The sequence below is a fragment of the Marinitoga sp. 1155 genome (assembly GCF_001021175.1).
In the GTDB taxonomy this organism is placed as follows: domain Bacteria; phylum Thermotogota; class Thermotogae; order Petrotogales; family Petrotogaceae; genus Marinitoga.
The window spans coordinates 57,672-103,744 of sequence record NZ_AZAX01000027.1; the positions used below are offsets into that span (position 1 = coordinate 57,672).

General features: G+C 28.9%; 43 protein-coding genes, 2 tRNA genes, 1 other RNA gene and 1 other annotated feature (1 of these 47 only partly in view). Of the genes, 39 read left to right on the forward strand and 7 right to left on the reverse strand.

Features of this window, described 5'->3' with window-relative positions; genetic code table 11:
- The 15 genes from X274_RS08190 to X274_RS08260 all read left to right on the forward strand — a co-directional run.
- On the forward strand, positions 1-306 hold the 3' portion of the coding sequence (locus tag X274_RS08190) for a type I phosphomannose isomerase catalytic subunit (protein WP_047266342.1). Its footprint begins 501 nt before the window's first position; only the last 306 of its 807 coding nucleotides appear in the window; its start codon lies beyond the left edge, outside the window; its stop codon occupies positions 304-306.
- Between the two features lie 158 nt (positions 307-464).
- Entirely contained in the window at positions 465-1,604 is a 1,140-nt protein-coding gene (locus tag X274_RS08195) for a sodium ion-translocating decarboxylase subunit beta (protein ID WP_047266343.1), read from the forward strand.
- A gap of 15 nt (positions 1,605-1,619) precedes the next feature.
- The gene (locus tag X274_RS08200; protein WP_047266344.1) at positions 1,620-1,844 is read left to right on the forward strand and encodes a 4Fe-4S dicluster domain-containing protein; all 225 of its coding nucleotides are present in this window, start codon (positions 1,620-1,622) and stop codon (positions 1,842-1,844) included.
- Positions 1,837-2,997, forward strand: a complete 1,161-nt coding sequence (locus X274_RS08205; protein WP_047266345.1) for a 2-oxoacid:acceptor oxidoreductase subunit alpha — start codon at positions 1,837-1,839, stop codon at positions 2,995-2,997. The genes X274_RS08200 and X274_RS08205 overlap by 8 nt, the downstream gene beginning before the upstream one ends.
- A gap of 204 nt (positions 2,998-3,201) precedes the next feature.
- A complete protein-coding gene (locus X274_RS08210; protein ID WP_047266383.1) occupies positions 3,202-3,486 on the forward strand; it encodes a stage V sporulation protein S in 285 nt (94 codons plus the stop codon).
- A 17-nt stretch (positions 3,487-3,503) separates the two neighbouring features.
- Positions 3,504-3,758 carry a hypothetical protein gene (locus X274_RS08215; RefSeq protein ID WP_047266346.1) on the forward strand — a complete coding sequence of 85 codons (255 nt, stop codon included), beginning with the start codon at positions 3,504-3,506 and terminating at the stop codon, positions 3,756-3,758.
- Positions 3,736-4,620 carry a DUF1385 domain-containing protein gene (locus tag X274_RS08220; protein WP_047266347.1) on the forward strand — a complete coding sequence of 295 codons (885 nt, stop codon included), beginning with the start codon at positions 3,736-3,738 and terminating at the stop codon, positions 4,618-4,620. The genes X274_RS08215 and X274_RS08220 overlap by 23 nt, the downstream gene beginning before the upstream one ends.
- 114 nt (positions 4,621-4,734) lie before the next feature.
- The gene (rpsO, locus tag X274_RS08225) at positions 4,735-5,010 is read left to right on the forward strand and encodes a 30S ribosomal protein S15 (RefSeq protein ID WP_047266348.1); all 276 of its coding nucleotides are present in this window, start codon (positions 4,735-4,737) and stop codon (positions 5,008-5,010) included.
- Between the two features lie 122 nt (positions 5,011-5,132).
- On the forward strand, positions 5,133-6,032 hold the full coding sequence (locus tag X274_RS08230) for an RnfABCDGE type electron transport complex subunit D (RefSeq protein ID WP_197072585.1): 900 nt from the start codon (positions 5,133-5,135) through the stop codon (positions 6,030-6,032).
- Positions 6,029-6,643, forward strand: coding sequence for an FMN-binding protein (locus X274_RS08235; RefSeq protein WP_047266349.1), 615 nt, complete (start codon positions 6,029-6,031; stop codon positions 6,641-6,643). Before X274_RS08230 ends, X274_RS08235 begins: the two co-directional genes overlap by 4 nt.
- Entirely contained in the window at positions 6,640-7,242 is a 603-nt protein-coding gene (locus tag X274_RS08240; RefSeq protein ID WP_047266350.1) for an NADH:ubiquinone reductase (Na(+)-transporting) subunit D, read from the forward strand. Before X274_RS08235 ends, X274_RS08240 begins: the two co-directional genes overlap by 4 nt.
- Positions 7,242-7,838 carry an NADH:ubiquinone reductase (Na(+)-transporting) subunit E gene (locus X274_RS08245; RefSeq protein ID WP_047266351.1) on the forward strand — a complete coding sequence of 199 codons (597 nt, stop codon included), beginning with the start codon at positions 7,242-7,244 and terminating at the stop codon, positions 7,836-7,838. The genes X274_RS08240 and X274_RS08245 overlap by 1 nt, the downstream gene beginning before the upstream one ends.
- 9 nt (positions 7,839-7,847) lie before the next feature.
- Positions 7,848-8,960 (forward strand): NADH:ubiquinone reductase (Na(+)-transporting) subunit F, encoded by a 1,113-nt coding sequence (locus tag X274_RS08250; RefSeq protein WP_047266352.1) that lies wholly within the window; start codon positions 7,848-7,850, stop codon positions 8,958-8,960.
- Between the two features lie 522 nt (positions 8,961-9,482).
- The gene (locus X274_RS08255; RefSeq protein WP_047266353.1) at positions 9,483-9,953 is read left to right on the forward strand and encodes a hypothetical protein; all 471 of its coding nucleotides are present in this window, start codon (positions 9,483-9,485) and stop codon (positions 9,951-9,953) included.
- Positions 9,953-11,416 carry an NAD(P)/FAD-dependent oxidoreductase gene (locus tag X274_RS08260; protein WP_047266354.1) on the forward strand — a complete coding sequence of 488 codons (1,464 nt, stop codon included), beginning with the start codon at positions 9,953-9,955 and terminating at the stop codon, positions 11,414-11,416. Before X274_RS08255 ends, X274_RS08260 begins: the two co-directional genes overlap by 1 nt.
- Positions 11,417-11,446: 30 nt before the next feature.
- Here X274_RS08260 and X274_RS08265 read toward each other — a convergent pair whose 3' ends face one another.
- The 3 genes from X274_RS08265 to X274_RS08275 all read right to left on the reverse strand — a co-directional run bounded on the left by X274_RS08265 (position 11,447) and on the right by X274_RS08275 (position 13,334).
- Positions 11,447-11,899, reverse strand: coding sequence for an Hsp20/alpha crystallin family protein (locus tag X274_RS08265; protein WP_047266355.1), 453 nt, complete (start codon positions 11,897-11,899; stop codon positions 11,447-11,449).
- Between the two features lie 229 nt (positions 11,900-12,128).
- Entirely contained in the window at positions 12,129-12,758 is a 630-nt protein-coding gene (locus tag X274_RS08270) for a Crp/Fnr family transcriptional regulator (RefSeq protein WP_047266356.1), read from the reverse strand.
- Positions 12,759-12,770: 12 nt separating this feature from the next.
- Positions 12,771-13,334, reverse strand: a complete 564-nt coding sequence (locus tag X274_RS08275) for a hypothetical protein (RefSeq protein WP_047266357.1) — start codon at positions 13,332-13,334, stop codon at positions 12,771-12,773.
- A gap of 140 nt (positions 13,335-13,474) precedes the next feature.
- Here X274_RS08275 and X274_RS08280 point away from each other — a divergent pair, with 140 nt between their 5' ends.
- Positions 13,475-14,305, forward strand: a complete 831-nt coding sequence (locus X274_RS08280; protein WP_047266358.1) for a DMT family transporter — start codon at positions 13,475-13,477, stop codon at positions 14,303-14,305.
- Between the two features lie 3 nt (positions 14,306-14,308).
- On the opposite strand, the gene X274_RS08285 is transcribed toward X274_RS08280, so the two are convergent.
- Complete coding sequence (locus X274_RS08285) at positions 14,309-14,854, reverse strand: NUDIX domain-containing protein (RefSeq protein ID WP_047266359.1); 546 nt, start codon at positions 14,852-14,854, stop codon at positions 14,309-14,311.
- 190 nt (positions 14,855-15,044) lie between these two features.
- Between X274_RS08285 and X274_RS08290 the strand changes: the two genes are divergently transcribed.
- The 23 genes from X274_RS08290 (at position 15,045) to ssrA (ending at position 44,946) form a co-directional block, all read left to right on the forward strand.
- Positions 15,045-15,120: transfer RNA gene (locus tag X274_RS08290), tRNA-Thr, on the forward strand.
- 18 nt (positions 15,121-15,138) lie between these two features.
- A tRNA-Tyr gene (locus X274_RS08295) sits at positions 15,139-15,225 on the forward strand.
- 36 nt (positions 15,226-15,261) lie between these two features.
- Positions 15,262-15,426 (forward strand): 50S ribosomal protein L33, encoded by a 165-nt coding sequence (gene rpmG / locus X274_RS11840; protein WP_047267463.1) that lies wholly within the window; start codon positions 15,262-15,264, stop codon positions 15,424-15,426.
- Between the two features lie 74 nt (positions 15,427-15,500).
- Complete coding sequence (gene secE, locus X274_RS08300; protein WP_047266360.1) at positions 15,501-15,728, forward strand: preprotein translocase subunit SecE; 228 nt, start codon at positions 15,501-15,503, stop codon at positions 15,726-15,728.
- A 21-nt stretch (positions 15,729-15,749) separates the two neighbouring features.
- The gene (locus X274_RS08305; protein ID WP_047266361.1) at positions 15,750-16,808 is read left to right on the forward strand and encodes a transcription termination/antitermination NusG family protein; all 1,059 of its coding nucleotides are present in this window, start codon (positions 15,750-15,752) and stop codon (positions 16,806-16,808) included.
- Positions 16,809-16,855: 47 nt separating this feature from the next.
- Positions 16,856-17,284 (forward strand): 50S ribosomal protein L11, encoded by a 429-nt coding sequence (gene rplK / locus X274_RS08310; protein ID WP_047266362.1) that lies wholly within the window; start codon positions 16,856-16,858, stop codon positions 17,282-17,284.
- Positions 17,285-17,298: 14 nt separating this feature from the next.
- A complete protein-coding gene (gene rplA / locus X274_RS08315) occupies positions 17,299-18,000 on the forward strand; it encodes a 50S ribosomal protein L1 (RefSeq protein ID WP_047266363.1) in 702 nt (233 codons plus the stop codon).
- 17 nt (positions 18,001-18,017) lie between these two features.
- Positions 18,018-18,156 (forward strand) — a sequence feature (ribosomal protein L10 leader region).
- 9 nt (positions 18,157-18,165) lie between these two features.
- Positions 18,166-18,714 (forward strand): 50S ribosomal protein L10, encoded by a 549-nt coding sequence (gene rplJ, locus X274_RS08320; protein ID WP_047266364.1) that lies wholly within the window; start codon positions 18,166-18,168, stop codon positions 18,712-18,714.
- 30 nt (positions 18,715-18,744) lie between these two features.
- Positions 18,745-19,125, forward strand: coding sequence for a 50S ribosomal protein L7/L12 (rplL, locus tag X274_RS08325; protein ID WP_047266365.1), 381 nt, complete (start codon positions 18,745-18,747; stop codon positions 19,123-19,125).
- Positions 19,126-19,235: 110 nt separating this feature from the next.
- Positions 19,236-22,844, forward strand: coding sequence for a DNA-directed RNA polymerase subunit beta (rpoB, locus tag X274_RS08330; protein WP_047266366.1), 3,609 nt, complete (start codon positions 19,236-19,238; stop codon positions 22,842-22,844).
- A 23-nt stretch (positions 22,845-22,867) separates the two neighbouring features.
- Positions 22,868-27,592: a DNA-directed RNA polymerase subunit beta' gene (locus tag X274_RS08335; RefSeq protein ID WP_084822704.1), complete on the forward strand. Its 4,725-nt coding sequence runs from the start codon at positions 22,868-22,870 to the stop codon at positions 27,590-27,592.
- A 442-nt stretch (positions 27,593-28,034) separates the two neighbouring features.
- Complete coding sequence (locus tag X274_RS08340) at positions 28,035-29,111, forward strand: CheR family methyltransferase (protein ID WP_047266367.1); 1,077 nt, start codon at positions 28,035-28,037, stop codon at positions 29,109-29,111.
- Positions 29,081-29,854, forward strand: coding sequence for a hypothetical protein (locus X274_RS08345; protein WP_047266368.1), 774 nt, complete (start codon positions 29,081-29,083; stop codon positions 29,852-29,854). Before X274_RS08340 ends, X274_RS08345 begins: the two co-directional genes overlap by 31 nt.
- Before the next feature lie 4 nt (positions 29,855-29,858).
- Entirely contained in the window at positions 29,859-31,619 is a 1,761-nt protein-coding gene (locus X274_RS08350) for an ATP-binding response regulator (RefSeq protein WP_047266369.1), read from the forward strand.
- Positions 31,606-32,163: a chemotaxis protein CheB gene (locus X274_RS08355; RefSeq protein WP_047266370.1), complete on the forward strand. Its 558-nt coding sequence runs from the start codon at positions 31,606-31,608 to the stop codon at positions 32,161-32,163. The genes X274_RS08350 and X274_RS08355 overlap by 14 nt, the downstream gene beginning before the upstream one ends.
- Complete coding sequence (locus X274_RS08360; protein ID WP_047266371.1) at positions 32,160-33,575, forward strand: GGDEF domain-containing response regulator; 1,416 nt, start codon at positions 32,160-32,162, stop codon at positions 33,573-33,575. Before X274_RS08355 ends, X274_RS08360 begins: the two co-directional genes overlap by 4 nt.
- Positions 33,572-34,867, forward strand: coding sequence for a methyl-accepting chemotaxis protein (locus tag X274_RS08365; protein ID WP_047266372.1), 1,296 nt, complete (start codon positions 33,572-33,574; stop codon positions 34,865-34,867). Before X274_RS08360 ends, X274_RS08365 begins: the two co-directional genes overlap by 4 nt.
- Before the next feature lie 57 nt (positions 34,868-34,924).
- Complete coding sequence (gene gnd / locus X274_RS08370) at positions 34,925-35,902, forward strand: phosphogluconate dehydrogenase (NAD(+)-dependent, decarboxylating) (RefSeq protein ID WP_084822705.1); 978 nt, start codon at positions 34,925-34,927, stop codon at positions 35,900-35,902.
- Positions 35,903-35,906: 4 nt separating this feature from the next.
- The gene (gene zwf / locus X274_RS08375; RefSeq protein ID WP_047266387.1) at positions 35,907-37,424 is read left to right on the forward strand and encodes a glucose-6-phosphate dehydrogenase; all 1,518 of its coding nucleotides are present in this window, start codon (positions 35,907-35,909) and stop codon (positions 37,422-37,424) included.
- Positions 37,421-38,110, forward strand: a complete 690-nt coding sequence (gene pgl, locus X274_RS08380) for a 6-phosphogluconolactonase (RefSeq protein WP_197073344.1) — start codon at positions 37,421-37,423, stop codon at positions 38,108-38,110. The genes zwf and pgl overlap by 4 nt, the downstream gene beginning before the upstream one ends.
- Positions 38,111-38,159: 49 nt before the next feature.
- Positions 38,160-43,232 (forward strand): fibronectin type III domain-containing protein, encoded by a 5,073-nt coding sequence (locus X274_RS08385; RefSeq protein WP_047266373.1) that lies wholly within the window; start codon positions 38,160-38,162, stop codon positions 43,230-43,232.
- A 9-nt stretch (positions 43,233-43,241) separates the two neighbouring features.
- Complete coding sequence (locus X274_RS08390; RefSeq protein ID WP_047266374.1) at positions 43,242-44,513, forward strand: hypothetical protein; 1,272 nt, start codon at positions 43,242-43,244, stop codon at positions 44,511-44,513.
- Positions 44,514-44,584: 71 nt separating this feature from the next.
- Positions 44,585-44,946, forward strand: a transfer-messenger RNA (tmRNA) gene (gene ssrA, locus X274_RS11845).
- 84 nt (positions 44,947-45,030) lie between these two features.
- On the opposite strand, the gene X274_RS08395 is transcribed toward ssrA, so the two are convergent.
- From X274_RS08395 to X274_RS12035, 3 genes are all read right to left on the reverse strand, one after another.
- Positions 45,031-45,270, reverse strand: coding sequence for a transposase (locus tag X274_RS08395; protein ID WP_047266375.1), 240 nt, complete (start codon positions 45,268-45,270; stop codon positions 45,031-45,033).
- Between the two features lie 49 nt (positions 45,271-45,319).
- Entirely contained in the window at positions 45,320-45,448 is a 129-nt protein-coding gene (locus X274_RS12300; RefSeq protein WP_255350152.1) for a hypothetical protein, read from the reverse strand.
- A gap of 400 nt (positions 45,449-45,848) precedes the next feature.
- Positions 45,849-46,004, reverse strand: a complete 156-nt coding sequence (locus tag X274_RS12035; RefSeq protein ID WP_156166179.1) for a hypothetical protein — start codon at positions 46,002-46,004, stop codon at positions 45,849-45,851.
- Positions 46,005-46,073 lie beyond the last annotated feature (69 nt).

Here is a 46,073-nt window from a genome sequence, read left to right on the forward strand (position 1 = left end):
CCTAATTCTATGATGTTGGAAATACAACAAACATCGAATTTAACATATAGATTATATGATTGGGGACGCCCCAGGGAGATTCATGTTGAAAAAGGATTGCGCGTATTAAAAGATAGTCCTTATATTATTGCAAACAATTTTAACGAATTTAAAACACAGTATTTTAATATAAAAAGAATAAAAAATAAAAATGCCAAAATAAAAGGATTTGGTGTATATGTATCTTTAAATGGCTTTAAAACTGTGGTTATTCCATATAATGTTGAATATAAAACTGATGAAGAGGGATTATTATTTTTTCTTTAAATTTAAAAAATATTGACTACCTGCGATTAGATATAAAGTAAGGCGGTAAAGCCTTGCTTTTTTTACTTTACTTTAATATAATTAGTTAAAATGTTGCTTGAATTATTTTTAAGAAAGTTTTATAATTACTGTGAAATAACTTGCAAGGAGGATAAAATATGGATTTTTCAAATTTTTTGGCTTTTTTTACAAATAGCGGATTTGCATACTTTACATGGCAACATATTCTTATGCTTTTTATAGGTTCTATCTTGATTTATATAGCAATAGTAAAACACGCTGAACCTTTACTTTTAATTCCAATAGGATTTGGAATAATACTTGCAAATATACCACCGGAAGTTACGGGTTTATTAAACCCTCCAACCTCGAATCAGGTAGGTGGATTATTGTGGTATATTCAACGTGGAATGTTTTTGGGTATATATCCTCCGTTAATATTTTTAGGGATAGGTGCATTGACTGATTTTTCATATTTAATAGCCGATCCGAGATTAATCTTTTTAGGTGCAGCAGCCCAGGTAGGTATTTTTGGCACATTTGTTGTAGCTAATTTAATAGGATTTAATATAAAAAGCGCAGCATCGATAGCTATTATTGGTGGTGCAGATGGTCCGACATCAATTTATCTGGCATCAAGATTTTCTCCTGAATTACTGGCAGTTATAGCCATAGCTGCTTATTCGTATATAGCGTTAATTCCTATTTTACAACCTCCAGTTTCTAAATTACTAACCTCAAAAGATGAAAGAAAGATAAGAATGAAAAAAATGAGACATGTTAGCAGAAAAGAAAAAATAATATTTCCTATAGCAACAACCATAGTTGTAGCATTGCTTGTTCCAAAAGCTTTATCATTAGTGGGGTTATTAATGCTTGGGAATTTATTAAAAGAATCAGGTGTAACAAAAAGATTGGCAGAAGCAGCATCGAGATTTATTCTTGATTCAGTAACCATTTTATTAATGCTGTCAGTTGGTAGCACTGCAAGGGCAGATTTGTTCTTAAAACCTACAAGTTTAAAGATTTTCTTATTAGGAGCTGTTGCGTTTATTATTGCAATGACATCAGGGATTTTATTTGCAAAATTAATGAATGTATTTTCAAAAAATAAAATAAATCCTTTAATTGGTGCAGCTGGTGTATCTGCCGTGCCGGATTCAGCAAGGGTTGCACAAACAGTTGCTCAAAGTGAAGATCCAAGCAACTTTATATTAATGCATGCTATGGGGCCAAATGTAGCGGGAGTTATTGGTTCTGCTGTTGCAGCTGGTGTATTCCTGTCAATACTTTCATAATGAGGTGGCGAATATATGGCTAAAAAAAGTTACAAAATAGAGATTAATTACTATTTCTGTAAAAACTGTGGTATATGTTACTCTGTATGTCCAACAAAAGCTTTAGGTTCTGCCGAATTAGGTAAACCGATAGTTTCTGATGCAGAAAAGTGTATAGGATGTTTAATGTGTGAAAGATTATGTCCTGATATTGCAATAAACGTGGTTGAAAATGTAAAGGTGGTTGAGAACAATGGGTAAAATTGTTTTTATGCAAGGAAATGAAGCTGTTGCAAAAGCTGCGATTAAAGCTGGATGTAGGTTTTTTGCCGGATATCCAATTACCCCATCAACTGAAGTAGCAGAAACTATGGCAAGAGAGTTGCCAAAGGTTGGCGGAAAATTTATTCAGATGGAAGATGAAATTGCAAGTGCTGCGGCAATAATAGGCGCATCATTAGCAGGTATAAAATCTATGACTGCTACCAGTGGCCCAGGATTTAGTTTAATGCAGGAAGCGCTTGGATATGCAACAATGACAGAAACTCCATGCGTATTTGTTGATGTAATGAGAGGAGGACCAAGTACTGGATTACCCACAAAACCTTCACAAAGTGATATTATGCAAATAAGATGGGGGCGTCATGGAGATCAGCAAATAATAGCATTATACCCTTCAACAGTAGAAGAGGCATATAAGTGTACAATAAAAGCATTTAATTATGCAGAAACATATAGAACTCCAGTTGTTCTAGTTATGGATGAAACATTAGGTCATATGAGAGAAAGTTTTTATTTAAGCGATGAAGATGAAAATCCAGAGATTATCCAGAGACTTTCAGAATCTGAGATTGAAGAAGAAGATTTATTCCATCCATTTGGTTTTCAGGATGAAAATTATCCTGTAAATCCTTTAATTGAGATGGGTAAAGCAAGATTTCATGTATCGGGTTTGGTACATGATGAGACAGGATTCCCTGTTGGTTCAAGCCATATTGCGGATAAAGTTATTAAACATCTTGATTCAAAAATAAGGTTATATGCAGAAGAAATTGCTATATATGATGAATATATGACGGATGATGCTGAAATAATAGTAGTAGCTTACGGTACTGTAGCAAGAAGTGCTATGAAAGCTGTAAAAATGGCAAGAGAAGATAGAATTCCAGTTGGTTTATTTAAACCAATTTCCATATGGCCATTTCCTGTTTCAAAAATGAAAAATATTTTGAAAAAGTCGCAGGCTATAATTATTGCTGAAATGAATTTAGGTCAAATGGCTTTAGAGATTTCAAGAATCAATAAGTTTGGGAAACATCTGGAATTAGTTAATAAAGTTGATGGAGATTTAATAAGCCCAAGAGAAATATTAAATTCAATAACAAATGTTTGGCGAAGAATAATAGAGTTTTAAAAAATCCTGCGTCCGCAGGATTTTTTTTAATAAGAACAATCATTTTCAAGCGAATATTTTCAAGCGAAGCTTGAAAAGAGAAATTTGGAGTAAAAGAAAAAAATAAAAATAATATTGTCAAACATTTTCAAGCGAAGCTTGAAAATGATTGTGTTTTATGGTAAAATTAAACTTAGAAAACAAATAAAGGGGGCTGAACTATCCATGGAAGTTTTAAAAGTTGGTCATTCTTCGTCACCAAACAAAGTAGCTGGAGCTATAGCAGGGGTTTTAAGTAAAACAGATGAAGTTGAAATTCAGGCAATTGGGGCGGGAGCTGTTAATCAAGCGGTTAAAGCTATTGCCATTGCAAGAAGATTTGTTGAAACAAGAGGGAAAAAGATTTTTGTGGTTCCTGGTTTTGTTGAGGTAACTGTTGGGGAAGAAAAAAGAACAGGAATTAAATTTAGGGTATTTGCAGAAATTACCGAAGAAGAAACAGAAGCTTAATTTAAGGAGTATCATAAGTGATAGATAACAAAATTATTAATGAAATAGTTACCGCGTGCAAAAAAGACGCGCGGCTTTTTTCTATAGTAAAGGAAATTTCTCAATTGAATAAAGAAGAAAGATTAAAGATAAGACGAAAAGCTTCTATTGTTTTAAAAAAAGAAAAAAGCGTGGACAAAGAGGCTCTGACTTTTTATTTTGTTATAACAGAAGGAGATATTGTAGAGGAAATACTGAGGAGGATAAATAATGGAGAAAAAGAAAATGCCTAAGTATGTTGGTGGTCAGGCTGTTATAGAAGGTGTAATGATGAAGGGAATAAACACCGTTGTTGCTGTAAGGAGACCCGATGGTAGAATACAGGTGAAAAAATTAAAAGAGGGTTCTTTTGGTGTATGGGAAAAAATACCCTTTATCAGAGGGTTTTTTGTTCTTTTAAAAGCCATGATTATTGGAATGGAAGCGCTATCTTATTCTGCAAATGTATCTGGCGAAGAAGAGATAACGAAAAAAGATATGATTATTTCAATTATACTTGCTTTTTTATTTGCTATTGGTGGTTTTGGTGTTGGACCGATGTTTGTAACCAAGTTGTTTAATATACAAAATGAATTCTGGTTTTCTTTTATAGAAGGGTTTGTTAGAGCTGTATTTGTAATATTATATATATGGGTAATATCGTTATTTAAAGATGTCAAAAGAGTGTTTGAATACCATGGTGCAGAACATAAAACAGTGTATAATTATGAAGATGGTAAAGATTTAAATGTTAATAATGCAAAAAATTATACAACATTGCATCCAAGATGTGGAACCAGTTTTTTGATTATAACAGTTTTTGCTTCAATTATAGTTTTTTCTATAACTGGCGCATTAGGATATACGACATTATGGGAAAAAGTTATAACAAGAATTATACTACTTCCGTTAGTAGCGGGATTTGCATATGAATTTCAGAGATTTACAGCTAAAATTATAGATACGTGGATAGGAAAGATTCTGGCCTGGCCAGGATTAGCATTACAAAAAATCACAACATCTGAGCCAGATGAAAATCAGCTTGAAGTTGCTATTATTTCATTAAAATATGCATTAAAAGATGATTTTGATGGTGAAGAAATTGTTGAAGTTTAAAATAATATCAATTGATTTTTAACATAATATGTAATATAATATTATTACCTTAGCTCAGATAACGGCAAAGACCTTATCTTGGCTAATGGAATATGAATACGGAGGTAGAGAAATATGTCAAGAGGATTAGATCCAGAAATTAAAAACAAGGTAATTGAAGAATTTAAAATCAACGAAAAAGACACAGGTTCAGTGGAAGTTCAAATTGCGTTATTAACAGCAAGAATCAGACATTTAACAGAACACTTAAAGATTCACTCAAAAGATTTTCATTCCAGAAGAGGATTAATGAAAATGGTTGGTAAAAGAAGAAAGATGTTAAAATATTTAAAGAAAGAAAGACCAGAAGTTTATAAAGAATTAATTTCAAAGTTAGGAATTAGAGGATAAGCAGCTTCCTTATGGAAGCTGTTTTTTTTTAACGAAACGAAATTGTAATTATTATAAAATTGTGCTATAATTAATTTAAATATAATTTTTAATTTTTTACATTGTCGATTGGGGGTGGTGTGGTGAAAAAACCGTTTTTTCTTAAGCAGGTAATGATGAGACGTGTTCTGTATTCTTTAATTCCCATATATTTATTTGCTCTTTACTTCTACGGGATAAGACTTATTTTTTTAAGTATAGTAGTTTTTTCAGGTGGGATTTTAACAGAATACATTATGGAAAAAAGAGTTAAAAAAAACGTTTCTGAAGCAGTTTTGGTAACTTCGCTATTGTTTGTCCTGTCTTTACCTCCGTTAACACCATGGTGGGTTGCTTTAATAGGAATAATCTTTGGTGTTTTATTTGGTAAGGAAGTATTTGGAGGGTTTGGGAGAAATCCATTCAATCCTGCTATTGTAGGAAGGTTATTTATATATATAACCTTTCCTAATATTATGACTTTAAGCTGGATGGTTCCGGGGAAATTCGGTATTGATGTTATAACAACAGCAACACCTTTAAAATTAATGCGAGAATCAAATGAAGCCTTTGATATTGTAAAAATGTTTTTTGGATTTAGAGCAGGGTCAATGGGAGAAAGTTTCATATTCTTAATTTTATTGGGTGCAATTTATCTTATCTACACCAAAACTGCTAGTTGGAGAATAATGCTTTCTACCTTTTTAACTTCATTTATACTAATATATGCATTCTATTTTTCAGGAATAGTTAATTATCCACTTCAGTATTTGATGTCTGGAAGCCTTATTTTTGTTATAGTATTTATGGCTACCGATCCAATTAGTGCGCCAAAAAAGCAAATATCCCATTGGTATTATGGGATAATAATTGGAGTAGTGGCGGTACTTATAAGGACTTTTTCTCTCTTTCCAGAAGGTACAAGTTTTGCTGTATTATTTGCCAATACTTTTGCGCCTTTAATTGATGAACTTGTATCTTTAAAAAAGAAGGTGAAAATATGAAAGACAACAAATTATATGTTGTTATTTTCACATTTTTAATTTCATTTATCCTTGTTTTCATACTTGCTCTTGCAAATGAAATGACAAAAGAAAAAGTAAAAATCAATGAAGAGCTTTATTTGAGGAAAGCTGTGTTATCAGCGATGGGAATAGAATATAAAAATGATATCGAAGCGTATAAGTTGTTTGACGAAAAAATAAAAATAGAAAAAATTAAAGATATAGATGTATATAAAAGTAATGTAAATGGTGAAGATGTATATGCTGTAATTTTTGTTGGAAATGGATTATGGAGTACAATAAGGGGGGTATTGGCAGTTGACAAAAACATTTCTAAAATTGTCGGTATTGATTTTATTACTCAGAGTGAAACTCCTGGACTCGGAGGAAGAATAGAAGAGAGTTGGTTTAAAGAACAGTTTAAATTCGAAAAAATTATAGATGGAAAAATAGAAATGATTGTTGGCGGTTCAGGTAAAGGAGATTTTAATCATGATAATGGCGAAGTTGAAGCTATCACAGGTGCAACAAGAACTTCTGAATCTGTACTTAATATGATAAATTCATATTTAAACATATTAAAAAACCTCTTAGGAGGTGAGTTGGGATGAGTGAATACAAAAAAATAATGAAGGATAATATCTGGTATAATAATCCTGTTTTTATTCAGATTTTAGGCATCTGTTCTGCTCTGGCGGTTACAAATAATTTAATAAATACATTAATTATGACGATAGCAGTAAGTCTGGTTACAGCATTTTCAAGTTTTACCGTTTCAACAATTAAAAGTTTAATCCCAAGAAAGGTTAGAATGATAATTCAAACACTTATAATTTCTTTCTATGTTATTATAGTGGATATCATATTAAGAGCATATATGCCAGGTATTAGTAAAGCGCTTGGGCCCTATGTGGGATTGATTATTACAAATTGTATAATTATGGGTCGTGCAGAGGGATTTGCTCAATCAAATAAACCAATTATTTCATTCTGGGATGGTTTTACATCAGGAATAGGATATCTTGTTGTATTGATAGCAGTGGCTTTTTTCAGAGAATTACTGGGATTTGGAACATTATTTGGTTACAGAGTTTTACCTGAAGGCTTTGTTTCATGGACAATAATGTTAATGGCACCAAGTGCATTCTTTATGCTTGCGATATTTATATGGATAGCAAAAGGTTATATGTTGAGAAAGGAGGCTAAATAATGGCTCCACAAATCAGCCCGTTCATATTATTTTTCGCTTCAATATTTACCAGTAATATTCTTCTTGCAAATTTTTTAGGAATGTGCTCATTTATATCTGTTTCAAAAGATATAACTTCATCAAATGGATTAGGCATGGCTGTAACTCTTGTTATGACCATAACCACAGCATTAAATTGGATAGTATATAATAAAATAATAATACCTTTTGGACTGGAATATTTAAGATATATTGTCTTTATAATAGTTATTGCTGCAGTTGTTCAAATTCTAGAAATGTTGATAGATAGAATTTCTCCAAATTTATATATGAGTCTTGGCATATTTTTGCCTTTAATAACGGTGAATTGTGCAATATTAGGAGTTTCATTATTTATGCAATTAAGATATTACACATTAATCCAATCTGTATTTTATGGTCTTGGTTCCGGGCTTGGATGGTGGCTTGCTATTATGGCGTTAGCAGCTATTAGAAAAAAAGTTGATAAAAGTCCAAATATACCGCCAGCATTAAAAGGGCCTGGAATAACTTTAATTATTATAGGTATTATGGCAATGGCATTTATAGGTTTTTCAGGAATGCTCAATGTACAGTGAGGTGATACAATGAATATATTATTAGCACCTTTAATAGTTTCTATTATCAGTGGAGTGTTGGCGGCTGTTATAACTATTGTAGATGGAATTGTAAACAATTATGGCGATATAAAAATAAATATTAATGGGAAGAAAGATGTTATAGTAAAAGGCGGTGCGTCATTATTAACAACTCTATCAGAAACAGGTATTTTTGTTCCTTCAGCCTGTGGTGGAAGAGGAAGTTGTGGAGCATGTAAGGTAAAAGTGTTATCTGATATTGGACCTCATTTGCCTACTGAAACACCATTGCTTACACCCGAAGAAATAAAGGAAAACATAAGATTATCCTGTCAGGTAAAATTAAAAAAAGATATAGAAATATGGCTTCCAGAAGAACTGTTCAATGTAAAAAAATATAAAACAACTGTAGAAAAAATAAAAGATGTCACACACGATATCAAGGAAGTGAAATTCAAATTGTTAGAACCTGCAGAAATAAACTTTAAAGCAGGACAATATATGCAAATAGTAATTCCACCTTATGAAAAAATAAAAGAGGATACACAGAGAGCATATTCTATATCATCTGTTCCTTCAGAAAAAGATAGTGTTGAATTTCTAATCAGACTTGTTCCTGGAGGAATTGCAACAACATATGTACATAACTATTTAAAAGAAGGAGACAAACTCGAGCTAATTGGTCCTTTTGGGGAATTTTATTTACGGGATACTAATGCCGATGTAATAGGGGTGGCTGGCGGATCTGGTATGGCGCCATTAAAATCCATAATACTTGACATGTTTGAAAAAAATATAACAGACAGAAATGTATGGTTCTTCTTTGGGGCTCGTTCTTTAAGAGATTTATACTATGTTGAAATATTTAAAGAACTTGAAAAAAAATGGCCAAAATTTCACTTTGTTCCGGCATTATCAGAGCCATTACCTGAAGATAATTGGAAAGGAGAAACTGGTTTTATTACTGATGTTTTAGATAAATACATAAAAGAAAAAATGGATCCATCAACTCCAAAAGAAGGATATTTGTGTGGTAGCCCGGGGATGATAAACGCATGTGTTAATATATTGACAAAAAATGGAATTTCTGAAGAAAAAATTTATTATGACAAATTTGCATAATTTGTAAGGTATCCAAGTTTCATTCGAACTTTTTTATAATTAGTACGATGTCTGAAAAGTCAAAACGCTCAAACCTTGATTGTTAATCTTCAAAAATAGCTCATCTCGCTTGCTTGACTTTTTGGACATGCTAATAATTAAAAGAGTGTCCAAAAAGTCAAATTCACTCAGACAGCTTGATTGCTAATCCTTAAAATTATTCATTCTCAGCCGTCGCTCAGATTTTTCATCCATGAAAAAGCTTCACTCAAAAAAACGTCCTGTTTTTTTGACGGCTTTCATTTACGCTTAGATTTTTTAGGTATAAAAAATCTAAGGGAAAAAGATTTATAATTATATAATAAAAATTATTTTTTCCAATTACCCGCTGTAAGAGAGCAATAGCTCAAAGGTTTTTTTATTAAAATCCAATTTTTAATCCAATAACCCACCGTAGGTGTGTTAAGGGCAATCTTCGAGTCTTCGTTTCATTTGAGACTTTTTAGACAATAATCTAATAATTAAAAGTAAGGGGGGAAAATTATGAAAATGACACCTGAGTTTCAAAAAGCTCAGGAAAATATGAAACCAGGAATAATAACAGCTGAAGGTTTTCTTGGAAACGATGATAGAAATATATTAGATATAATTATAGATGATGAAGAAATGATTTCTAATTTAAATTGTTCAATTGAAAAAATTGTAGAAAGGTTAAAATATTTAAAAAAACAGGGTGAAAAAGGTATGGGAGAGCCTATAACTGTAGATAAAAAATGGGAAGTTCAGGTAGGTGAAGCAAGAGGACATTTGCCCTGCCCATTTGAGGATGGTTTTTTTAGAAAAGTCGTAACTAAAGTTATAAACTTAAATACAAAAGAAAGTATAATATTCAGTGATCTTTCAATACATTTAATCGAGAAACACCATTTTTTTCAGGGGAAAGGATCACCATTTAGGTTGGAACCTGCCAAATTGATAAAAATATTGGAAATTTGTCCATTTGAGGGGATATAATGTATGATGTCACAATTATTGGTGCTGGTGTTGTTGGTGCAGCAATAGCCAGAGAATTATCAAGATATAATCTTAAAATTTTAATTCTTGAAAAATCTGATGATGTAAGTAATGGAGCATCAAAGGCTAACAGCGGTATTGTTCACGGAGGATATGCTTCTAAACATGGAACGCTAAAAGCAAGATTATGTTTTGAAGGCAATAGAATGTATAAACAATTAAATGACGAATTAAATTTTGGTTATAAAAAAACTGGATCATTGGTGCTTGGTTTCAATAAAGAAGACGAGTTTAACATAAATAACTTATATGAAAACGCACTAAAAAACGGTGTAAAAGAAGAAGAGATTGAGATAATATATAAAGAAAAAATTTTAGAATTAGAACCAAATGTAAGTACAAACGTAAAAGTTGCGTTATATGCGAAAGATGTAGGAATAACTTCACCATATGAAATGACTATAGCATTGGTAGAAAGTGCTATAAAAAATGGTGTAGAATTAAAACTTGAAAATGAAGTTATAAGTATAGGAGAATTCGGTGATTACTATAATATAATAACAAACAACTCATCATATAAAACAAAATATATAATTAACGCTGCAGGCGTATATAGCGATAAAATTTCATATATGATGGGAATACTAAATTTTTATATAAAACCAAGGAAAGGACAATATATTATATTTCATAAAGGTTATGGTAATATAATTAATAGAGTAATATTTCAAACTCCAACAAAAAAAGGTAAAGGTATTTTAGTTACGCCTACTTTTCATGGTAATTTAATGATAGGACCAAATGCAGATGAAAATAGCGATAAAGATGACACATCTACAGATATAGAAACATTAAAATATATAATAAAAACTGCAAAAAAATCTGTTCCTGATATTGATTTAAGAAAGGTATTAACTTCTTTCTCTGGAATACGACCAACACCATCAACAGGAGATTTTATAATTGAAGAATCAAAAGAACGATTTATTAATGTTGCTGGTATAGAGTCGCCGGGATTAACCTCATCACCGGCAATTGCAAAAATGGTTGTAAATATACTAAAAAAATCCGGCTTAAAATTGATTAAAAAAAGCGATTTCGACCCTTACAGACCGCCAATAATCATTAAAAAAAATTTGACCTATAAAGAAGTAAATAAAATGCTAAACTTAAATAATAATGATCAAATAATATGCAGATGTGAAATGGTTAGTAAAAAAGAAATTATAGATGCTCTAACAAGAGAAATTCCTATAAAGTCTATAGATGCTGTAAAAAAACGAACAAGAGCAACTATGGGATTTTGTCAGGGTGAATTTTGCATACCAAGAATAAAAAAGGTTATTTCAGAAGTACTGAATATTCCGGAAAATAAAATACCAGAAAAAAGCAAAGGTTCTGGAATCATACCAAAAAAAGTAAATTTAAATTACTTCAAGAATCTTGGAATTAAAGAAAATTAAAAAACAACAACTCCCTGGTGGGAGTTGTTGTTAGTCTATATTGATTTGTTTGAATTTTTTAACCTTTTCTGCAAGTTTGGGTATCTCTATCTTTAAAACGCCATCTTTAAATTTAGCTTTAATCTTTTCAAAGTCTATATAATCCGGTAATCTAATAGACCTTTCGAATTTCCCAAAATATCTTTCTCGCTTTATATAATTCCTACCTTTTTCTTCTTTATTATCTTTTTTCTCGGCTGATATAGTCAATATGTCATCATCTAATCTAATATTTATATCTTTTTTATCATAACCTGGAACATCTGCTTCAATTACTATCTCTTTTTCTGTTTCATAAATATCAAGAGATGGCATTGCAAAAGCTTTTGAATTTTCAAACATATCTAAAGTACCAAAATCATCGAATAATCTTTCTATTTCCCTTTTCAATGTTTCAAATGGTTCGAAAAAGTTTCCTCTTTCATATCTTTTGATTTCGCTCATATTTTATCCCCTCCTTTTTCAAAATTTTTCTTTTTTATCGACTTCCATTTTTTATGACGAAAAAAAATTTTTCAGGTTCAAAAATTTTTTTTTTCTTAAAAAATCTTTATATATCATATAATAAAAATATTATAATTTATTTAAATTTAATATTTACTAAATTGTATAGCACTTTTTACTTTTAATTGATAATACTTAATCAAAAAAATAACTGCGATTTAAATCGCAGTTATTCAAATAATTTTAGATTTAATAATTTAATATGATTTTTATCTATTTCTTCAATTACGCCTTCATTTATCAGTTCTTTTATTTTTTTTGAAACTACTTCTCTAACGCTCCCAATATCACTTGCTATTTTCTGCTTTGATTTAAAGTAAATAATTTCCGTTTTTTGTTGTTTATATAATAATGAAAAATATTTTATAATTCTTTCTTTAATAGATTTTATTATGAGGATATCTATTATGTTGGATAAATTCATTAATTTTCTTGAAATCTCATTTAAATATAAAACAAGGAAATCTTCGTTTTTTTTAAATAGGTTTAAAACACCTTTGCTTGAGATTTCGAAAACCTTAGAATCCTGTTCAGCAATAATAAATGATGGATAATTTTCTTCTGAAAATATTAAGCCTTCACCAAAGCTTTCGCTTTTTTTTATATATTTCAGAACCTGTTCATTTCCTTCTGAGGTGAATTTTACCACTTTTAAGAGCCCTTCCAATACTATACTCATCTGTTGTAGTTTTTCATGTGGTGAATGCAGGATTTCATTTTTTTTAATATTTAATATTTTGCTATATTTATTTATATCTTCATCGAATGATGCGATCTTTTCTATTATAAATTTATTCACAGTTTCCCTCCGTTAAACTTTAGAGTCTAATATTTTCCCCCATGTTACTCCGCCAGTATACACAAGCCTTCCTTCTGAATCATATGATGTAAAATATCTTACATAAACTTGTGACATTTTACCTTTAAACATAGCTTCTTTTATTATTTCTCTCGCATGTTCTCCTTCATGGGAATTTATGAAAAGAAAAGACGCACTTTCTGGTATAGCAGTTGGATACTGAAAAGAAACTGCTGAATCCGGAGAAGTATCTTGTAGATAAATGTTATTTTTTTTAGAGTCATATGTTTTTTCATTTCTTTTATCATTTGGAGTTTTTTGAACTATATTAATAATATTTTTATTAATAACGCTTTTTTTGTTGATATCTTTAAAAGATATGTTTTTTTCTGCATTTTTTATTTCTCTTTCCGCTGCATCCAGATTGCCAGATTTTATTAAATTATTTATATTACCGAGTTTTAAAAGCAAGTTGTTATTCTTGCTTTTAATAGCTTCTAATAATAATTTTCTTAATTTTGATTCTAAGTATATACTTTTACTATCAAGTTGAGGTAATGAATTGTCAATTCTCATAATAACACCCTCTACTACTATTCTACTACTATATATTTCTTTTTCAAAATGAAATATCCTTTTTAGCAATGTTATTTTTTTGACAGAGGGTTATAAATATGATAAAATAATTAGTAATACGAAATATTGGGGGGATGTATGTGTTTAAAGCATACTTTTTGTTGATTATAGTAACATTTATATGGGGAAGTACATTTCCTTTAGTGAAGATGACAGTTGGGAGTGATGATGTATATATATATCTAACTTTGAGATTTGCTATAGCCTCTTTTTTATCATTTTTAATATGGAAAAAACAAAATTTTAAATATGGAATAATTATAGGACTATTTATCGCATTAGGTTTTATAACCCAGACAATAGGATTAACTTTGACAACGGCATCTAAAAGTGGATTTATAACATCATTATATATAATAATGGTTCCTTTTTTTTCGTATTTAGTAGAAAGAGAAAAAGCGCATATAAATCATATAATAGCTTTGCCTATTGCAGTTGTAGGATCTTATTTGTTATCGGGAGGAATAAAAGGATTTAATCTTGGAGATTTTTTAACAGTAGTTTGTGCAGTAGCTTTTGCATTGTCCATGGTATATATAACAAAGTTTTCTAAAATTGAAAAAGAAACATCATTATTAGGATATCAATTTTTGACCGTAGCATTATTAAATGGAATGCTATCATTTACTAAGCCGATAAATATTACTTTACCTATGATTGGAGTTGCTTTGTTTACTGCTGTTTTAGCTACAATTTTTGCAACATTAATTCAATTAAAATATCAAAAGGTTGTTTCAACCAATACTACAGCATTTATCTTTGTGGGAGAGCCTATATTTGCTATGTTATCAGCATATATATTTTTAAGTGAAAGAATGACAACTCAACAAATAATAGGAGCGATTATATTGTTATCTGCGTTGATAATAGCATCTGTTAGATTTGGTATTAAAGAAATAAGGGAAATGTAGAAGTTAAATTTGTTCAATGTTTAGTATTTTAGCCTTTTTGTTATTATCGTAATTTATTTCGATAAAAAATATCCCGTGCTTTTCGTATAAGTATGGGATAATTTTTTTATCGATTTCAGTAAGGTTTTCTTTTAGTAAATTATCAACATTTACCCATTTTAAAATCCCTTCATTACACTTTTTCAATTCTTTTTTTTCGGAATTTTCTAATTTAATATTTGCTAAAAAAACAAATAAAATCCAGTTATAATATTCTGGTCCTTCTTCTGATGTGAATACTTTTAATTTCAAATTATTTAATTCAAATCCAGTTTCTTCAAAAAATTCTCTTTTCATTGCATCTGTTATTGGTTCATTATTTTTAACCTTTCCACCAGGTGGAACAAGTTTTCCTGAAAAAGGTTCTTTGAATCTTTCGAGCATTAAAATTTCATTAAATTGATTTTTTGCATAACACATTACAGCTATTTTTTGTTTTTCGTTTTTTAAAAGTCTTTTGGTATCAAAATTTAAGTTGAGAGAATTGAAAAATTCTTTAATATTATTCATAAATCGACTCCTTTCTGAAGAAATATTTTTAAAAGAAATGTTTTTAAAATTATATCATATTTCTATTAGTTTTTTGAACGCCTTAATATATCTTTTAAATTTTTAGTTGTTTCAATTGAGTAATAACTTCTTAATCATTAAGTAATTGACAGTATGGTATTTATCTGGTATAATAATCCCCGGATGAGTTGCCGACGTAGCTCAATTGGCAGAGCGGCTGACTTGTAATCAGCAGGTTGGGGGTTCAAGTCCCTTCGTCGGCTCCATAATTTTTTTCTATAGGTGGTGAGGTGCCCGAGTGGCCAAAGGGGGCGGACTGTAAATCCGCTGGCGGATTGCCTTCGAAGGTTCGAATCCTTCCCTCACCACCATTTCATTAATTACAATGTTATGTGAGGTGAAATAAAATGGCAGCAAAAAGTCCTGTTTTAACCGTATCATTAAAATGCACCGAATGTAATAGAAGAAATTATTACAAACAAAGAAAAAGAACCTCTAAGAAAAAATTAGAATTTAGGAAATATTGTCCTCATTGTAATAAACATACTTTACATGTTGAATCAAAAATATAAATTGTAAGACTTCTTCTAAAAAGAAATCAACCCCCTGATATAGGGGGTTATGATTAAATTCTGGGGGTGTTTTAATGTCAAAATTTTGGTTATTTTTAAGTTCAGTTATGCAAGAAGCTAAAAAGGTTAAATGGCCAAATAGGAAAGAAGCTGTAAATTCGACGTTAATAGTACTGGCAATATTGATTTTTGTATCATTATATTTATTTATAGCTGATTATGGCTTGTTAAATCTATTTTCCAAAGTTGTTTATCCTTTAATAGGTATTAAAAGTGGATTGGGAACTGGCGCTACTCAATGAAAATAAAGCAGGTGAATAAACATGCGTAAGAAATGGTATATTTTACAAACTTTCTCTGGCATGGAATATAAGGTTAAAGAATTAATTGAAGAAAAGGCTAAATTATATGAAAAAGAGAAGATGTTTGGAAAGATATTAATACCAGAGGAAAGTGAAATCGATTTAACTAATAAAAGAATTGAGAGAATGGTTGTATCAGAAGAAGCGACTGTTTTTGTAAAAAATGGAGAAAATGTAAAAAAAGGAGATTTACTGGCAGAAGAACCACCGATAATTGTGAAAAATTCAGGAACAATTATTGAAGTGAAAAATTTCAGAAAGATAATAGTAGAAACAAAGGATAAAAAATTCACAAAAACATTTTTAATTCCTGAAAGTGCAAAGATAATAGGAGGATTAAAGGTAAATTCCAGAATACATGTTGGAATACCTCTTGCGAGAGAAGAAGGATATGAGGCTGATTTAGACGGGATTATAATTTCTATTGATAAGTTGAAAAGGGTTACTATACAAACCGATTCTAATGCAAAAGATGTATATTTTGTGTTTAAGGATAATTTTGATTCTAATGCATTTAGAAAAGGAACGTACGTGGAAAAGGGTCAGATTCTGGGAAATAAGAGACAATATAAAGCGAAATCTTCAGGAAAAGTGGAAATAAGGGATTTTGCAAGTAGGAAGGAAATTATAATCTTAAAAACCAGAGTGTCAAGATTATTTCCGGGATATATGTTTATTGAAATGATATTAAATAAAGAAACACAGGAAATGGTAAAAAATATCCCTTATGTTATTAATTTTATTAATATAGGTGGAACGCCTGTTCGGTTAAAAACAAAAGAAGTCAAAGCGCTGTTGAGGCTTACAGGTGAAGAAAATTATGAAGTTAAAGAAAGTAAGTTAAGAGTGGATTATCAGGTTGGAGAACATGTGCGTATTGTAAGTGGGCCGTTTGAATTTTTTACTGGGAAAATTACTCATATAGATTTGCATAAGCAAAGTGTAAAAGTTACAATAAATATGTTTGGTAGAGAAACAGAAGTAGAATTAGGTTTAACAGAAATAGAAAAGATAGATTAACAAAGGTGGGAGGGAAACCCCGCTAATACCACAAAGGAGGGAATTGTATGGCAAAAAAAGTAGCAAGAATGGTGAAGTTACAGTTGCCAGCAGGTAAAGCAACACCTGCGCCACCAGTTGGTCCTGCGTTAGGTCAGCATGGTGTAAATTTAATGGAATTTTGTAAAAAGTTTAATGCGGCAACAGCTGATAAGGCAGGAATGATTATTCCTGTTGAAATTACTGTGTATGAAGACAGATCATTTACATTTGCATTAAAAACCCCCCCAGCTTCCTTTTTAATTTTACAGGCAGCTGGATTGAAAAAAGGTGCTTCGAATCCTGGTAGAGAGATTGTCGGAAAAATAACATTATCTCAGGTAAAAGAAATTGCAGAAATCAAAATGCCCGATTTAAATGCAAAAACAATTGAAGCAGCTATGGAAATAATAAAAGGTACTGCAAGAAATATGGGCATAGAAGTAGTCGAAGGTTAAGGGGGTGTGTGTGAATGCCAAGACATGGTAAGAGATATTTAGAAGCAAAAAAAACAATTGATAGAGAAAAATTTTATACATTGGATGAGGCATTAGAAGTACTTCCAAAAATAGCAACAGCAAAGTTTGATGAAAGTATAGAATTACATATGGTTTTAGGTATAGATCCAAGAAAAAATGATCAACAGGTTAGAGGAAATATATCTTTACCTCATGGAACAGGAAAAAAGGTTAGAATTTTAGTATTTACTAAAGGTGATAAAGTAAAAGAGGCTTTAGATGCAGGAGCAGATTATGCAGGTTCTGAGGAATTTATTCAGAAAATACAGGGTGGCTGGACAGATTTTGATATAGCTATAGCGACGCCTGATATGATGAGAGAAATTGGAAGGTTAGGTAAAATATTAGGTCCAAGGGGATTGATGCCTTCTCCAAAATCAGGTACAGTTACAAATGATGTTGCTGATGCAGTAAAGGAATTCAAAGCAGGTAAAATAGAAGTAAGAAATGATAAAACAGGAAATTTACATATAGCAGTAGGTAAAAAATCATTTGATGCTGTAAAATTAAGAGAAAATATAGTAGAAGCTTTACAACAAATAGAAAAAATGAGACCATCTGGAGCAAAAGGAAAGTTTATAAGGAAAGTTTCATTAGCTCCAACAATGGGTCCTGGATTGAAATTAAACGTTTCTGAATTTTTAACTGAAAAGTAACGGTACTTGTGTTATAATACTCACGTAAATATGTACTGAAGACAGCAGGTAATATATAATGTGGTGGAAACCCGCCTGCCGAGGTACGCTGAAGATAAAACAATAATGTTTTAGTCTTTCTGCGGTCCTCGGGACCGCAGATTTTTTTAGAGGAGGTGTGAGTCGGTGTTGACAAGAGCGCAAAAGGCTGAGTTGTTAAAAGAATTAGAAACTGTATTCAAAGAATCTTCAATTATTACCTTTGTTGATTTTAAAGGTATGACAGTTGCTCAATCAAATGCATTTAGAGGTGAATTATACAAAAAGTTCGAAGATAAAGTCATATTTAAAATCACAAGAAATGCTTTGATAAAAACTGCAATAAAAAACGCAGGGTTAAACTTAGAAGATTTTGAGAAATATTTAGAAGGAAACACAGCTTTACTTTACACTAAAGAAGCTGATCCAATTGAGACATTAAAAGTTTTAGTGGAATTTAAAAAGAAAAATAAGTTAGATGTTCCAGTTATTAAAGCTGGAATTTTAGAAGGTAAAATCTTTTCTTCAGAAGAAGCAGAAGAATTGGCAAAATTACCATCAAAAGAACAGTTGTTGGCTATGTTGGTGGGCGGCTTAAATGCTCCTATATCTGGTTTGGTTGGTGCATTAGGCGGAATATTAAGAAAATTCTTATATGCGTTGAATGCTATAAAAGAAGAGAAAGAAAAACAATAATACTTAAATAATTTCAGGAGGTGTATTTAAATGACAAGAGAAGAATTAATTCAAGCAATTAAAGAAATGACAGTAGCAGAATTAGCAGAATTAGTAAAAGCTTTAGAAGATGAATTTGGAGTATCAGCAGCAGCACCAGTTGCAGTTGCAGCAGCACCAGTTGCCGGAGCAGCTCCAGCAGCAGAAGAAAAAGATTCATTTGATGTTGTATTAAAGAGCTTTGGTGCAAAGAAAATAAATGTAATTAAAGTTGTTAGAGAAATAACAGGATTAGGATTAAAAGAAGCTAAAGACTTAGTGGAAAAAGCAGGTACTCCAGATGCTGTTATAAAAGAAGGAGCAGCAAAAGATGAAGCAGAAGAATTAAAGAAAAAATTAGAAGCAGCTGGCGCAGAAGTAGAATTGAAGTAATTTCTTAAAGAAATATAAACTTTTATATGATATAATTTACCCGCATCAGACTATAGTCTGATGCGGTATTGTTTTGCTAATAAAAAATTAGGAAGACGAGGTGATTCTTTGTGAACACCCGAGTGTTAAAGGTGGGAAAAAGAGAAAGGCATTTTTTTGGCAAAGTTAAAGAAAATTTGACGCTTTTTCATGATTTATTGGAAATTCAGCTTAATTCGTTTGAATGGTTTGTAAAAGAGGGAGTAAAAGAAGTATTAGACAAGTATTCGCCAATTACGGTGGAATTAAAAGGTAAAAGGAAAAGTAAGATTTCGCTTGAGTTTACTGAAGTTTGGACAGAAGATCCGCTTTTTGAGGAAATGGAATGTAAAGAAAAAGGTCTTTCTTATACAGTTCCATTGAAGGCTAAAATCAGAATAACAGATCATAGTACTGGGGAGATAATAGAACCCAGTGATTCGTTATTTTTTGGAAATATACCAAAAATAACTGATAGAAGTACATTTATAATAAATGGTGCAGAAAGAGTTGTTGTTAACCAGCTTGTCAGGTCACCGGGTGTATATTTTGTAAGTGAAGAACAAAAAAGTGTTAAACAAACAAGACCTTATTTTGTTGCCCACTTTTTACCTGTTAAGGGTGCATGGTTAGAAATAATATATAATCCCAATCCGGGTAAGGATTTCTTACAAATAAGAATAGATAGAAAAAGAAAATTCAATTTCTTCTTATTTTTGAGAGCGCTTGGATATGATTCGGATTTAGCAATATTAGATTTATATCCGCAAAAAATTAATTTAAATTATGATTTAACAGAATACCTTGAAAAAAATATAACAATACTTTCTGATATTTCTGTACCTGAAAGTTCTGAATTGTATAAAGAAAATAAAACATACAGAGGTATTCGTTTAACAGATAAAATCGTTGATGAATTGATTGATTTAGGAATTTCAGAAATTACTGTCGCTCATATTGTTGCGCAGAATACCTTAGACCTGTTCAAAAAATCATATGAAACAGAAGATTCAATATTGGCTCCAGAAGAGGCTTATAAAGAATTATTTAAAAAATTAAGACCTGGTGAAATTCCAAGAGTAAACATTGCTACTGATTATATAAATAATTTATACTTTAATCCTAATACGTTTGATTTTTCGATGATTGGAAGAAAGAAAATAGTTAATAGAATGGAAGATGTTTATAAAAAATATTTGATAGATGTTGAAAAGAAAAATGTCGAAAAAGGTGAAGATGTAGAATATCCTCATAAAGATGAAAAGACTTTAACAAAACTCGATTTAATATTAGCTTCAAGACATTTGTTAGAAATGAAAGAGAATCCGGAATTACTCGATACCAGAGATCATCTTGGGAATAAAAGAGTTAGATCTGTTGGGGAATTAATGCAAATAGAATTTGAAAGATCATTTTCTAAAATGCTCCCAATACTAAATGAAAAATTAAGCGTTATACCAAATATTCAAAAATTGACACCTAATTCTTTAATAAATTCCAGAGCTATAATGACAACCATAAATCAATTTTTTGCAACCAGTCAATTATCACAGTTTATGGATCAGGTAAATCCATTATCTGAATTAACTCATAAAAGAAGATTATCAGCTATTGGGCCAGGCGGATTAAAAAGGGAACATGCAAAATTTGAGGTTCGTGATGTTCATCATTCGCATTATGGAAGGATGTGTCCTATCGAAACACCAGAAGGAGCTAATATAGGTTTGATTACCTCATTAGCAATACTTGCCAGAGTTGATGAGTTTGGTTTTCTGGAAACTCCTTATTATAGGGTAAAAGAAGGTAAGGTTTTATATGATAAAGGTGTTTATTGGTTAACTGCAGATCAAGAAGAAGAAAAGATTATTGCACCAGCATCTGTAGAAATAGATGAAAATGGAATAATAAAATCAGAATATGTTGAAATCCGACATGCGGGAAAGGTTACATATGTTCATAGAGAAGATGTTGAATTTATTGCTGTTACCCCAAAACAAATTGTTTCAGTTTCAACATCATTGATACCGTTCCTTGAACACGATGATGCTAACCGTGCTTTAATGGGGTCAAACATGCAAAGGCAAGCAGTTCCTTTGATGATTACAGAAGCTCCATATGTAGGTACTGGAGTGGAATGGCTTGCAGCAAGAGATTCGGGTTATGTAATCAAGGCGAAACATAGAGGAAAGGTATCATATATTGATGGTAAAACAATAATTATAGATAGAATAGATGAAAATGGAAAAGAAATAGTTGATAATTATGGGAATCCTGTTCAAGATAAATATACATTATGGAAATTTATCAGATCAAATCAGGATACGACAATAAATCAAAGGCCTATAGTTGAAATGAATGAAATAGTGGAAAAAGGCGCCCCAATTGCCGATGGGCCAGCGATTGATATGGGAGAGTTAGCTTTAGGTAAAAATATTTTAGTAGCATTTATGCCATGGGAAGGATATAATTTTGAAGATGCTATACTTGTAAATGAAGAACTACTTGAAAGGGATACATTTACTTCTTTACACATAGAAGTTTATGAAACAAAAGCTATGGATACACAGCTTGGACCGGAAGAAATTACAGCAGATATTCCAAATGTAAAAAAAGAATCTTTAAGAAATCTAGATGAACATGGTATTGTTAGAGTAGGAGCATATGTTACCTCAGGAGATATTTTAGTAGGTAAGGTTACTCCAAGAGGAGAATCAGAAACATCGCCAGAAGAAAAATTAATAAGATCAGTATTTGGAGATAGAGGTAAAGATGTTAAAGATACTTCATTAACAGTTCCACATGGTATTGAAGGAAGAGTTATAGATGTAAAAGTATATACAAGAAAAGATATTCCAGATCTTGAAACAGGTGTAAATCAATATGTAAAAGTATATATTGCTTCGAAGAAAACATTGAATGTTGGAGATAAATTAGCAGGAAGGCATGGAAATAAGGGAGTTATTTCAAATATTTTAAGGAAAGAAGATATGCCGTTTTTGCCAAATGGAAAACCAATTGAAATGATACTGAGTCCGTTAGGTGTTCCATCACGTATGAATCTTGGACAGGTATTGGAAATGCATCTTGGATGGCTGGCAAAACTCACAGGGAGACATTTTGCAACTCCTATTTTTGATGGTGCAAAAGAAAAAGAAATAATGAAAGCATTATATGAAGCAAGGAAAAATAATAGAATGGATGAGCTGGATGAAGTGCGTAAAGAATATGGACTTGACCTTGGAGATGCTCCAGAGATAGAAAGTGGAAAAATAGTATTAAGAGATGGAAGAACAGGAGAACCTTTCGACTATCCAATTGCTATTGGATATATGTATATGCTTAGATTGGTTCATATTGCAAAGGATAAAATGCATGCTCGTTCAACAGGTCCGTATTCATTAATTCACCAACAACCACTTGGAGGTAAAGCTCATTTTGGTGGTCAAAGATTTGGTGAAATGGAAGTTTGGGCTTTAGAAGCTTATGGTGCTGCTCATACATTAACAGAAATGCTAACATATAAATCTGATGATATAAAAGGTAGAAATGAAGTTTATAAAGCAATATTAAATGGTAAAAATCTTCCAGATCCTGGAATTCCAGAGAGTTTTAAGGTTTTAGTTAAGGAATTACAGGGATTAATGTTAGATGTTCGTTTGTTTGATGAGGACGGTAACGAATTAGATGTTGATAAATTATAAATTCCCCTCAAGGAGGGTAAAGCATGGGTAAAATGACATCATCATTTAAAAGGAAAATTGCAAAGATTAAAGTGGGAATAGCTTCTCCAGAAAGAATTAGAGAATGGTCAAGTGGAGAAGTAAAAAAACCGGAAACTATTAATCACAGAACATTTAAACCAGAAAGAGACGGCCTTTTTTGTGAAAAGATTTTTGGTCCTGTAAAGGATTATGAATGTACCTGTGGAAGATACAAAGGAAAAAAATATGAAGGAACAGTATGTGAAAGATGTGGGGTAAAAGTAGAATCAAAAGAGTCAAGAAGAAGAAAAATGGGGCATATTGAATTAGCTGCTCCTGTAGTACATATATGGTTTTTAAAATCATCACCTTCTATTTTATCCATACTTTTGAATATATCTGTAAAAGAACTCGAAAACATCATATATTATGGTTCAAAAAGGGTTGTAGAAAAAATCTGGTTAATAACAGATCCAAAAGATTCTGATATGTTCGATTATGGAGATATGCTCCATAATACAGAATATGAAATATTTAAAGAAAAAATGGATTTTGAAGTTGAACAGGCTGTTAAAGTGCTTCATATTAAGGAAAAACCTATTGCCAGAAGAAGTGGTGTTGTAAGTATAGAAACAGAAATGACGCAGGCAAAACATGAAGTAACCTGGATAAAAATTAAAGATGAAAATGGCGTAGAAGAAAAATGGCCTATTTTTGAAGGTTCTACATTATTTGTAGAAGATGGTGATGAAATAGAAGAAGGAACACAATTGGCCGATACATTTTTATATGAGGAAGAAATATTAACTGCAAGTGAATATTTAATTTTTGAACAATTCTATCCATCATCAATAGAAATTGAAAGGGATATAGAAAGAGATACACCAATATTGGTTATTACAGAAATAGATCCTGAAATTGAAAAAGAAATTGGAAAAGGTGTTGGAAATACATTATTACAGGAAGAATATGAAGCATATAAGGAATTATATGATGATAAAATTATTGCTGATTATGGTGGAGAAGCAATAAAAAAATTATTAAGAAATATAGATTTACATTCTTTAAAAATACAATTAGAAGCTGAATTAGCTAAATTAGATAAAAAAAGTGCTAAAGCATTGAAATTAATTAAGAGGTTAAAAGTAGTAAAAGATTTTCTGAAATCAGGGAATAAACCAGAATGGATGATTATTGAAGCATTACCAGTTGTTCCTCCAGATATCAGACCATTAATTCAGATAGATGGTGGAAGATTTGCAGCAACAGATTTAAATGATTTATATAGAAGAGTAATCAACAGAAATAATAGACTTCAAAAATTATTTGAAATTGAAGCACCGGAAATTATTATAAGAAATGAAAAAAGAATCTTACAGCAGGCTGTGGATTCGTTAATATATAACGGTCGTGTTGGAAAGGCCATGACAGATAGAAGTGGAAGGCCATTAAGATCATTAACAGATTTGATTAAAGGTAAAAAAGGAAGATTTAGAAGAAATCTGCTTGGAAAACGTGTTGACTATTCTGGAAGGGCTGTTATTGTAGTTGGTCCAGAACTTAAAATCCATGAATGTGGTCTTCCGAAAAAAATGGCAATGGAATTATTTAAACCATTTGTATTGAATAAATTATTAAAAGATTCAAATGCATCAAGTAAAAATGCCAGAAAATTAAAGAAAACAATTATAGAAAAAGAAATGCCAGAAGCATGGGAAATGCTTGAAGAGGTTATAAAAGGGCATCCCGTAATGTTAAACAGGGCACCAACATTGCATAGAATATCAATTCAAGCATTTATTCCAAAATTAATTGAAGGTAATTCAATACAATTACATCCACTGGTATGTCCTCCATTTAATGCAGACTTTGATGGAGACCAGATGGCTGTGCATGTTCCATTATCCAATATAGCTCAGGCAGAAGCAAAATTCTTAATGTTATCAAGATATAACATAATATCTCCAGCAAATGGAAAGCCAATATCAATGCCTGGTAAAGACATGATAGCAGGAGTATATTATTTAACAACAGTTGATAAAAAGTATTTTGATTCAAAGAAGATTCCTTCAACTCCAAAGGAAATATCAAATAAAAATACCATAAAATATATTTTTGCTGATGAGTTTCAGGCATTTTATGTTCATGAATATGAAAAAATAACAAAACATGAAATAATTGTTGAAAATAATGAATTAAAATGGTCAAAACCGACATTAATACTTCATGAACCTATTGGATTATATTATAATGATAAACTAATAAAAACTACAGTGGGAAGATTAATATTTAAAGAAATACTTCCAGAAAAAATAGGAAGATTTAATCCAGATTTCAATAAAATATACAAAAAGAAAGAAATAAAAAATCTAATATTCGACACATTTAAATATCATGGAATAGATAGAACAGCCGATCTATTAGACGATATCAAATTTTTAGGATTTCATTATGCAACAATATCGGGATTAACTATATCTGTTAGAGATATTGTTGAACCTAAAGAAAGAATAGAAATAATAAAGAAATCAGAAGAAACTGTTATGGAAATAGAAAAATATTATGAAGAAGGATATTTAACAGATGAGCAAAGATATAAAGAAGTTGTTAGAGTGTGGGAAAAGACTATAGCAGCAGTTACAGAAGTTACAAGTAAGGAATTCAAAAAATATCCATTTAATCCTGTATGGATGATGGTTGACTCTGGAGCAAGAGGTAATATAGACCAATTAAAACAACTTGCAGGTATGAGAGGACTTATGGCAGATCCATCAGGTAAGGTTATTGAGTTACCAATTAAGTCAAACTTTAGAAATGGTTTATCTGAGCTGGAATTCTTTATCTCAACACATGGTGCCAGAAAAGGTTCTGCCGACACAGCGCTAAGAACATCAACAGCGGGATACTTAACTCGAAGACTTGTAGATGTTGCTCAATCTATTACAGTAACAGAGCCAGACTGTGGTACGGAAAAAGGCATAGAAGCAAGAGAATTAATAGCAGATGGTTTAAGAATAGAAAAATTAGCTGACTATTTATTCGGTAGAGTTTTGGCATCAGATGTGCTTGATCCAAAAACAGATGAAATCATAATTAATCCAGCAACAGGTAAGAAATATGTAAAAGACGTAATGCTCGATGAAGAAGATGCTGAATTTTTAGCAACATATAAGACAAATATACCTGTTGTAGAGACAAAAGAAAAAGTAAAATTAAACAATATAAATATGTATTTATACAATGTATTAAATGAGGATGTATTAGTTGATGGAGAATTATTATTCTCAAAAGGAACAGAAATAGATACAGATGTAATTAAATCCCTAAAACAACATAATATAAAAGTAGTAAATATAAAAGAATATAAAGCTGTAAATTTTGTTTTTGTTGGAGAAAATTTAAAAATTGAAGATGAAAATGGGAAATTAATAACGCTTGCGAATTATCAAGAAAAAATTGATTCAGATACTGCAAAGAAATTAGAAAAATATAATGTTGAAAAAATTGAAGTTAGGCCTTCAATATATGTAAGATCAATATTAACCTGTGAATCTGAACATGGTGTATGTGCGAAATGTTATGGTATGGATTTATCAAATCATAAAATAGTAAACATTGGAGAATCAGTAGGTATAATTGCAGCACAATCAATTGGAGAGCCTGGAACCCAATTAACCATGAGAACTTTCCATACAGGTGGTATTGCTACAGCAGGAGATATTACTCAGGGTCTTCCAAGAGCAGAGGAATTATTTGAAGCAAGAAAGAATTTAAAAGGTCCAGAAGCAGAATTTTCAACAGTAAAAGGTATAGTTAGAAAAATTGACAGGGATGAAAAAGGAAGATTAGTATTTATCGTTGAAGATTTTAAAGGTGAATTATATACATATATAGCAGATCCAAAGGTTAAACCTACTGTATCCGTTGGCGATAAGGTTGAACCAGGATATAGATTGACATCTGGTAATATAAAACCAAGAAGATTACTTGAAGAACTTGGCGCTGAAGTAACCTTTGATTACTTATTAAAAGAAATTAAAAAGATTTATGCCGAACAAGGTGTTGAAATTCATGACAAACATTTTGAAATAATTATAGAACAAATGTTCAATAAAGTTGAAATAACATATGCTGGAGATACAGAATTTATGCCGAAAGATCTTGTAAATATCAAATCAGTAGAAAGAATAAATAGAAAAATTTATGAAGAAAATAAAAAGATTGAAGAAAATAGACAGGAAGTATTGGGTAAAAAATTATCAGAAAAGATTTCTGTGAAAATAGATGAAGGAAATGAAATAATTGGTGATGTTGGTGATGAAATAAATGAAGAATTATTAAACAGAATTGTTGATATGGGAATAAAAGAAATTGAAGTATTTAAAACAGAACCACAATTGCTTGAAACTGAAGATGGGGAAATTAAATTGGTTGGAGAAAAGAAAGTATACTTAATCAATCCAAAAGAGCCAGCAAGATATGAAAGAAAATTATTGAGAATTACAAAATCATCACTTGAAAGAGAAGGATGGCTGGGAGCAGCATCATTCCAACAAACAGTTCAGGTATTAACAGAAGCGGCTTTAGAAGGAAAAGAAGATTATCTATTAGGATTAAAAGAAAATGTTATTGTTGGTCAGCCAATACCAGCTGGAACAGGATTAAAAGCCTTCTTAGAATCAGAAATATCGATATTTGAATTACCTACATATCCAACAGAAGATACGCAGGAAAGTGCTGCATCATAAATAAATATATATATAAATAACCCCCTTGAAGGGGGTTATTATTTTTTTGATTTCAACTATAACAATGTATATTTTAGCGATGATTAAATTAAAATTAAAAATCTGGTATAATTAAATATATAGACCGTCTAAAAAGTTTCAAATGAAACGAAGACTCGAAGATTGCCCTTACACGCTTACAGCGGGTAATTGGAAAAAATAATTTTTATTATATAATTATAAATCCATTTCCCTTAGATTTTTTATACCTAAAAAATCTAAGCGTAAATGAAAGCCGTCAAAATTACATGGATGTAATTTTGAGCGAAACAACACAGGATGTATTGTTTGAGCGACGGCTGAGAATGAATAATTTTAAGGATTAGTAATCAAGCTGTCTGAGTGAATTTGACTTTTTAGACATTCTAAAAATATATAAATATGTATATTTAGGGGGAAGGTTATGAAAGATGGATATATAAAACAAGTTTTAGCTAAGTATGGTCTTGAATATAAAAAAGGGGATATAGTTGAGAAAAAGGATTATGATAGAACAAGCCTCTCAGAGGATAAAATATTGGAAAAATATACAATAGGAGAATCGTTTTTTTTTAGAGATAAAGAGTTGTGGAACTTTTTAAAAGGGTATTTTGAAAAAAAAGAATTCTGGAAAATTTTAAGCCTTGGATGTTCGAGAGGAGAAGAAGTATATAATTTTTCTTTTATATTAAATGAAAAAGGGAAAAAATATCAAATTATAGGGATAGACGCTTCAAAAAAAAGAATTGCCGAGGCAAGGCAAGGTATTTATAAATTTTGGAGTGTTAGATTTATGAATGAAAAAGATAAAATAAAATTTTTTAATAAAGAAAAAGAAATTTATTATGTAAAACCAGAATTCAAAAAAAATGTTGAATTTAAAAAGGAGAATATTTTAGAATATTTAAATTCAACGAAAGAGAAATATGACATAATAACTATAAGACGTGTTTTAATATATTTTTCAAATGAAAAAATAAAATATATATTAAATAGAATATATGAATTTTTGGATAATGAAGGAATTCTCATTTTGGGTAATGGAGAGTTTTATCCAGAAATGATGGAATTATATAAAATTTTTTATAATAAAAATTTTACTGTATGGATGAAAAAGACAGATAAAAATTTAGCAGATAATAAAAAAAATTTTCTTGATTATTATGAAAAAAAGGGGAAAAAACTTTTAAAAAAGAATAATAAAGAAAGGTTTTATAAAAAAAGTTTTTATAAAAATAATTCAAAGAAATTTACTGAGAATATAGATAAAGAAAATTATATTGAAATAATTAAAGATTTAATAAATAAAAAAGAATATATGTATGCATATCAATTAATATCAAATATATCAGAAGAATCTATTGATCCTTTAATATTTAAGTATAAAGTTATATTGGAAATAGAACTTAATCTCAATGCAAAAAACACTATTGAAAAAGCATTATTTTTAAATCCGAATGATGAAGAATTATGGAATATAAAAAAGATAATAGATGGGTGAATGATATGGAATTTTATATATGTGAGTTAGAAACTAAAGACAAAGATAAATTTTACATTGCTTTGGAAGATAATATAAAAGGAATATCAAATGAATATATAAAGAAAAATTTAAACAGTAATTTTTTGGGATATGCAAAATATAATAATTACTTGTATCCAGTAGTTACAATTCCGCTGGATATGGAATTTTATTTGAATTATTTTCTAATTTACGACACATATGCATTCGGTGTTACAGCCGTTCTGAACAAAATAAAGATTGAAAACTTTGAAAAATTCAATGATAAGATGTTTGAGTTATATCCAGAATTAAATATATACACAGGATATATAACATATGAAGATAGTACAATATTTATATTTAATATGGAAAATATAAAAAAAAAGATGCCTAATCGTATAATCGTAAAGGAAAAAAAAGAAAAGAAAAAAATAAAACAGAAAAAAACCATTTATTTTTTAATAGACAATAAATTTGTTATAAAGAATGAAGATGTTATAACTATAATAAATAAAAATAATTTTTGTTATTTTAGATTTGATGATTATATAGGATTTATAGAATATAAAAATCAAGTTTATCCTGTTAAAGAAATTGATGATAAAGGTAATTGGATATTATTGATAAAAGATAAAGGATATTTATTTAAAAGAATAAATCAAATTTATGGAAAAGTAATAGAAGATACAGAGAAACAATTTTTTAAATCAAATAATTTAATTTTACCTATTTTGGAGTGAAAATATGGAATTTTTGAATATATTTTTAGATGAAATGAATGAAAACTTGAATAAAGCAATCGACTTATTAAAGGAATATCTTGAGACAAGAAACCCTTTGATAATAAAAAAATTACATAGAATTTATCATACTTTAAAAGGGTCTGCAGGGTTAGTAGGAATGCATAATTTTGGTAAATTTATGCATGAGCTTGAGTCTGCTTTCAAAGAAAAATTAAATGATGTTTTAGATGAAAAATTTGTGGCTAGAGTTATAAAAATATCAAATGAATTAATGAATAAAAGAAGCGATTTAACGGAAAAGGAAATATCTTATTATAAAAATATATTATTAAATGAAGAATTAATAGAAGGAACAATGGCTTATTTAAATCAAGAAAATATATCAATTGAAGAAATGGAAAAGTTTTATAGTATTTTATTGAAAGCAGAAAACGATATTTTGAATAATAGAGTAAATTCTGCTCTTAAAAATATAAAAAATTTAAGAATTCAATTACAAAAAACAATAGAAAACGAACAATTTGTATTATTAAAGGATATTATAAAAAGTTTTGAAAACTTAATATTTCAAGAAGCAATTTTTAATAATAAGAAGGTTAATTTTATTATTGATGTAGAGAATATAAAAATTGAAAAAGAAGATGCTAATCTAATAAAAAATATTTTGATTCATATTGTAAAAAATAGTATTGCTCATGGGATTGAAGATCCAGAATACAGAAAAAAAGTTGGTAAAGATGAAAAAGGAAATTTAAAAATAAAAAGTTATATAAAGAATAATATGATATATCTTGAGGTTTCCGATGATGGATACGGTTTAAACATTGAAGCAATAAAAAATAAAGCTAAACAATTGGGATATGATTCTGTGAACCCTCTTGATGTAATTTTTTATCCGGGTTTTTCTATTAAAGAGAAAGTTGATCAATCTTCTGGTAGAGGAGTTGGATTGGATGCAGTTAAAGCCTTTGCAGAATTTAAGGGTGGCGATGTAAAAGTTGAAACAGAAAAAGGAAAAGGAACAAAATTTATTGTTAAATTTAAAGCCAAAGCCACTTCAAAAAAAGTTTTGGTTTTAAATCGAGATAACAATATATTCTCAATTAGTTCAGATGACATTATTAAATTAATTAATAAACCGGAAGTTATTGATAATAAAATAAATTATAACAATCAGCTTTTTGAAATAATTGATTTTGGAAAAAATAATATAAATTTTTGTGTTATATGCAAAAATAATGTAGCCGTAATTTATGATGAAATAAAGGGATATTTTGAAACGCGTATAGTTCCATCTGAAGATAAAAGATTTTTGGGATTTGCAAAAAGTATATTTACATATCCAATTCCTATAATATCTATAAAAAATATCCCTAAAAATAACAACATAAAAGGAAGAAAAAAGAAAAGAGTGTTGATATTAGATGATTCAATAGTTTCCAGATATGTTATTTCAAAACTTATAAAAAGTTCAGGATATGACATTATTGAATCATCTTGTGGTAAAGAAGCACTTGATAAGAAGGATTATGATGCCGCCATAGTTGATGTTGAGTTGCCTGATATAAGTGGGTATGAAGTTGTAAAATTTATAAAGGAAAAAAATCCAGATATACCAGTTATTATTTTAAGCACTAAATCAGATCCAGAAGAAATTAAAAAAGGTTTAAGTTATGGTGCAAATGCTTATGTTTTAAAAGGAGATAAAATAGAAAAAATTATAATATTATTAAAAAAATTTTTGGGGGATGATAACAATTAAAGTTATAATAGGTGCATCTGCTGGGGGGCCAGCTGCATTAAAGACGCTTTTTTCATTTGAAGAAAAATTGAAATATCCTATTATATTAGCAATGCATAATCTTGATAATCAAACATCTAATTTTAAAGATTATCTTGAAAATATTTCAAAGCAGAAAGTTAATATTGTTAAAGGTTTTACAGAATTAAAAAGTGGAATTTATATTCCCGAAGGAGGCAAAGATATAATTTTTTCTTCCAAAAGGGTAGTTTCAGTTATTAAAAATACCGGTCCAGTGTCTCCATCGATAAATAAATTATTTGATTCATTATATCCATATATTGATAAAAATACATATATATTTTTATTAGGTGGGTTAGGAAATGATGGGGTAAAAGGACTAAAAAAAATTGAAAATAGCAAAGCAAAAATTTATATTCAAAACGATGCTCAATTTCCATATATGACAGAAAGAGCAATTCAAAGCTTAACAAAATATTTTGAAAGAAGTATAAAAGAATTAAATAGAATTTTAATTGATTTGAATAGAGGCGATTTTATATGAGAAAGATATTAGTTATAGACGATAGTAAATCTTGGAGAGAATATCTCAAGGACAATTTAACTAAAATGGGATATGATGTTTCTGTTGCAGAAAATGGTTTTGAAGGAATTAACCTCTTTTTTAAAATACTTCCTGATGTTGTGATTTCAGATTATATTATGCCTCAAATGAATGGTATCCATTTTTGTAGATTTATACGAAGTTATGATGCTTTTTCAAGGGTGGGGATAATAATATTAACGGGTGCTGAAGATTCAATAAATGAATTTTGGGCTAAAAAAAGTGGAGCTGATTTATTTGTAAAAAAAGATAAATCACCAGAAAATATATTGGAAAGTATAGTCGAATTTTTAGAAAGTAATAAATTTACAATTGAATGGAGCAGAGAATTTTATAAGTTTAGAAAAAATCCTTTTAGTGAATTAGTTGATATATTAGAAGAAACATTGAAAATAGAAATTATAAAATCTTCAATACTTGATCTTATAAGTAACATATACGATGAAGAATATATTATGATTAAATTAAAGGATTTGCTTAAAGAATTTTTTAAATTTGAAAATTTAAATATAATGATATTGTCTCATGTTATTGGAAGAGTCTATGCTTTTTCTAATAATAAGAAATTTCAGTGTAAAAAAATTAAAAAATTATTATATGAAAAACTGTTAAATCCTACCACACCTTCAGAATGGATTTTTAAAGGAGATTTTTGTGATAAAGGTAAAAATGAAACAATATTATTAGAAAATTCTATATTTTTTAACCTAAAAAGCGGAAATACAGATCTTGGGGTAATATCTTTTAGCAATTTTGAAAATAAAAACACCATAGCATATTATATGAATTTTATGTTAGAACCACTAACTACCTTATTTAAAGCATTAAATAATTATATGGATTATAAAGTATCCTCTGAGAGGGATAGTCTTACAGGATTATATAATAAACGAAAAATTACAGAAAAATTAAGAGAATTAATTATATTATTCAAAAGAAAAAAGTATGATCTTTCAGTTGCAATTCTTGATATTGATGGATTTAAACAAATAAATGATGAATTTGGACATATCACAGGAGATAAAGTCTTGATAAAATTATCTCAAATAATGCAGGATGAATTGAGAGAAAATGATTTTATAGGGAGATTTGGAGGGGAAGAGTTTTTGATTTTATTACCTGAAACTGAGTGTATTAAAGCTAAAAAAGTATTGGAAAGACTTTTGAAAAAAGTATCTGAATATAATTGGGAAATGTTAGGAATAAATAAGAAAATAACTTTTAGTGCGGGAGTGTTTTGTGACTATAAAAAAAGAAATGTTACCTATATTATTAATAAAGCTGATGAATTAATGTATATGGCAAAAAAATTGGGAAAAAATAGAATAATTAGTAAGGAGGATTTATTATGAAGGTTAATTTAAAATATTCACTTATAATTACATTAGTATTTGGATTATCTTTTATCTCTTTCTTTTTTATTGTTTATGAATATTATAAAAACCTTACAGTTGATTTTATTATGAAATCATATGAAAATAATGTTATTAAATTATCTGAGCTTCTTTCAAAATCAATGGCTTCTTTAGAGTCTGATTTTTTTTCTAAAAAATTTATAGATGAAAAAAATGGATATTATTATATCTTGGATGAAAATGGAAATGTTATATATCATACAGATCTAAGTAAAATAGGAATAAACGCAGTTGAAGATACTAAACTTCCAGAATTATATAAATATATAAAAGAAAATAAAAGCGGAATATATAAATATGTTTATGAAAATGAAAAAAGATTTGTGGCGTTTTCATCGTTTGAATTTAATAATTCAACATATTATCTTGCAAACGCTATAACAGAAAAACAACTTTTTTATGATATTAACAAAGTTAAAATGTTTTCTGTTATTCTATTGGTAATTATGATGGTATTTTTGTTTTTTATCTCATATGTAATAGGAAAATTAATTGAAAAGGAATTTAAAAAACAAATTGGTACTATAAAAGAATTTTCAACAAATGTATCTTCTTATATAGCTGAAAATAGTTCTGCTTCCAGTGAAATAGGTGCTGTTGCCCAAAATACACAAAAAAACGTTCAAAAATTGGATGAATTAATACAAAATTTTTCTTCCTCCATAGAGGAAGGAAGAAGTGAATTGGATTTGACCTTATCAAATATGAAGGAATTTTTTTATGATATTCAAAATATGAATGAAAAAACTTTAGAGATATCTAATTTTATAAATAAACTATCAGATCTTAATGATAAAATAAAGGATATTTCAGATACTGTTTCTATTCTATCAATAAATTCTTCCATTGAAACCAGTAAAGAAAATTTGGATCGTGAAGGTATTTCTAAAATTGCAGAATTGATAAATGAATTAGCTTCAGAATCAAGAGAAACATCAAAAAATTCAGAAAAAATTTTAAAAGAGATAGAAAAAAATATTACCACAAATGTTCTCTTATCTGAAAAGACGTCTAAAGAACTGACCAATATTGAGAAATCTCTTGACTCTGTTTCGGAAATAGTACGAGACTTTGAACATACCGTCCAATCTTTATCGAATTTTTCACACTCAACAAAAATTTCTATGAATGAAGTTTTATCTGGAATAAATCAAATGTCAGAAGCTCTTATTGAAATAAAAAATAGCATGGATAAATTGCTTGAAATTGCAAAAAAATTCGAAAAATAATATAACCCGGGGATATCCCGGGTTATATTATAAATATTTTCTGGGAGAGGTGATTTTATGAAAATAGGAATTATAGGATTAGGAAGAATGGGGAAAAATATGGCAAAAAGATTATTGGAGGGTGGACATGAAGTTGTCGTATATAACAGGACAAAAGAAAAAGTAGATGAAATGAAAAAGGAAGGAGCGATAGGTTCATATTCATTAAAAGAATTTATCAACAAACTTGAAAAGCCAAGAATAATATGGTTAATGTTACCAGCAGGAAAGGTTACAGATGAGAATATTAAAGCTTTAATTCCATTATTATCAAAGAATGATATTATTATTGATGGCGCCAATACATATTATAAAGATGATTTGAAAAGAGAAAAAAAATTAAAAGAATATGGAATACATTATATAGATGCTGGAGTATCCGGAGGAATATGGGGGCTTAAAGAAGGATATTGTACTATGATAGGTGGAGAAAAAGAAATTTTTGAATATATCGAACCTATTTTAAAAACTTTGTCACCAGAAGAAGGATATTTGTATTGTGGGCCAACAGGTGCTGGACACTTTGTGAAAATGGTTCATAATGGTGTTGAATATGGATTAATGGAAGCTTATGGTGAAGGATTTGAATTGTTAAAAGCCTCAGAATATGGAGAAAATTTAAACTTACATGATATAGCTCATTTGTGGAATCAGGGAAGTGTGATAAGATCGTGGTTATTAGAGTTATTAGAGAATGCATTTAAAGAAGATAATAGTTTGGCAGAAATACAGGGATATGTTGAAGACTCTGGTGAGGCAAGGTGGACAGTTTTAGAAGCTGTGGAAAAGGGAGTTTCAATCCCTGTTATATCAAATTCATTATTTAAAAGATTTCAATCAAGGCAAAAGGATGTTTTTTCTGATAAAGTTGTAGCTGCACTCAGAAGAGAATTTGGTGGTCATGCAGTTTATAAAAAAAATGAAGAAATAAAGAAGTCTGTTGCCGGTGCAGGAGAAGTAAAAGCTGCTAATCCTGATGAAAAATTTAGAAGGTGATATTATGAGTTTTATAGAAAATAAAATAGAATCATATGTTGAAATATGCGAAGATCCAACTCCTGAACCTGCTGGCATTATAATTTTTGGCGCTTCTGGAGATCTGACATTTAGAAAGTTAATACCATCAATTTTTAATCTTTTCAAAAAAAGAAAATTAAAAAACTTTTATTTATTAGGAGTTGGAAGAAGTAAGTTAACAGATGAGGAATTTAGGGATAAAATTTTAAAAAGATTAAACAATTTAAAATCAGATAAAAATATTATAGAAAAATTTATATTACATACCTATTTTTTATCCGGTAATTATAGCCAGGATAAAATGTATAAAGATTTAAGATCGAAACTTTTAGAATTGGATAAAAAGCATAATACAACAGGAAATCATCTGTTTTATTTTGCAACGCCACCTAATATATATATGCCTATCATTAATTATTTGGGAGAAAATAAACTCACAGTAGAAACACAAGAAAAATATTCCCGTATAATAATTGAAAAGCCATTTGGACATAATCTTGAGTCATCTAAGAAACTTGATTATCAATTACATAATTATTTAAACGAAAAACAAATATATAGAATTGATCATTATCTTGGAAAAGAAACGGTTCAAAATATAATGATGTTGAGATTTGCAAATATTATTTTTGAACCATTATGGAATTATAAATATATAGATAATATTCAGATTACCGTTGCTGAGCAAATTGGTGTTGAAAATAGAGCAGGATATTTTGACCAAACAGGTTTATTAAGAGATATGTTTCAAAATCATATATTACAGTTATTAACGCTTATCACAATGGAACCACCTGCATCTTTGAGTGCAGATATGGTACATGATGAAAAAATAAAGGTTTTGAAATCCATAAGGCCATTTCCAAAAGAAAAATTAAATAATTTTATAATCAGAGGGCAATATATAGAAGGAAAAATAAATAATGAAATGAAAAAATCTTATATTGAAGATATAAAAAAAGAATCTAAAACTGAGACATTTATCGCTGCAAAATTGTATATAGATAACTGGCGCTGGAGTGGTGTCCCATTTTACCTGAGGACAGGAAAAAGGTTAAAAAAGAAAATTACGGAAGTAGCAATTATTTTTAAAGATGTACCTCATTCCATATTTTCTGATTTTTATCCGATAAAAATAGAACCAAATGCATTAATACTGAGAATTCAGCCGGATGAAGGGTTTTCACTTGTAATCCAAGCTAAACAGCCTGGATCTAAAATATGTATTAATACATTAAATATGGAATTTAAATATAAAAATTTTTTTGAATATGAAAAACAGGATGCATATGAAAGATTAATAATAGATGCCCTGCTTGGAGATCAAACATTATATGTTAGAAGTGATGTGATGGAAGAGTCATGGAAGGTTGTTACTCCAATTTTGGAGGTTTGGGAAAAAGACAATGCCACATTATTTTATTATCCATCTGGAACATGGGGGCCAGAAGAAGCAAATAATTTAATTGAAAAAGATGGGAGGAAATGGAGAAAATTATGATATTTGAGTATAATAATTTAAATGATATGAGCTTTGATGCTGCTAAAACTGTATATAATTTTTATACCTATTATATAAAAAAGCAGAATTTTTTTACCTTTGTTTTATCTGGTGGAAATACACCAAAAATTCTATACCAGATATTAGCTTCACAATATTCAGAGAGTATTAATTGGAATAAAGTATATATATTTTTTGGTGATGAAAGATATATTGATATAGATAGTGAATATAGTAATTATAAAATGGCATATAACAATATTCTTTCAATGATTAATATACCTGCTGAAAACATTTATAGGATAAAAACTGAAATTACACCTATTGAAAGATGCGCAGATGAATATGAAAATAGTATAAAAATTTTTTTTAGAGATAAAAGTAAAGATGTATCTTTTGATTTAGTATTATTAGGGTTAGGGGCAGATGGGCATATAGCGTCAATATTTCCAGATATTAAGATTTCAGACGATAAATATATTGATTATGTATTTCCTGAAAAAGCAAACCCAAATATACCAAGAATTACTTTCACTTATAAAAGTATAAACAACAGCAAAAATGTGTTGTTTTTATTATCAGGGGATAGGAAAATAAAAGTATTAAAAGAAGTTTTTAAAGGAAAAGAATATCCTGCTAAGTATATAAAACCAAAAGAAAATTTATTATATTTTATTTCAAAATAAAATTAAGAAATAGAAGACCTCGCGTAGAATAATAAATCGAGGTGATGGAATGAAAAAAAATCTGATATATATCTTTGTGATTTTGATTATTTTTGTTTTAAATTCTTGTATTTTTAAGGCTCCTCCCCCAAAACCCATTTTAGATTACCCAAAGGAAGATGTGTTAAATAATCTTCCTTTGAGTTTTGATATTAGTTGGAATTTAGATTCCAATAATAATTTTGATAATATTAATTTTGAAGTTTATTATGGAAAAGCTAAAACATTGCTAAATAACAAAATATCAACATCAAAAACTTTTGCTAAAATTTCAAATTTAGAACCTGACACAACATATTACTTAAAAATTAGGAGTATAATTGGCAATTCATATGCGGATTCGAAAATATATGAAATAAAAACAACAGATATTCCAAAAATATTTTTCAATATTAATAAAACAACCATTAATCAAAATTATATTAATCTTTCCTGGAGTGCAGAAGATAGAGATGGAATAAAGAAATATTTATTGTATATGTCAGATAATCCTGAATTTAATCCTGAAAATAAAATATTTGAAGGTTTAAATGAAGGCTTTAGAGTAGATGAGTTAAATTATGGGAAAACATATTATTTTAAGTTAATAGCATACGATACAATTGGAGTTAGCAATAAAGAAGTAATTAATATCGAAGTCTCGGATCTTGCTTTTTATGGCTTTTATCCTTCAGATAATTCTTCAAGTATTCCTGTAAATACAATAGAATTAAAATGGAATTATTCAATTGATTCCAAAGAGTTTTTGCTGATTTTTTCTCCAAATAATGATTTATCAGATGATGGAAAATATTACGTTGAGAAGAATATTACAGGAAATACATTTACTTTGAAAAATCTGCCTTCTGGAAGCACATTTTACTGGAAAATTAAGGATGTTAAGAATAATTTTGAAAGCCCAATATTAAAATTCACCACTTCGTATAAACCAGAAATTGAAATAACATATCCTAAAAAGACTCTGGAAACAGAAAATTATGCTGTTGGTGTTCCTGAAAATGCTAAAATAACCTGGGAGTCAACTGATATTGATAATGATCAGCTAACATATCATTTCTTATTAAAAGAAATAGATGAAAATGATGAGTTTATAGATTTTTCAAATGATTTGAAATATGATAAAAAAATTGTAGATAATTATTTCAATGTCAATTTAGAAAAAGGTAAATATTACGCATTAAGAGTGGATGCTGATGATGGTAAAGGAAACTACGTTAAAGGAAAAATAGTAAAATTCAGAACAAATTTAGATCCAATAAAACCATATAATCTATCTCCAAATAATGAAATAAATATTCCAACAAATATAGCAACATTGACATGGGAAAGTTATGATCCGGATGATGGAATATCTTATAATATTTATTTTGGAGAAAATCCAACAATATTGGAAAAATTGGCATCAACAGAAAAAGAGGAATATACTATTCATAATCTTGATTATGGGAAGATATATTATTGGAAGGTTGAGGCAATTGATACCAATAATGCAACATCTATAAGTGATATAGCAACATTTATTACTAATAAAAAACCAATTTTTAACTCAAGCAGTCCAAGTCTAAATGCTGAAAATATAAGTTTAAAACCGACAATAACCTGGAATTTTGAAGATGATAATATCTCTTATTACGAAATATATTTTTCAAAATATTCTGAAAATTTGACTTTACTATCAACAACTTTGGAAAATTCATATACATTTTCTGGATTATTATTTCCAGAAACAAAATACCAATATGAAATAGTTGCTTATGATACAGAAAATGCTTCGAGTAGTAGTGGAATTATAACTTTTTCAACGACTAATAAACCTCAAGTAATTTTAAAAAGTCCAGATGGGAATAACGAGTCATTAAAACCTATATTTAAATGGGATGGAAACGATCCTGATAACGATAAATTAAGTTATATATTAAATATAAAATTATCAGATGATGAAGTCGTTTCATATACTCTTAATTCAACGGAATTTACTTATAATAAATATTTAAAACCAGATACTGAATATTCATGGAGTGTTTTTGTTGAAGACAGTAATTTTGCAACAACAATTTCAGCAACGCAGACATTTAAAACAACCAATTATCCTCAGATAACATTAATTAGCCCTGTTTCTCAAATAGATATGAATTCAACTGTAATATTAAACTGGAGTGCGACAGATCCAGATAATGATGATATTGAATACACAGTTTACCTAAATGATGAACAGGTAGCAACCACGACCAATAATTCTTATGAATTGACGGATTTACTTCCAAAAACAGAATATTTCTGGAAAATATTGGCGAAAGATAGCAATATGGCTACTTCAGTAACATCTCCTGCAACATTTATTACAGGGGATGCTCCAATAGTTGCGCCGAACATAACAAATATTTATGATTATTATGATCCTTCTAAAGAATATACGTTTAATGAACAGAAATATCCAAACAAATTAAAAATAAAATGGAAAAATAGTTTAGATGTATCATACTATAATATATATAAAAAAAGTAAAAATGGTGAAGAAACTATAATAGCAACAAACGTAACAAATAATATTTATGTAATAGAAATTCCAGAAGGTGGGAAATACAATATATACATTAAAGCTTTTAATGATAAGGGCTTTTATTTAAAAGGCCAGGAACTTTTATTAAATATAAATCAACCACCCATTTTACAGGATTATTCTCCGGGCGATAATGCAGAAGGTATTTCATTAAATCCAAAGATAATATGGTATGCAGACGATCCAGATTCTTCAACATATAGTTTATATGTATACTTTGGGAAAAATATTGATAATTTACAAAGTGAATATATTTCAAATGCTCAGGGAACAAATGAATACAATATGAATGCAACACTTGAACCAGGAACTACATATTACTGGAAAATCCGTCTTGAAGATGAAATGAAAGGTTATACAGAAACAAAATTGAGAAAATTTATAACGACATATCAGCCCAAAATAACTCATATAAACATTTCAAATAATGCAACAAATGTTCAGCTTAATCTAAATATTGAATGGGACGCAGAAGATAAAGATGTAAATGATATCTTAAATTATACACTGAAATTATTTAAAGAAAATACTATTATCAAAACAGTTCAAACGTCAAATAATAATTATAATTTTACATTAGATGCAGATTCTAATTATAAAATAAAGATTCAAGTTTCTGATGATAAATTATCATATAGCTCAACAGAAATAATTTTTTCAACCACTAAAAACCCTGTTATATATAATGACTCATTAAGGACTGACCAACAAACTTATGCAAAAAATGGGGATAAGATTTATTGGAATGCATATGATCCAGATGGTGATGAATTAACATATGAAGTATATATTGGTGAATCTTTAAATTCTATGGATCTAATTGAAACAACAACAGAAAAAGAATATGAATTAAGTAATCTCAAAAATAATACTACGTATTATTGGAAAATAGTAGCATATGATAATAAAGGAGGTAAAGCTGAATCTGAGGTTAAACAATTTAAATCAAATGCGTATCCCACATTTGATAATGATAAATTTTATCCATCAAATAATTCTATGGGCGTAGAAAAAAACGTTACTTTAAGCTGGCTGGCAAGCGATAAAGATAATGATACATTAAAATACGATATTTACACTGGAAATAGTCCGGAGAATTTAAATAGGATAATATCAGATTATACATACAACAGTTATAATATAAAGGGACTTGAAAATGGGAAAATTTATTATTGGAAAGTTATTGCAAAAGATTCTTATGGTGGAATAGCAGAATCTAATATAATGAATTTTAAGGTTAATACAAAACCGAAAAAACCCAATATAGAATATACTATATATAATGGACTTGAAGCTTTAATAAACTGGAATTCTGTTGATCCTGAAGGTCAAAATGTTACTTTTGATTTATTGAAATCTAATGATGATAGTAATTATAGTACTGTAGTATATAATACAACTGAAAAAGAATATTTTTCATCAAGACTTATTCCGGATAATACATATTATTGGAAGGTTAGAGCAATAGATGAAAAGGAAGATTATAGCGAATCAACAATTACATTTAGAACATCAAGCATAGACACAAATATTTTTACAATTGAAAAAGGGACCAATTCAACTTTAGATGAAATTATAGATATAAAGGAATTAGGTACAGGAGATTTTACTTTTATTCAGAAAGAAGATAATACATATTATTTATCAAAAATGGATAAAGACGGAACAGAAACAACAAAAGATTCATCTGTAACAATAGATTTCACTCCATACTTTATAGACACTTCTTCGAATATAACATTGTTGGGTATAAATTCTGGAAAAATAGAATTCAGAGAATATGATAATAATTTGAATTTATTAAATTCCACTCCAACAAATGTTGCAGGAGATATTATAAATGATTATATAAAATTATCTGACAATTCTTATATTATTGTTGGGAGCAGTTCTACAGGTGATTTCATAGCAAAGATTGACCCATCAAATGGTTCTACACTGTTGAATACATTAATTTATAGTAAAGCTAAATTAAATTCCGTTATAAATATAATTGATGAAGATGGAAAAGGAAAATATATACTTTCTGGTAGCAAAAATGGATCGGGATATTTAATAAAGCTGGATGAAAATTTCAATGTAGAATCAGAGAAATTGTTATCGGATATAGAGGCTATTTATGATATAAACGATAGTGGAAATGATATAGTACTTGCCGGATTTATAACTAATGATTTAGTTGTAAAAACATATAGTTATAGATTAAATGAAATATTCTCGCCAATATATGAAAATGATTTTATCAATACATTTGTAAAGATATTAAAAACAGAAGATGGATATTTAATAGTATTAAATAGCAATAATGGAAATATTGAAATATTAAGAACAGATTTCAGCTTAAATGTTATAGAAAAACATATCTATGGAAAGGGTAATGATATTGCAAATGGTATAATAAAAACATCAGATGGTGGATATATAATGTTTGGCCAAACAAAATCATTTAATGACAGCGAATATGGTAATTCATATATTATAAAAACAGATTCCAATTTATTAGGTTGGAGTACACCGGAATAGGGGGATAATATGGCAAAAAAAATTTTAATATTATTATCCGTATTATTTATGTCTATTTTTGTTTTTGGAAAATTACATAATATATATATTGGTTATAATTATGATTTTCTATATTATAACCAATCTTTTAAAAGTATAAACGGACATTATTTATATATAGGATATAATTCTGGTAATATACCTTTGAAGATTCAGCTCGGCACGCAGAATAACTTACAATTTAGCGGTTTAATATCAACATTTGCAAAATTAGGAAAATTTTCTTTAGAACCATATTTGAAGTATAATAATGATTTTTCTATAGGGATAATGATAAATTATTCTAATTTTTATTTTAATTACACTCTTAATAAGAATAATAATCAGATTTTTGGTGTGGGGTTAAACATACCAGTTATAAAATTTGGAAAGGATATTGTTTCATATATAGAAAGTCCTGATTATATATATAATATTGCTGGAGAAAAAGTAAATATAAGATTAACAGCAAAAGCTCAAAATGATGTGGCAGAAAATGTAGATATATTTTATTCTATAAATAATAAAGATATCGTATATATTGGAAAAACGAATCAATTTGGTGAAATATATTTAAAATTACCGAAAATTTATGAATCGGGAAAATATAAAATTAATATCTATGCAGGCAATAAAGCGAAAAAAATGAAGACAATTATATTGAAAGTTCAACCATCAAAGGTAACCAATATATCTTTTGATTTTGATAAAAAAAGTATTTTTACAGATAATCAGAATATTCTACATATAAGAAATATTAAAGTATATGACAAATTTTCAAATGAGATAAAAAATTATAAAATAAAATTTATAAAATTTAAGGTTTTAGGAGATTATAAGGAAGTAAAATATTCATATTTGGATAATACGGTAATATTAGAACCTTTTGGCGAAAGTGGATCTTATGATTTATATTATGAGGTAAATGTTAATGGGAAGTATATTAATGGAATAAAAAAAATAGTTGTAAAAAACAATCCTAAAAATATCAGTAATATAAAAATAGATATTGAATATCTTGGAAGAGAAAAAAGTTCAGGGCTATTTAAAATAAAAATACCAGAAATATATTTTTTGAATTCGGAAAAGAAGTATATTAATAGCTTTTTTGTCTATTATAATAATAAAAAAGTGGATATAAAAAATAATATATTTAAAGTACCATTAAATGAAAATTTTCCTCAAAATATAATATTTAAAGTAGATATAAACTATTATAATTATAGCAAAACAATAAAAAAGGTTTTAACTATAACCAATTAAAACTTTTTGGAAAATTTTTTCGTCTAAAAGGTTGAAAATGTTACTTAATTATGTTATAATGAATATCGCCTGGGGACGAAACGGTTTCGACGGGGGTAGAGTAAGTCGGAAAGCGAGCCGTGGAAGACTGTTACCACGTAAAATAATCGGTCAAAAAAGAGAATTGCCGAAGAAAATTACGCTTTAGCTGCTTAATATAAAATAGCAGCCGTCCTTTCAGCTGTTCTGGGTCAAATGGCTGAATAGGACGTCATAATTATGACCCTTACCCAAAAATCTTTCTCCCGGATTTTTGGGGAAATTTTAGGGAGATAGCTTAATCTTATCCTGCCTGTGGGAGAAGATTAAGTAAAAATCAAAACACAGGCTGCGCTCGGAGAAGTCCGGCTTACTCTGCTTTCGGACGCGGGTTCGACTCCCGCCGTCTCCACCAACACATATGAGCGATGGCTTTCTAAGCCTGAAGCTCCGAGGAGCCCCTAAAGGGCTCCTCTTTTTTATTTTTACACAGTTTATATTATACTACCTCAATTTTAGCATTGGTTAATCCTGTTTTTAAATGCATAAGAATACCTTTTATATGTTTATATAAACTCTTAGCAGCTTTTTTCATTTCTGGTATATTTGATTTTAACGCTTTGTCATACCATTTTTTAAAGAATTTTGATGCATATGCTGGCTTTTTATAATCAAATATTTTTTTTAATTCCAGAATTAATGAATATGCTTTTACTGTATCAAGATATTTGTATTCCATTAATTGCTCAAGTTTTTCATTTTGTTTATTTGTTAGATTTTTTGGATTTTTAAGGAACTTCTATTATTTTTATCCTATTTTCTGTTTTTATCCTTGGTACTCTCGCATGTATATATGTTTCATATGGTTCATTTATATTTAGTATTTTTTCAAAAAATATTGGCAATTCATTTATCATTCTGGTTCTCCTCCTTTTTTCTTCCACTACTATAATATCATTTTTTCTTTTTTACCCACTGCTTTTGGAAGATGACCATGTTTTTTCTAAAATAAAAAACCGCTTTTCATCAATGTTTTAGAATTCGATTTTTGTTGTATTTTAATTAATTTTCCTTTTTTAAATTTTTGTTATTTTTTTGTAATGATTTTATATTACGCTTATTTCCACTTTTTTAGATATTCCGTATATCCATTAATACTATTATCCTTTCTGTTTTTCTATTTCGCTTACGTCATGACTGGCTAATATTATCGTTTTCCCTTTTTGCGACAATTCTTCCATTATTTCATATATTTTTATTAAGGTTTAGTTTATTTTTCATCCAAATTAAGAATTAAATCCACATTTTTTACTTATATTAAAAGCCCTGAAAACCTTTTTTACGCGATTTTTTTTCTAAAATTTTGAATGTAATAATTCCGCTTATTAAATATACTATCGATATTATAGTCAATATTATATATTCTGAATTAATCTCTAAAATTGTATTTGTATTCATTAATAAATGTCTCATTAAGTCTAATCCCCAACTAAATGGGAAAAGATAAGAAAAAATTTTTTAAAAATTTGGTAAAACAGTTAT

Coding starts and splice junctions, on each gene's coding strand:
- X274_RS08240 (WP_047266350.1), top strand. CDS start 6,640: ATGAGTGAATACAAAAAAATAATGAAGGATAATATCTGGTATAATAAT.
- X274_RS08195 (WP_047266343.1), top strand. CDS start 465: ATGGATTTTTCAAATTTTTTGGCTTTTTTTACAAATAGCGGATTTGCA.
- rplA (WP_047266363.1), top strand. CDS start 17,299: ATGCCAAGACATGGTAAGAGATATTTAGAAGCAAAAAAAACAATTGAT.
- X274_RS08350 (WP_047266369.1), top strand. CDS start 29,859: ATGGAATTTTTGAATATATTTTTAGATGAAATGAATGAAAACTTGAAT.
- secE (WP_047266360.1), top strand. CDS start 15,501: ATGTCAAAATTTTGGTTATTTTTAAGTTCAGTTATGCAAGAAGCTAAA.
- X274_RS08340 (WP_047266367.1), top strand. CDS start 28,035: ATGAAAGATGGATATATAAAACAAGTTTTAGCTAAGTATGGTCTTGAA.
- gnd (WP_084822705.1), top strand. CDS start 34,925: ATGAAAATAGGAATTATAGGATTAGGAAGAATGGGGAAAAATATGGCA.
- X274_RS08250 (WP_047266352.1), top strand. CDS start 7,848: ATGAATATATTATTAGCACCTTTAATAGTTTCTATTATCAGTGGAGTG.
- X274_RS08245 (WP_047266351.1), top strand. CDS start 7,242: ATGGCTCCACAAATCAGCCCGTTCATATTATTTTTCGCTTCAATATTT.
- rplK (WP_047266362.1), top strand. CDS start 16,856: ATGGCAAAAAAAGTAGCAAGAATGGTGAAGTTACAGTTGCCAGCAGGT.
- X274_RS08345 (WP_047266368.1), top strand. CDS start 29,081: ATGGAATATAAAAAAGATAATAGATGGGTGAATGATATGGAATTTTAT.
- X274_RS08260 (WP_047266354.1), top strand. CDS start 9,953: ATGTATGATGTCACAATTATTGGTGCTGGTGTTGTTGGTGCAGCAATA.
- X274_RS08355 (WP_047266370.1), top strand. CDS start 31,606: ATGATAACAATTAAAGTTATAATAGGTGCATCTGCTGGGGGGCCAGCT.
- X274_RS08390 (WP_047266374.1), top strand. CDS start 43,242: ATGGCAAAAAAAATTTTAATATTATTATCCGTATTATTTATGTCTATT.
- X274_RS08285 (WP_047266359.1), bottom strand. CDS start 14,854: ATGAATAATATTAAAGAATTTTTCAATTCTCTCAACTTAAATTTTGAT.
- X274_RS08335 (WP_084822704.1), top strand. CDS start 22,868: ATGGGTAAAATGACATCATCATTTAAAAGGAAAATTGCAAAGATTAAA.
- X274_RS12300 (WP_255350152.1), bottom strand. CDS start 45,448: ATGATAAATGAATTGCCAATATTTTTTGAAAAAATACTAAATATAAAT.
- X274_RS08275 (WP_047266357.1), bottom strand. CDS start 13,334: ATGAGAATTGACAATTCATTACCTCAACTTGATAGTAAAAGTATATAC.
- rpsO (WP_047266348.1), top strand. CDS start 4,735: ATGTCAAGAGGATTAGATCCAGAAATTAAAAACAAGGTAATTGAAGAA.
- X274_RS08220 (WP_047266347.1), top strand. CDS start 3,736: ATGGAGAAAAAGAAAATGCCTAAGTATGTTGGTGGTCAGGCTGTTATA.
- X274_RS08395 (WP_047266375.1), bottom strand. CDS start 45,270: ATGGAATACAAATATCTTGATACAGTAAAAGCATATTCATTAATTCTG.
- X274_RS08200 (WP_047266344.1), top strand. CDS start 1,620: ATGGCTAAAAAAAGTTACAAAATAGAGATTAATTACTATTTCTGTAAA.
- X274_RS08235 (WP_047266349.1), top strand. CDS start 6,029: ATGAAAGACAACAAATTATATGTTGTTATTTTCACATTTTTAATTTCA.
- X274_RS08205 (WP_047266345.1), top strand. CDS start 1,837: ATGGGTAAAATTGTTTTTATGCAAGGAAATGAAGCTGTTGCAAAAGCT.
- X274_RS08365 (WP_047266372.1), top strand. CDS start 33,572: ATGAAGGTTAATTTAAAATATTCACTTATAATTACATTAGTATTTGGA.
- X274_RS08385 (WP_047266373.1), top strand. CDS start 38,160: ATGAAAAAAAATCTGATATATATCTTTGTGATTTTGATTATTTTTGTT.
- X274_RS08305 (WP_047266361.1), top strand. CDS start 15,750: ATGCGTAAGAAATGGTATATTTTACAAACTTTCTCTGGCATGGAATAT.
- rplL (WP_047266365.1), top strand. CDS start 18,745: ATGACAAGAGAAGAATTAATTCAAGCAATTAAAGAAATGACAGTAGCA.
- X274_RS08360 (WP_047266371.1), top strand. CDS start 32,160: ATGAGAAAGATATTAGTTATAGACGATAGTAAATCTTGGAGAGAATAT.
- X274_RS12035 (WP_156166179.1), bottom strand. CDS start 46,004: ATGAGACATTTATTAATGAATACAAATACAATTTTAGAGATTAATTCA.
- pgl (WP_197073344.1), top strand. CDS start 37,421: ATGATATTTGAGTATAATAATTTAAATGATATGAGCTTTGATGCTGCT.
- X274_RS08265 (WP_047266355.1), bottom strand. CDS start 11,899: ATGAGCGAAATCAAAAGATATGAAAGAGGAAACTTTTTCGAACCATTT.
- X274_RS08210 (WP_047266383.1), top strand. CDS start 3,202: ATGGAAGTTTTAAAAGTTGGTCATTCTTCGTCACCAAACAAAGTAGCT.
- zwf (WP_047266387.1), top strand. CDS start 35,907: ATGAGTTTTATAGAAAATAAAATAGAATCATATGTTGAAATATGCGAA.
- X274_RS08255 (WP_047266353.1), top strand. CDS start 9,483: ATGAAAATGACACCTGAGTTTCAAAAAGCTCAGGAAAATATGAAACCA.
- rpmG (WP_047267463.1), top strand. CDS start 15,262: ATGGCAGCAAAAAGTCCTGTTTTAACCGTATCATTAAAATGCACCGAA.